The sequence below is a fragment of the Novosphingobium sp. HR1a genome (assembly GCF_015594425.1).
In the GTDB taxonomy this organism is placed as follows: Bacteria; Pseudomonadota; Alphaproteobacteria; order Sphingomonadales; family Sphingomonadaceae; genus Novosphingobium; species Novosphingobium resinovorum_A.
On sequence record NZ_JABXWS010000087.1, the window covers coordinates 1 to 57,671 of the forward strand.

45 protein-coding genes and 4 pseudogenes (1 of these 49 running past the window's edge) are annotated in these 57,671 nt (G+C 64.5%); 19 read left to right on the forward strand and 30 right to left on the reverse strand.

Annotation, left to right across the window (positions count from 1 at the left end):
• The 17 genes and pseudogenes from HWN72_RS22395 to HWN72_RS22475 form a co-directional block, all read right to left on the reverse strand.
• A pseudogene (locus HWN72_RS22395) lies at positions 1-1,151 on the reverse strand (AsmA family protein); the annotation flags it as partial.
• Between the two features lie 47 nt (positions 1,152-1,198).
• Positions 1,199-3,745, reverse strand: a complete 2,547-nt coding sequence (ligD, locus tag HWN72_RS22400; protein ID WP_211151444.1) for a DNA ligase D — start codon at positions 3,743-3,745, stop codon at positions 1,199-1,201.
• Positions 3,717-4,598 carry a Ku protein gene (locus HWN72_RS22405; protein ID WP_008830544.1) on the reverse strand — a complete coding sequence of 294 codons (882 nt, stop codon included), beginning with the start codon at positions 4,596-4,598 and terminating at the stop codon, positions 3,717-3,719. Before HWN72_RS22405 ends, ligD begins: the two co-directional genes overlap by 29 nt.
• A gap of 32 nt (positions 4,599-4,630) precedes the next feature.
• Positions 4,631-5,677 carry a c-type cytochrome gene (locus HWN72_RS22410; protein ID WP_211151445.1) on the reverse strand — a complete coding sequence of 349 codons (1,047 nt, stop codon included), beginning with the start codon at positions 5,675-5,677 and terminating at the stop codon, positions 4,631-4,633.
• The gene (locus tag HWN72_RS22415) at positions 5,674-6,270 is read right to left on the reverse strand and encodes a cytochrome c oxidase assembly protein (protein WP_289357137.1); all 597 of its coding nucleotides are present in this window, start codon (positions 6,268-6,270) and stop codon (positions 5,674-5,676) included. Before HWN72_RS22415 ends, HWN72_RS22410 begins: the two co-directional genes overlap by 4 nt.
• Positions 6,267-6,644 (reverse strand): hypothetical protein, encoded by a 378-nt coding sequence (locus HWN72_RS22420; protein WP_211151446.1) that lies wholly within the window; start codon positions 6,642-6,644, stop codon positions 6,267-6,269. The genes HWN72_RS22415 and HWN72_RS22420 overlap by 4 nt, the downstream gene beginning before the upstream one ends.
• The gene (ctaD, locus tag HWN72_RS22425; protein ID WP_211151447.1) at positions 6,644-9,166 is read right to left on the reverse strand and encodes a cytochrome c oxidase subunit I; all 2,523 of its coding nucleotides are present in this window, start codon (positions 9,164-9,166) and stop codon (positions 6,644-6,646) included. The genes HWN72_RS22420 and ctaD overlap by 1 nt, the downstream gene beginning before the upstream one ends.
• Complete coding sequence (coxB, locus tag HWN72_RS22430) at positions 9,163-10,113, reverse strand: cytochrome c oxidase subunit II (RefSeq protein WP_008830549.1); 951 nt, start codon at positions 10,111-10,113, stop codon at positions 9,163-9,165. Before coxB ends, ctaD begins: the two co-directional genes overlap by 4 nt.
• Before the next feature lie 100 nt (positions 10,114-10,213).
• Complete coding sequence (locus HWN72_RS22435) at positions 10,214-12,541, reverse strand: xanthine dehydrogenase family protein molybdopterin-binding subunit (protein ID WP_211151448.1); 2,328 nt, start codon at positions 12,539-12,541, stop codon at positions 10,214-10,216.
• Positions 12,538-13,515 carry a xanthine dehydrogenase family protein subunit M gene (locus tag HWN72_RS22440; protein WP_069710001.1) on the reverse strand — a complete coding sequence of 326 codons (978 nt, stop codon included), beginning with the start codon at positions 13,513-13,515 and terminating at the stop codon, positions 12,538-12,540. Before HWN72_RS22440 ends, HWN72_RS22435 begins: the two co-directional genes overlap by 4 nt.
• The gene (locus HWN72_RS22445; RefSeq protein WP_211151449.1) at positions 13,512-14,039 is read right to left on the reverse strand and encodes a 2Fe-2S iron-sulfur cluster-binding protein; all 528 of its coding nucleotides are present in this window, start codon (positions 14,037-14,039) and stop codon (positions 13,512-13,514) included. The genes HWN72_RS22440 and HWN72_RS22445 overlap by 4 nt, the downstream gene beginning before the upstream one ends.
• A 108-nt stretch (positions 14,040-14,147) precedes the next feature.
• Positions 14,148-14,786, reverse strand: a complete 639-nt coding sequence (locus HWN72_RS22450) for a glutathione S-transferase family protein (protein ID WP_211151505.1) — start codon at positions 14,784-14,786, stop codon at positions 14,148-14,150.
• A gap of 67 nt (positions 14,787-14,853) precedes the next feature.
• A complete protein-coding gene (locus tag HWN72_RS22455; protein ID WP_211151450.1) occupies positions 14,854-15,549 on the reverse strand; it encodes a thiamine pyrophosphate-dependent enzyme in 696 nt (231 codons plus the stop codon).
• Positions 15,546-16,004: a hypothetical protein gene (locus HWN72_RS22460; protein WP_211151451.1), complete on the reverse strand. Its 459-nt coding sequence runs from the start codon at positions 16,002-16,004 to the stop codon at positions 15,546-15,548. Before HWN72_RS22460 ends, HWN72_RS22455 begins: the two co-directional genes overlap by 4 nt.
• Before the next feature lie 739 nt (positions 16,005-16,743).
• Positions 16,744-18,003, reverse strand: a complete 1,260-nt coding sequence (locus HWN72_RS22465) for a DUF3526 domain-containing protein (RefSeq protein ID WP_211151452.1) — start codon at positions 18,001-18,003, stop codon at positions 16,744-16,746.
• Entirely contained in the window at positions 18,000-19,451 is a 1,452-nt protein-coding gene (locus HWN72_RS22470; protein ID WP_211151453.1) for a DUF3526 domain-containing protein, read from the reverse strand. The genes HWN72_RS22465 and HWN72_RS22470 overlap by 4 nt, the downstream gene beginning before the upstream one ends.
• Positions 19,448-20,185: an ABC transporter ATP-binding protein gene (locus HWN72_RS22475; protein ID WP_211151454.1), complete on the reverse strand. Its 738-nt coding sequence runs from the start codon at positions 20,183-20,185 to the stop codon at positions 19,448-19,450. Before HWN72_RS22475 ends, HWN72_RS22470 begins: the two co-directional genes overlap by 4 nt.
• 171 nt (positions 20,186-20,356) lie before the next feature.
• On the opposite strand from HWN72_RS22475, the gene HWN72_RS22480 reads away from it, so the two are divergent.
• Entirely contained in the window at positions 20,357-22,516 is a 2,160-nt protein-coding gene (locus HWN72_RS22480; protein ID WP_211151455.1) for a TonB-dependent siderophore receptor, read from the forward strand.
• 17 nt (positions 22,517-22,533) lie between these two features.
• Positions 22,534-24,336 (forward strand): M14 family metallopeptidase, encoded by a 1,803-nt coding sequence (locus tag HWN72_RS22485; RefSeq protein WP_248006252.1) that lies wholly within the window; start codon positions 22,534-22,536, stop codon positions 24,334-24,336.
• A 116-nt stretch (positions 24,337-24,452) separates the two neighbouring features.
• On the opposite strand, the pseudogene HWN72_RS31280 reads toward HWN72_RS22485, so the two are convergent.
• A pseudogene (locus HWN72_RS31280) lies at positions 24,453-24,578 on the reverse strand (NAD-dependent dehydratase); the annotation flags it as partial.
• Here HWN72_RS31280 and HWN72_RS22490 point away from each other — a divergent pair.
• Positions 24,578-24,886 (forward strand): annotated as a pseudogene (locus HWN72_RS22490) (IS30 family transposase); the annotation flags it as partial. The pseudogenes HWN72_RS31280 and HWN72_RS22490 overlap by 1 nt on opposite strands.
• A gap of 146 nt (positions 24,887-25,032) precedes the next feature.
• Here HWN72_RS22490 and HWN72_RS22495 read toward each other — a convergent pair.
• A complete protein-coding gene (locus HWN72_RS22495; protein ID WP_211151457.1) occupies positions 25,033-25,353 on the reverse strand; it encodes a hypothetical protein in 321 nt (106 codons plus the stop codon).
• 115 nt (positions 25,354-25,468) lie between these two features.
• Complete coding sequence (locus HWN72_RS22500; protein WP_211151458.1) at positions 25,469-26,299, reverse strand: 23S rRNA (adenine(2030)-N(6))-methyltransferase RlmJ; 831 nt, start codon at positions 26,297-26,299, stop codon at positions 25,469-25,471.
• A 198-nt stretch (positions 26,300-26,497) separates the two neighbouring features.
• On the opposite strand from HWN72_RS22500, the pseudogene HWN72_RS22505 reads away from it, so the two are divergent.
• Positions 26,498-27,437: pseudogene (locus tag HWN72_RS22505) on the forward strand (transposase); the annotation flags it as partial.
• Positions 27,438-28,355: 918 nt separating this feature from the next.
• Here the strand turns inward: HWN72_RS22505 and HWN72_RS22515 are convergent.
• The 3 genes from HWN72_RS22515 to HWN72_RS22525 are packed head-to-tail and all read right to left on the reverse strand — an operon-like array spanning position 28,356 to position 31,358.
• Positions 28,356-29,252 (reverse strand): dihydrodipicolinate synthase family protein, encoded by an 897-nt coding sequence (locus tag HWN72_RS22515; RefSeq protein ID WP_211151459.1) that lies wholly within the window; start codon positions 29,250-29,252, stop codon positions 28,356-28,358.
• Position 29,253: 1 nt separating this feature from the next.
• A complete protein-coding gene (locus HWN72_RS22520; RefSeq protein WP_211151460.1) occupies positions 29,254-30,462 on the reverse strand; it encodes an LL-diaminopimelate aminotransferase in 1,209 nt (402 codons plus the stop codon).
• 35 nt (positions 30,463-30,497) lie between these two features.
• Complete coding sequence (locus HWN72_RS22525) at positions 30,498-31,358, reverse strand: DMT family transporter (protein WP_211151461.1); 861 nt, start codon at positions 31,356-31,358, stop codon at positions 30,498-30,500.
• A 118-nt stretch (positions 31,359-31,476) separates the two neighbouring features.
• Here HWN72_RS22525 and HWN72_RS22530 point away from each other — a divergent pair, with 118 nt between their 5' ends.
• Positions 31,477-32,886 carry a PLP-dependent aminotransferase family protein gene (locus tag HWN72_RS22530; RefSeq protein WP_211151462.1) on the forward strand — a complete coding sequence of 470 codons (1,410 nt, stop codon included), beginning with the start codon at positions 31,477-31,479 and terminating at the stop codon, positions 32,884-32,886.
• A gap of 359 nt (positions 32,887-33,245) precedes the next feature.
• On the opposite strand, the gene HWN72_RS22535 is transcribed toward HWN72_RS22530, so the two are convergent.
• Both HWN72_RS22535 and HWN72_RS22540 read right to left on the reverse strand, forming a co-directional pair.
• Positions 33,246-34,430: a hypothetical protein gene (locus HWN72_RS22535; protein ID WP_211151463.1), complete on the reverse strand. Its 1,185-nt coding sequence runs from the start codon at positions 34,428-34,430 to the stop codon at positions 33,246-33,248.
• 132 nt (positions 34,431-34,562) lie between these two features.
• On the reverse strand, positions 34,563-35,939 hold the full coding sequence (locus tag HWN72_RS22540; protein ID WP_211151464.1) for a patatin-like phospholipase family protein: 1,377 nt from the start codon (positions 35,937-35,939) through the stop codon (positions 34,563-34,565).
• Positions 35,940-35,949: 10 nt separating this feature from the next.
• On the opposite strand from HWN72_RS22540, the gene HWN72_RS22545 reads away from it, so the two are divergent.
• The 3 genes from HWN72_RS22545 to HWN72_RS22555 all read left to right on the forward strand — a co-directional run bounded on the left by HWN72_RS22545 (position 35,950) and on the right by HWN72_RS22555 (position 38,015).
• Positions 35,950-36,519, forward strand: a complete 570-nt coding sequence (locus HWN72_RS22545) for a hypothetical protein (RefSeq protein ID WP_211151465.1) — start codon at positions 35,950-35,952, stop codon at positions 36,517-36,519.
• 29 nt (positions 36,520-36,548) lie between these two features.
• Complete coding sequence (locus tag HWN72_RS22550) at positions 36,549-36,776, forward strand: hypothetical protein (RefSeq protein ID WP_211151466.1); 228 nt, start codon at positions 36,549-36,551, stop codon at positions 36,774-36,776.
• Between the two features lie 168 nt (positions 36,777-36,944).
• Positions 36,945-38,015: a hypothetical protein gene (locus tag HWN72_RS22555; protein ID WP_211151467.1), complete on the forward strand. Its 1,071-nt coding sequence runs from the start codon at positions 36,945-36,947 to the stop codon at positions 38,013-38,015.
• Positions 38,016-38,815: 800 nt separating this feature from the next.
• On the opposite strand, the gene HWN72_RS22560 is transcribed toward HWN72_RS22555, so the two are convergent.
• On the reverse strand, positions 38,816-39,439 hold the full coding sequence (locus HWN72_RS22560) for a TetR/AcrR family transcriptional regulator (RefSeq protein WP_211151468.1): 624 nt from the start codon (positions 39,437-39,439) through the stop codon (positions 38,816-38,818).
• A 127-nt stretch (positions 39,440-39,566) separates the two neighbouring features.
• Here HWN72_RS22560 and HWN72_RS22565 point away from each other — a divergent pair, with 127 nt between their 5' ends.
• Genes HWN72_RS22565 through HWN72_RS22580 form a run of 4 tightly spaced genes read left to right on the forward strand, consistent with a single transcriptional unit; the run spans position 39,567 to position 45,676 of the window.
• On the forward strand, positions 39,567-41,753 hold the full coding sequence (locus HWN72_RS22565) for a TonB-dependent receptor (RefSeq protein WP_211151469.1): 2,187 nt from the start codon (positions 39,567-39,569) through the stop codon (positions 41,751-41,753).
• A gap of 40 nt (positions 41,754-41,793) precedes the next feature.
• The gene (locus tag HWN72_RS22570; RefSeq protein WP_211151470.1) at positions 41,794-43,359 is read left to right on the forward strand and encodes a serine hydrolase; all 1,566 of its coding nucleotides are present in this window, start codon (positions 41,794-41,796) and stop codon (positions 43,357-43,359) included.
• Positions 43,356-44,666 carry an MFS transporter gene (locus HWN72_RS22575; RefSeq protein ID WP_211151471.1) on the forward strand — a complete coding sequence of 437 codons (1,311 nt, stop codon included), beginning with the start codon at positions 43,356-43,358 and terminating at the stop codon, positions 44,664-44,666. The genes HWN72_RS22570 and HWN72_RS22575 overlap by 4 nt, the downstream gene beginning before the upstream one ends.
• Entirely contained in the window at positions 44,663-45,676 is a 1,014-nt protein-coding gene (locus tag HWN72_RS22580) for a dipeptide epimerase (RefSeq protein WP_211151472.1), read from the forward strand. Before HWN72_RS22575 ends, HWN72_RS22580 begins: the two co-directional genes overlap by 4 nt.
• A 48-nt stretch (positions 45,677-45,724) precedes the next feature.
• On the opposite strand, the gene HWN72_RS22585 is transcribed toward HWN72_RS22580, so the two are convergent.
• Genes HWN72_RS22585 through HWN72_RS22590 form a run of 3 tightly spaced genes read right to left on the reverse strand, consistent with a single transcriptional unit; the run spans position 45,725 to position 50,392 of the window.
• The gene (locus HWN72_RS22585) at positions 45,725-46,807 is read right to left on the reverse strand and encodes a branched-chain amino acid aminotransferase (protein WP_211151473.1); all 1,083 of its coding nucleotides are present in this window, start codon (positions 46,805-46,807) and stop codon (positions 45,725-45,727) included.
• Positions 46,808-46,823: 16 nt separating this feature from the next.
• The gene (locus tag HWN72_RS31285) at positions 46,824-46,922 is read right to left on the reverse strand and encodes an acyl-CoA dehydrogenase family protein (protein WP_248006253.1); all 99 of its coding nucleotides are present in this window, start codon (positions 46,920-46,922) and stop codon (positions 46,824-46,826) included.
• Complete coding sequence (locus HWN72_RS22590) at positions 46,922-50,392, reverse strand: indolepyruvate ferredoxin oxidoreductase family protein (RefSeq protein WP_211151474.1); 3,471 nt, start codon at positions 50,390-50,392, stop codon at positions 46,922-46,924. The genes HWN72_RS31285 and HWN72_RS22590 overlap by 1 nt, the downstream gene beginning before the upstream one ends.
• 153 nt (positions 50,393-50,545) lie before the next feature.
• Here HWN72_RS22590 and HWN72_RS22595 point away from each other — a divergent pair, with 153 nt between their 5' ends.
• Positions 50,546-51,016 carry an Lrp/AsnC family transcriptional regulator gene (locus HWN72_RS22595; protein ID WP_211151475.1) on the forward strand — a complete coding sequence of 157 codons (471 nt, stop codon included), beginning with the start codon at positions 50,546-50,548 and terminating at the stop codon, positions 51,014-51,016.
• Positions 51,017-51,082: 66 nt separating this feature from the next.
• Here the strand turns inward: HWN72_RS22595 and HWN72_RS22600 are convergent, their stop codons facing one another.
• The gene (locus HWN72_RS22600; RefSeq protein WP_211151476.1) at positions 51,083-51,478 is read right to left on the reverse strand and encodes a VOC family protein; all 396 of its coding nucleotides are present in this window, start codon (positions 51,476-51,478) and stop codon (positions 51,083-51,085) included.
• A gap of 213 nt (positions 51,479-51,691) precedes the next feature.
• Here HWN72_RS22600 and HWN72_RS22605 point away from each other — a divergent pair, with 213 nt between their 5' ends.
• From HWN72_RS22605 to HWN72_RS22630, 6 genes are all read left to right on the forward strand, one after another.
• Positions 51,692-52,105 (forward strand): nuclear transport factor 2 family protein, encoded by a 414-nt coding sequence (locus HWN72_RS22605; protein WP_211151477.1) that lies wholly within the window; start codon positions 51,692-51,694, stop codon positions 52,103-52,105.
• A 4-nt stretch (positions 52,106-52,109) separates the two neighbouring features.
• Positions 52,110-53,111 carry a bile acid:sodium symporter family protein gene (locus tag HWN72_RS22610; RefSeq protein WP_211151478.1) on the forward strand — a complete coding sequence of 334 codons (1,002 nt, stop codon included), beginning with the start codon at positions 52,110-52,112 and terminating at the stop codon, positions 53,109-53,111.
• A gap of 58 nt (positions 53,112-53,169) precedes the next feature.
• Entirely contained in the window at positions 53,170-54,111 is a 942-nt protein-coding gene (locus HWN72_RS22615) for a LysR family transcriptional regulator (protein WP_211151479.1), read from the forward strand.
• A gap of 136 nt (positions 54,112-54,247) precedes the next feature.
• On the forward strand, positions 54,248-55,024 hold the full coding sequence (locus HWN72_RS22620; RefSeq protein ID WP_211151480.1) for an alpha/beta fold hydrolase: 777 nt from the start codon (positions 54,248-54,250) through the stop codon (positions 55,022-55,024).
• Positions 55,025-55,072: 48 nt separating this feature from the next.
• Entirely contained in the window at positions 55,073-56,296 is a 1,224-nt protein-coding gene (locus HWN72_RS22625) for an FAD-dependent monooxygenase (protein ID WP_211151481.1), read from the forward strand.
• Between the two features lie 149 nt (positions 56,297-56,445).
• Positions 56,446-57,671, forward strand: partial view of a TonB-dependent receptor gene (locus HWN72_RS22630; protein WP_211151482.1) — the 5' portion only. 880 nt of this gene lie beyond the right edge of the window; the window shows 1,226 of its 2,106 coding nt (coding positions 1-1,226); its start codon is at positions 56,446-56,448; the stop codon falls past the right edge of the window.

The window sequence follows — 57,671 nt, forward strand, 5'->3', positions numbered from 1 at the left end:
ATCATCGCAACCGGCAGTGCGGCATCGGGAAGGATACGGCGCGCGCCGGCACCTGTGGCGGCGGCAGCGGCCACCGCACCCTTTGAAGCGACGACGTCCGGATTGTAGCCGATGAACGGGGCCGCATCGATGATGTCGAGCCGCCGGGTCACAAGCGACGCGTCCATTCGCAGCCGCGCTGCGTTGGTCACGGTGAAGCTGCCGGACAAGTCCGACTGGCCGAAGGTGCCGTTCATTCCGGTGAAGCGATAAGTCTGTGCCTGCTTCACCATCTGCGCCTTGAGCGCATAGCGGCGCGTCTGCGGGATCGCGACGTCAATGACGGCCAGCAGATCCGACAAGTCGCGGCCCTGCGCCGCCACCTTCAGCGGGACGCCTTCGAATTCCGTCAAGCCGGGCAGGGTGCCCGAAACGTCGATCACGCTGTGAGCGGCCCAGGCGCGCGCTTGGAGTCGGTTTTCCCCGCCAGCAACACTGGCATCCGGGGACAGCAACTGCGCCGAAAGGCGGAACGGCGTGGTGCGGAACATTCCGTCACCCTCCAGCCCAACCGCCTTGCCGATGCGGGTGTCGGTCGCCGCGATCGGATCGATAGTGAGATTCGCGAGCAGGGGCATCTGCGGATCGACATAATGGACCTGCGTGCCGGTGATGTCGGCTTGGTCGATGCGCGGCATCTGGAAGGGCTTGCCTTCGCGGCCTTGCGAAAACGTCCAGGTGTTGCGCTTGTGAGCACCGTCCCATTCGAGATTGGCAACGCCCCGGTCGAGTGCCAGGGAATAGACATGCCGCCGACCGAACAGCAGCGATAGCGGTGCGATCCGCGCTTCAATTCGCTGCGCCGCGAACAGGGCGCGGCCGTTGGCCCATGGCGGGTTTGAGACGGCCAGTCGTTCGGCAAGGAACTTGATGCGCAGCGGTGCGAAATAGAGCTGGAAGTCTCCGCCGACCTTTACCTCGCGGTCGCTCAGCGTACCGGCAATATTCTCGAAGGGATGCTTGAGGAACCGCCCTTTGGTGATGAACAGTACCAGCCATACAGCGAAGATCGCGCCGACCACGATCAGCAGCACGTTGCGAACGATGTGGCTGCTCCGCCGCCGGACGGATGGCGTTGGCGCAGGCGAATCCGAGGCGACTGGCGTTTCCATGGCCTATCATCGTCTGAGAGGGGGATTTGGTTGCGGGTTCACTTTGGTCAGATCTCCGGAAGCCGCTGTTCGGCGAACCCCCAACCATGTAGCCGCTCAGACCGCCGGATCAGCTCCGCAGCATCGCCGATCGAGAACGGTTGCGCAGTCTTCATCCCGTCCAGTTCATCCCAGCTCACCGGCACCGCGACCGGGGCGCCTTCCCGTGACCGTACCGAATATGGCAGCACGGCGGTCGCTCCGCGCTGGTTGCGCAGCCAGTCGATGAAGATGCGGCCCTTGCGCCTGGCCTTGCTCATCGTCGCGACGTAGCGGTCCGGCTCGGCAAGGCTCATGGCTTCGGCGAAGCGGCGGGCGAAGTCCTTGTGGGTGTCCCAGTCGTGCCCGCGTTTGAGCGGCACGACGACATGGACGCCCTTGCCGCCGGACAGCATTGCGAAGGTCACCAGGCCAAGGTCCGCGAGCCGGGCACGGATGTCGCCGGCGGCTCGGATGCATTCCTTGAAATCCAGTCCCTCGTCGGGGTCGAGGTCGAAGATCATGCGGTCGGGACGTTCCACGTCGTCGACCCTTGCCGCCCAGCCGTGGAACTCGATCGTGCCCATCTGCACGGAGGAGAGAAGGCCCTCTGCGTCATTGAGATAGAGGTAGTCCTCCACGCCGCCGTCCTTTTCGCGGATCGGCACGTGATGGACGTGATCGCCGAACGTGCCGCTGTCGTGCTTCTGGAAAAAGCATTTCTTCGCCCGGCCCTGCGGGCAACGGACGAGACTGATCGGCCGGTTCGTCACGAACGGCAGCATCAGCGGCGCGACGGCGGCGTAGTAATCCGCAAGGTCGCCCTTGGAGTTGCCGCTTTCGGGGAAGATCACGCGCTCGCGGTTGCTGATCTTCACGGCGATCTCCGCCCGTGGCGGGGCCTGCGCTTTCTCCGGCGTGACAGCCCGAGCCTTCTTGTCAATCCTGAGGCCCAAAAAGCTACCATGACGCACGCGGCCTTCGCCGGTCAGTTCGGCGAAGGCCACTTCCGCCACCAGTTTCGGGGTGACCCAGCTTGCGCCGCGTGCCTCTGCCTTATCGACGCTCAGCGGCGGGGTCTTGCGCGCCAGCTTTTCAAGCCTTGTCGCCATGTCGGCAAGACCCTCCGCGTCGAAGCCGGTGCCCACCTTGCCGCGATAGATAAGGGTCTTGTCCTCGTACTGCCCCAGCAGCAGCGAGGAGAATGGCCGGCCCTTTGCGCTCGACTTCGCCCATCCCACGATGACGAACTCCTGCCGCCGGGTGCACTTGACCTTGACCCAGTCTTTCGTGCGGCGGCCCCGGTAGGGTGCATCGATGCGCTTGGCGATGATCCCTTCCTGCCCGGCGCCGCACATCGCATCGTAGAGCGTCTCGCCAGCGCCGATCACGTGGTCGGCGACGAAGATGGGCGGCACGGCATCAGCCAGCAGCGCCTCCAGCCGTTCCTTGCGCTCGATGTTGGGCATCGCCGCCAGATTCTCGCCATCAAGTTCGAGGAGATCGAAGGCGTGGAATTCCAAGGGCTGGTCTTCGCCCTGGATGCCCTTGCCGCGCCTGAGTACGGCCTGGAGGCTGGAGAAATCGGGATTGCCGTCCGTGCCCCGGGCGATGATCTCCCCATCGATCAGGCAGGGCGGCAGGTCGAGCGCGGCGATATGCGCGGACAACGGGCCGAACTTGTCCGTCCAGTCGAGGCCGCTGCGGGTATGGACCACGACCTTGCTCCCCGCCGCCGCGACGAGCGCGCGGTAGCCGTCGAACTTTATCTCGTGCATCCACAGGTTGCCGGTGGGCACGGTGTCGACCAGAGTGGCGAGCTGGACGGGACGGAACTTCGGCAGCTTGCCCGCGCCTTTGCGGGAGCGGTTCTTGTGCCGCGCATTGCGACAGGCGGCCTTCTCCATGACCTGCGCAAAGGCATCGCCCTTCTTGCCCTTCAGCGAGTGGGTGCCGCCCTTGTCGGCTTCGATCTCGGCCATGGTGCGGCCGGTGAGCACACTGGTGAGGCCCTGTTCCACGAGTGCATCACCCGTCTGCGCATGGGCATCCTGCATCTTGCGCAGCAACCAGTTCTCGCGCTTCTCGCCGGGTCTGGGCTTCATGCGCACGAGCAGCCATTCGCCCTTCATCCGCTCGCCATCGAGAGTGAAGTGGAGGTGGCCGTCCTCGATGTCCTTCGCGCTCTTGCCCGCGATCGGCGCCCAGGTGCCCCGGTCCCAGAGCATCACCGTACCGCCGCCGTATTCGCCCTTGGGGATGCCGCCCTCGAATTCGCCGTAGGACAGGGGGTGGTCCTCGGTGCGCACGGCAAGGCGCTTGTCGTCGGGATCGGCGCTCGGTCCCCGGGTCACCGCCCAGGACTTGAGCACACCATCGACTTCGAGTCGGAAATCCCAATGCAGCCGCCGCGCCGCATGCTTCTGCACGATGAAGGCGTTGCCGCCGGTCTTGCTTCGCTTGCCCGCAGGTTCGGCGGTCTTCGCGAAGTCGCGCTTGCGGTTGTATTCGGCGAGAAGGTCGGCGCCGGGGTCGCCGGCCTTGCCGCTACGCCCGCTTGCGGGCACGGCTGCCACCCGAGGGCGATGCCTTCTTCGCCGCAGGCTTGCGCGTTGACGAGGCTGACTTGCCGCCGGCCTTGCCGTCCCCGACCGATTTCTTGAGCGCCGCCATCAGATCGATGACGTTGCCCTTGCCGCTTGCCGGTTCCTCGACATCCTCCAGAATGCGCTTGTTGCTCTTCGACTTGGCCTTCTTGTCGATCAGGCGGTGGAGCGCATCGACATAGCGGTCGTGGAATTCGGCGGGCTTGAACGGTGCGGTCTTCTTGTCGATCAGCGTCGTGGCGAGGTCGAGCAGGTCGGCGTCGGGCTTCGCATCCTCGATGTCGCGGAAGTAGCCTTGCGCCTTGTGGACCTCGTCGGCGTAGCGCAGCACTTCCATCACCAGGCCCCGCCCGCAAGGCTTGATCGACACCAGTTGCTCGCGCCCGCGCACCGCCAGTTGCCCAAGGCCGACCTTGCGCGTCTTGCGCAGCGCCTCGCGCAGGACGGTGTACGCTTCCTCTGCCAGATCGTCGGCTGGGATGACGAAATAGGGCTTCTCGTAATAGAGCACATCGATCTCATCGGCATCGACGAACTGGACGAGTTCGAGCGTCTTGCGGCTCTCGATCTTGACCGCCTCGATCTCCTCCTCGTCGAGCAGGACGTAGCTGCCCTTGGAAACCTCGAAGCCCTTGATGATCTCGTCGCGGTCCACCGGGCCGACGCCGGGCGCGACTTTCTCGTAGCGGATGCGCTTGCCGCTCGGCTCATGGATCTGATGAAAGGAAATCGCAGCGCCCGATCGCGTCGCCGGGTAGACCTCGATCGGGATCGAGACGAGCGCCAGTCGGATCTGGCCTTTCCAGTATGCGCGTGCGGGCATGGGCGGTTCCTTCCTCGGCATCACAAGCCGGATCAGGGCATGGTTGTTCCCGTCGCAGTCTGGCCGGTGGGAGCAGCGAGACTTTCGGCCAGATCATCGAGCGCCTCCTCGGGTATGCGCCGGGCGATTACGGCCATCCGGTCCTGCGGCTTGTGAGCGTCGATGACCGTGACCTCGCCTCGCCACTGGCGCAGGCGTTCGGCCAAGTACGCGGCTCGCTGGCCGGTGATGACAGGGGCTGCCTTGCCGGGGGCGTGGCACTGCGCGCAGGCTGGCAGTTGCGCTTCGGGAAGGCCTTTCGCGACTATGGCGTGCCGGTCTGCAACGGGGCCGTGAGACAGGCCGGGCAGGCGCGCGTAATAGGTCACCGCAGCTTTCATTTGCGCCTCGTCGAGCCCGGCCGCGGCTGTCTGCATGACCGCGCTGGACCGCTTGCCGGATTTGTAGGCCTGCAGCGCGCGCAGCATGTAGGCGGCATCCTGTCCGGCGATGATTGGGATGTCGGGCTGGGCGCGTCCTTTGCCGTCGACGCCGTGGCAGCCCGCGCACTGGGGCAAGGGAGCGCCTGCGATCGGCCGAGTGAGCGCGCGGTATTGCCGCGGTGTCATCGTCGGCAGGCGGCGCACGAAGCCGACCATGCGGCGGATTTCGTCGGCGCGGCTCTTTCCTGCCCATGCGGGCATGCCGGTGAACTTGATGCCGTGCCGGATGATCCAGAATAGTTCGCGATCGGTATAGTGGCCCGCCGTCCTTGCAAGGTCCGGCGCTGGCGGAGTGGCGGCCTGCATGACCGGGGAGGGCGCTTCGCCCGGCGCGCCGTGGCACACTTGACAGGACTGGCGGAAATGCCCTGCCGCGCTGACGAGGCCCGTATCGTCACGGATGACCTTGGGCGTCTGCACGGCGCTGTAGGTGCGCGCGGAATTCTGCATCGTCCAGTGCAGGAACCAGTCGGTGATCTTCCAGTGCCCGGTGGAGGCAGCGACGGGCACCAGCCCTGCCGCCGCCGCGCCCAGCCCCAGCGTGAGTGCTGCGCTGAGGGCAAGCACGACACGCCCGGTCGTGATTTTCACCATCATGTCGCGGTGTTCCGGTCTTCTCGCAGCAGGGTCGCAAGCAGGCCCAGCCCGCCGATCAGGTAACTGGCGCCGCCGATCACCAGCATCACCACGCCGCCAAGTTGCTGGTCGCCGAGCGGATCAAGCCCGTGGCCATGGTGCATCCCGTGATAGAGCGGACGCGGCGCAAGGCCAATGAGGACGCCCAGCAGGGTCATGTGCATGGACGTAAGCAGCAGTGCGCCGATCCCGCTTGCTCGGGCCGGGGGGTGGGTGGCCGCGCTCCACAGTAAAAAACCGGCCGCAAGAAAGCTCGCCTGCTCGATCACGGCTATCAGGGCGTGACTATCGGCGGCGCCGCGCAAAGCGGGCAGATGCCAGCCCCAGACGGTCAGCAGTTCCAGCAACATCATGACCATCGGTGTGACGATCGGCGGCCAGCGCCTTGCCGGATCGGCAATGGTGCCCCGTGCGGCATAGGCCAGCAGCGGCGCGGCCACGGCCACGGCGATCATGTGTCCCGCCATGTGTCCAGTCATGCCCAGCGGCAGCGGCGACAGCGCCCAGCCGATCGGGACCAGCAGCAGGCCGACAATCAGCGCGGCTCGCTTCACCGGCAGTCTCCGATGAACACGACGGGCAGGGCCGTAAACAGTACCGACACGAAACTGAGGCCCGCCAGCAGCAGGGTCGATTTGGCCAGGAACCGCAGGCGGTCGACCTCGGTGCCCTCGTCATGCGGGGGCGGATCACCGACGATGCGCTGCTGTTTCCACGCGATCCAGCCAGACAGCGCGATCACCACCAGCGCCAATACGGTGCCGAGGGTGAACAGCACCGGGAATTTGGCGAAGGCGCCGTCCTTGGCGCAGGATATCGCCGCCCACAGGTAGGCGAAGAGGAAATGGCCCGCCCATACCGCAGGCGGCACGATCAGAGTCCAGAGCGTGACCTTGAGCCGCTCATGCCACTTGCGCCGCTCACTCATCACGCGAGCTCCGGAAACAGGCCGATGGTGAGGTACGTGACCGCCACCGTCAGCGCGAGGAAGTGCATATAGACGGTGACGTTGCGGATGTCGGCGTCGTGCGCGGGCGTCATCTTCCCGGCAAGGCTACGCGCAAGGACGTAGGCCAGCATGATCGCGGCGACGCCGCAGTGCGCCGTCGTCCAGATCGCCAGCGTCCAGACGATGGCTGGATAGCTGTGCATCTGCGGGTCCATTCCTGAGAGCCAGGGTCCGGCAAGACCTGCGTAGATTCCGGCAAGACTGGCCGCGATGCCCAGCAGTACCAGCACGCGGGCGAGCGCGATCTTGCCCCGCGCGTGAACCTCGCGCGCGCCTGCCGTCGCCAGCCAGCTTGCCAGCCCTACCACCAGCGCCACCATCGGCCACCAGACGCCCGGTCCGTCCGCCATCGCCATCGGCGGGAAATCTTCATGCCGGGTCCAGAAAAAATAGTAGCCGAAGACGAGGCCGGAGAACGCCGTCGCATCGGCCATCATGGTGATGAACATCGCCCACCACCCCGGCGCCGCGTCGCCCGAGATGTAGAGCGGCAGTTCAATGCCGTGGCCGATCGGCTTGCGGGGCTTCTCCGGAATCTCCGCCGTGCCGGTCCACAGCCATGTCAGCACCAGCGCCAGCGTCAGCATGCCCGAGACGAGTGCCGCCCAGTAGAAGTGGTAGGTCGTCAGGATGAAGACCCCACCCAGCGCCACCGCCGTCAGCATCGGCAGCCAGCTCGGTCCGCCAAGTCGGATCACCGAAACGGGGCGCGCGTCCAGAACCGAGGTCACGATCGTCTCGCGCCGGCCTTCCTCGGCGTCGGGCAGAAAGTAGCGGCCTTCGTCCACCTTGCGCACGAAGTCCTCCTGATCCCAGATCGGATAGCGGCTCTCGATCAGCGGGATCGAGCGGATGCCCCAGTCCTCGTCATCGGGATGGGCGAGCCACTCCAGCGTGCCCGCAGCCCACGGATTGCGCGGAGCCTTCTGCCGCCATGGCGAGCGGCACAGGTCCAGCACGATGACCGCCACACCCGCCGCGATCACGAACGAGCCGATGGTGGAGGCAAGATTGAGGCCGCCGAGGCCAAGCTCCTCCGGATAGGTGAAGACGCGGCGCGGCATTCCCTCGAGCCCCGACAGGTGCATCGGGAAGAAGCACAGGTTGGCGCCCACGAAGATGAGCCAGAACGCGGTGCGCCCCAGTCGGTCCGACAGCTTCTTGCCCGTCACCAGCGGCCAATAGTAGTAGAGCCCTGCGAACAGCGGCATCAGCGTGCCGCCGATCAGCACGTAATGCAGGTGGGCGACGACGAAGTATGTGTCGTGCGCCTGCCAGTCGAACGGGGCGACGGCCACCATTACCCCGGTCAGCCCGCCGATGACGAAGATCGCCAGGCTCCCCGCCGCGTAGAGCAGCGGCGTCGACCAGACCACACGCCCCGCCCAGAGCGTCACGATGAACACGAAGATCTGCACCGCCGTCGGGATCGCCACGGCCTCCGACGCGGCGGAGAAGAACGCGAGGCTGATCTTGGGCAGCCCGGTCGCGAACATGTGATGGACCCAGAGCCCAAACGAAAGGAACGCGGTGCCCACCGCCGCCAGCACGATCCACGGATAGCCCAGTAGGTGCCGACGCGCGAATGTCGGCACCAGCATCGCGAACAGGGCGATCGAGGGTAGGAAGACGATGTAGACCTCCGGATGGCCGAAGATCCAGAACAGGTGTTGCCATAGCAGCGGATCGCCGCCGCGCGAGGCGTCGAAGAACGGCCAGTCGAGCAGGCGCTCCATCTCGAACAGCACGTCGCCTGCGATCAGCGGCGGGAAGGCGAACAGGATCATCACCGCGACGACGAGGATGTACCAGGCATAGAGCGGCATCAGGTTGAGCCGCATCCCCGGCGGGCGGCATTTCAGGACGCCGACGATCAGTTCGACGGCGGCGGCGACGGAGGACACCTCGATGAAGGACAGCCCCAGCATCCAGATATCTGCGCCGAGGCCGGACAGGTCCGTGCGCGTGGTCAGCGGCGGGTACATGAACCACCCGCCATCGGGCGCAGCATCGAAGAAGATCGAGCCCGATACGAACACCCCGCCGAACAGGAACGACCAGTATCCGAAAGCGGACAGGCGCGGAAAGGGCAGGTCGCGCGCGCCCAGCAATTGCGGCAGCAGGATGATCGACACCGCCTCGAACATCGGTACGGCGAAGAGGAACATCATCACCGAGCCGTGCAGCGTGAACAGCTGGTTGAACGTCCCTGCGTCCACCAGATCGTTGTCCGGCACCGCCAGCTGCATGCGTATGATGAGCGCGAGCACGCCCGCGAACAGCATGAAACCGAACGCGGTCAGGACGTACCACACGCCGACTTGGTTGTTGTTGGTGTCCGTCCAGCGCAGGAACAGTCCCTTGGGCGGTTCCCAGACCTTGCGGAGCCGCACTTCCTGCGCCTCGCGCAGCGCGATGTCGTCCTGATCGTGCAGGCTCATCGTCCCGCCTCCTTCAGCCAGCGGGCGATCACGCGTGCGTCTGCCTCCGGCATCGCGGCGTAGGAGGGCATGCGGGCTCCCGGCTTTGACTTGTGCGGATCGCGGATGAAGGCGGCGGTGTTCTCCACGGTGGGGGCAAGGATGCCAGCGCCCAGCGTGCGGCGTGTCCCGAAGTAGGTGAGGTCGGGGCCGATGCTCTCGCCGCCGGTAAGGGAATGGCACGCATTGCAGCCGCTGGCCGCGAACAGCGCCGCGCCGCGACCCTGCGTGCGAATGGGCGGCTCGCGACTGGTCGCCAGCCATGCGTCGAAGGCGGCGGGCTCCATCGCGATCACGTCGAACGCCATCAGCGCATGGCTGAGGCCGCAGAACTCCGCGCAGACGCCGCGATAGATGCCCGCCTTGTCGGCCTTGACGACGAGGTGGTTGGTGCGCCCCGGGATCATGTCCATCTTCCCCGCAAGGCCGGGGATCCAGAAGCTGTGGATCACGTCGGTCGCGGTCAGTTCGAACACGATAGTGCGGCCCACTGGAATGCGCACTTCGTTGGCGGAGATCAGGGGCGGCTGGCCCTGATGTTTGTAGCGCACCCGCCACCAGAACTGCTCGCCCTCGACATGCACGCGCAGGTTCTGCGCGGCGTCGGGGAGCGGACGCATCGCGGGCAGGGCCCAGACCAGCAGTGCCGTCAGCACCACCGTCGGCACGATCGCGCCGAGCCAGAGCACCATGCGCATTCCGCCCGCGTGGTCCAGTCGCCCCTCCGGCGCGCGCACCGCGAGGACGAACACGGCTACCACGCCCAGCGCGATGATCACCGCGCCGATCACCATCACCATGGTCATCGTCAGCGTTGAGCGTGCCTCCAGCCCGAACGGTGCGAGCGCGGACTGGTGGCTGTTGCACCCGGCCAGCAAAGCCGCGCAGACGATGATCGATTTGCGCAAGATGCCCCTTGTCCCGTGCTGTGCCCTGTGTGCGCCTGACAACGCGCGAGCGGGGCAAGAGTTCGGAGAGGTGGGCGTTACAAAGGGTTGCTGGCCCCCATCACAGCAGCTTGTCGAGCGTGATCGGCAGGTCGCGGACCCGCTTTCCCGTCGCATTGTAGATAGCGTTGGCGACCGCTGCGGCCGTGCCGGTGATGCCGATCTCGCCGATGCCGCGCGCGCCCATCGGCGTGTGCGGGTCTGGAATGTCGGTCCAGATCACGTCAATCTCGGGCACGTCCATGTGGACAGGGATATGGTACTCGGACAGGCTCGGGTTCATGACCCGGCCATTGCGTTCGTCGATCTGGGTTTCCTCCATCAGCGCCAGGCCAAGGCCCATGATGATGCCGCCGCGAAACTGGCTGGTCGCGGTCTTGGGATTGAGGATGCGCCCGCAGTCGAAGGAACCGAGGAAGCGGTTGACGCGCGGTTCGCCCGTGATCGCATTGACGCGTACCTCGCAGAACATCGCCGCATGGCTGTGCATCGACCAGTGCATGAGTTCGAGCGGCGGTGGCCCTTCGCCCGTCACTTCTATGCTGTCCTGACCCGCACGGGCGAGGATCGAGGCGTATGTCTCGTGCCGCTCGGGTTCGTCACGCTTGCAAAGACCGGCATCCCGGCATGCCACGTCGTCAGGCTTGAGGCCCGCCAAGGGGGAATCATTGCCGACGATCTCCAGCAGTTCCGTGATAAGCAGGCGGTGCGCCGCGATAACGGCTGCGCCGATGGCGGCGGTTTGCTGCGATCCTCCTGCCAGCACGGTGCCCGGAAGCGTGGAATCGCCGTACTCGAAATCCACCGCTTCGATCGGCAGCCCCAGCCGTTCGGCGGTGACCTGCACTTGCGCAGTGGCGGTGCCCATGCCCATTTCGTGCGCGGCGATCCCCACGCTGGCGCCTTTCGGCGTCATGGTCAGCCGTGCAGCGCCGCCGGGCATGCGGTAGTAGGGATAAGTGCCCTTGGCGCAGCCCATGCCGATGAGCCATTCGCCTTCGCGTCGGCTGGCGAGAACCGCACTACGCTTATCCCACCCGAACGCCTGCGCGCCCGCGCGCCAGGCATCGACGATGCGGCGCGAGGAAAAAGGCAGGCCGTTCAGCGGATCGACCTCGGGTTCGTTGCGGATGCGCAGTTCGATAGGATCGATGCCCAGCGCCTCGGCCAGTTCATCCATGGCTGATTCCAGCGCAAATGTTCCCACCGATTCGCCCGGCGCTCGCATGAAAGTATTGGCCAGGAGGTCCAGTTCGACCGTGTGCACATCGAGTTCAATTGTCTCGGCATCATAGGCGCTGCGGGCAGCGAGGATGAACGGCTCCGGCATGACGTTCGAGGGCGTCTTGGCGGTAAGGCCCTTATGGATCAGCGCTGTCAGCTTTCCGTCCGCATCCGCGCCAAGGCTGACCTGCTGCTCCGTCAACGACCGACCGCCGACCAGTCGATAAACGCCTTCGCGCGACAGGACGAGGCGTACCGGGCGTCCGCAAAGCTGCGCGGCGGCGGCGGCAAGAACATGATGCTGCCACATGCATTTGCCGCCAAAACCCCCACCTACGTAAGGCGAGGTAACAACGATCTTGTCCTCGGGAATGCCGAACATCTGTCCGAGCGACCAGGCCGTATGGCTGACAAGCTGGGAGGCGTCGTGGATGCGCAGGACATCATCCTGCCAGGCCACCGTCACCGCGTGCAGCTCGATCGCATTGTGATTGTGGCGCGGAGTGCGATAGGTCGCATCGACGCGCACGGCTGCTGCATCCAGCGCGGCTTTCGCCTTGCCCTTCTCGTCATGCAGCGGCTGGCCCATGAACATCGCGGGCCGGGCGTCAGGGCGGGCTTCGTCGAATGCTGTTACGGCAGCCACGGCTTCATAGATCACTTCGATCAGAGAGGCGGCGTGATCGGCCTGCTCCTGCGTATCCGCCAGCACCACGGCTACGGGCTGACCGTTCCAGTGGATCTGATCGTCCTGCATCACTGGAAGGCTGTCCCCGCCCGCCGCCTTGGGGTTTGACATGAACGCAGGCGGCGGCGAGAGGCGGGGCGCATTGCGGTAGGTCATCACCTCGACCACGCCGTCGGCGGCCAGCGCGCGAGCGGTGTCGAGGCGGGCGATGCGGCCCTTGGCGATGGTGCTGAAAGCAATGGCGGCAAAGACCATGCCCTCCATCGGAAACTCTGCCGCGAACCGGGCCGTGCCCGAGACCTTGAGCGGGCCGTCAATCCTCGATACCGCGCGCCCCAGATGCCCATGCTGGTGGCCGATCAGCGGATCGGCCACACCGCCCGGCACCCAGTTGTCCGGCGCCAAGGCGACGGCCTTCGCCATCAGGCCCTGCGCCATGCCCTGTACGAGGCCCTTGGCGTCCTTGGCGATGTTCATGCCGGGTCTCCCGTCAGTTCCTCAAGCACGGCGACGAGGGTGCGGCGGGCGAGTTCTATCTTGAAGCCGTTATGCCGCAGCGCGCGGGCCTGGCTCAATTCGGCATCGGCCGCTGTTGCGAAGGCGACCTGGCCGACAGGCCCGCCCCGCAGGACGTCCTCGGCGCGCCGTGCGCGCCAGGGGCGATGCGCAACGCCGCCGAGGGCCAGGCGAACATCGCGGATATGCCCGTCCTCGACGGTGATCGCGCCTGCGACCGAAACCAGCGCGAAGGCGTAGCTCGAACGGTCCCGTACCTTGCGGTACGTCGAACGGCGGAGGGCAGGTGGCAGTTCGATCGCGGTGATCAATTCACCCTGATCCAGCACGGTCTCGATATCGGGTCGATCGCCTGGCAGTCGGTGCAGGTCGGCCAGCGGGATTTGCCGTTCGCCTTTGGATGTGCGCGTGTGGACGACGGCATCAAGTGACGCCAGCGCAACCGCCATGTCCGAGGGGTGTACGGCGATACAGGCGTCCGAAGCTCCAAGGATCGCATGGTTGCGATTGAAGCCCTCGAGCGCGTCGCAGCCCTGTCCGACGTGGCGCTTGTTGCAGCGCGATCCGCTCTCGTCGTAGAAATAGGCGCAGCGCGTGCGCTGGAGCAGATTGCCGCCCGCTGTCGCCATGTTGCGAATCTGGGCGCTGGCACCGGCAAGGATGGCGCGGGAAAGAACGGGGTAGCGCTGCCTGACGAGCGGATGCGCCGCAATCGCGGTGTTGCGTGTCCCCGCTCCGATCATCAGGCCGGCGTTCGCAGTTTCCTCGATACCGACGGCAAGGCCGGATACGTCCACCAGCTCTTCGGGACGCTCGATCGTCTCGCGCATCAGATCAACGAGATTGGTGCCGCCTCCCAGATAACGCGCTCCGGTCCCGGCCTGGAGCACGGCGTCGCTGGCATCGGCAGCGCGTGCGTAACGCAGAGGTGTCATTGCGCTGCCTCCGTTTCCGGCATCGGTGACGGCGCAAACGTTGCCGCGATGGCATCGATGATTCCGTTATGCGCGCCGCAGCGGCACAGGTTGCCGCTCATTCGCTCGCGGACTTCCTCGGCGCTGAACGGCATTGTTGGGGCGTCGAGGTCATCCGTAACGTGGCTGGGGACACCGCGCTGCAGTTCGTCCGCCATGCCGATCGCCGAACAGATTTGGCCTGGGGTGCAGTAGCCGCACTGGAAGCCATCGTGTTCGATGAAGGCCTGTTGCAGTGGATGCAGATCGGTGGCTGAACCGACGCCTTCGATCGTCACGATGGAGCACCCGTCGTATTGTACCGCCAGCGCAAGGCACGACAGGATGCGTTCCCCGTCCGCCAGAACCGTGCAGGCGCCGCAGGCGCCCTGATCGCAGCCCTTCTTCGTCCCGTGCAGGTGAAGGCGATCGCGCAGAAAATCCAGCAGGGACACGCGGGGGTCGGAGGGGAGCTCGGCAGGCCCTTCATTAACGACAATGCTCATCGCAGAAAACCTCCTGATGCCGGATGTGGCTGATGGTCGGAGAATGCGCCTGTGTGTAACGCAGCCGGTGGCTCCGCGTGCCGGCAGCGCGGTATTGCGGTGTCGTCGTCAGGCAAAGCGATAGGGGCCGCCGCGTTCGAGCGCGGCCCGATACGCGGGCCGCGCGTGGATCTTGTCGAGCCAGGCGATCGTCGAAGGACGCCCCACTTCCAGTCCTCCTCGATCCCGGGCCGCTTCGAGCGGGAAGCTCATCATGATATCGGCGGCAGTGAACGTATCGCCAGCGAACCACGGCCGGAAAGACAGTTCATGCTCGACGAAATCGAGGTGGACGTCGATCATCGGCTGCAGCTTCTTCTGTGCTGTCTTGCCCAGTAGCGGGATGCGTCCCAGCACCAGATTCACCAGCAACGGCGGCATTAGCGAGCCTTCCGCATAATGGAGGAAGTGGCGGTAGAGCAGTGCCGCGTCGTCGCCATAGAGCTTACCCAGACGTCCGTCAGCCTTGCTTGTGAGGTATTCGATAATGGCGCCGGTTTCGGCGATGATCCGTTCGGACCCGGAGTGATCGCGATCGACGATTACCGGCGACTTGCCGAGCGGATGAATGCGCCTCAGTTCGGGCGGCGCCAGCATCGTCTTGGGATCGCGTTCGTAGCGCTTGACCTCATAGGGCAGGCCCAACTCTTCCAGCAGCCACAGGACGCGCTGCCATCGTGAGTTTTCCAGATGGTGGACGACGATCATCGGTGCATGGCTCTCCGTCGAATACGCGTACGGGGCCAACGGACTTCGGGCAGCAAGGTTGCCGCCCTCAGCCCCGCCGCGTCAGAGCGCCGAATGCCTGCTTCACCTTGGAAATCCCGAAACGAAGCGCCTGACCGGGATCGATATGCGGCATGGCGGGAATCTCATCAGGATTGACGACGGCATGGAGGATCGCTGGCCCGGGTTCGGCCAGCCATGCATCCACGACGGCGGTCAGTTCGTGCGGCGTTCTGGCCGTGAACCCGCGCGCGCCGGAGGCCTGCGCGAATGTGGCGAAGTCGAGGTTGGGGAACGAGGCTCCCTCGCTCGGCGGAACTCCGGCGCCTTCCATCTCCAGATGAACAAGGCCCCAGGTGCTGTTGTCGTAGACCACCACCTTGACCGGCAGCTTGTGTTCCACTGCGGTCATGAATTCGCCCAGCAGCATCGTGAAACCGCCATCCCCCGCGTGAAGGATCACCTGCCGCGCGGTATCGAGCGCCTGGACGCCGTTGGCTATGCCCATGCCGGTGCCGACGGCGGCATTGTTGAACGAGCCGGTGATCTGCTGGCGCCCGCTCTGGCGCAGCCAGTTCGCCGCCCACTGCGTGACCTCGCCGGTATCCGTTACCCACACCGCGTCCTCGGCGGCACGATCGCTGACCGCGCGGGCGACGGCCTGCGGGTGAAGCATGTCGGGCGATCGATCGAGCGCGGCCTTTTCGTCCAGCATCGCGTCCCACTTCGCGCGGTCGGCATTCACCGCATCGAGAGCGCTTTCAGCTCTTCCGCAGCGCCGTGACAGCCAAAGCCGCATAGGACGGCGACGGTCTTCGCCTCGCCGATCATCTGCGCCAGCGCGGTGATGTCGGCCGCTGCCGGTGCGACTTCGGGCCAGGGGCGCAGGGTGGCGATGCTCGGCACCGGGCCGGGAACTTTCGCGGCGAAAACCTCGGGCGGGATGGAGATGTGCGCGACGCCGCGCTCGCCATACGCATGCGCGATCGCCTGTTGAATGACCGCTGCTGCCTGAACTGGCGAGGCGATGATCTCGCTGTCCATGGCCGGTACAATGCCCATGTAGAAAAAGCCGGTATCCAAGCTCAGGGCCCCGACTTTCACCGGCACCCGGCCAGGGTTCTCCGGCAACATGGCTCCGGTCGGCTGATCCGCCACGCCTGGGCCAAATTGACCTTTTCTGTTAGTACTGATGGTCAAGTCGCTGACATTGTTGACCGTGTCGTGAAATTTGCCGGATCCGTTCGTATCGAACGTTAGCGAGCCAATCGCTGGGCCGCCAATAGACACCTGATAAACGGCGCTGGATGTCGGTGTCGGTGAAGGTGCGGGCGCCACTGGTGTGGGGACAGGGGTTGGAGCGGGCGTACTGCCGTTGCCTCCCGAATTATCGCCTCCACACCCCGCGAGCAACAGCAGCGCCAACGCACACGAAAAACCACCGATCGCAAATCTCATAATGCCCCCGAAGTCCCTCATCAGTCAGGGCAGGGCATAGAAATTTCTAATTTTCTTAATTATATCAATATTTTCTATTCGCCATACGGCGTTAATCCACAACGCCAGCTTGATTTGTTGGTTCGACAGTCTTCGTCGTTCGCCGACCAAAAGGCGAAATCATCCGCGACCCATCCATTCAATGGCACTCGCGGCGCTGCTCCGTCGCCATCCCGGCAGCCCAAAACGCTAAATATCCATAGACCAGTGAGTGGGGCCCGCGGGTTAGTCCCTCGGAGACTATCGTACGCCTACCAGCACCTGAAGCTCTTCGCGATAGCGGAATGGCCGCTTTCAGCCGGGGATCCTGGGAAGTCGCCATTCTGGGACCTACGGGAGAGCGGACATATGGCATGACGAGATTTGCGTTTCGGCAATGGTCCGCGGGGCAACCATTATTCGATCTTGGGATGGCGCAGCGACATGGCTGCCACCGCGCTACCTATCCGGTCGCCGCGTCGAAGCGCGGGGCGTGGTCGAAGTCCGCCTTGCCGAAAGGGCGGTCGCGGAACATGTAGCCATAGTAGAACTCGCGAAGGCGGCGGTGGTAGTCGCGGATCTGGTCGCGATAAGCGAGTTGCGCTGTAAGATCGGTCCGCGCCATCCCGGTCAGCAGCGCCTGCACGCCGACCGAGGGCAGCACCCAGCCGAGGCTGCGCGCGGTTTGATCGCGGGTCTCAAGGCCCTGCCGATAAGTGCGCACCTTGCCCGCCACGCTCTCGTCGCCGACCTGGTGGAAGGCGAAATACCACTTGTAATGAAACGCGGTGCCCAGAGGCGCGGAATCGGCCCATTGCGGGTGACTGGCATAGAAAGCCCGCATCGTGTCCTCACGGGGAATGTCCCATGCGTGATTGACGGCCTCGCGCTGGGCCAGAGCGATCTCGGCGCCCTGGTTCACCGGGATCGCGCGGTTGATAACGACATGACCGAGCGCCGGCAGTACCAGCACGAGCACCAGCCATAGCGCCGCAAGGCTTGCCGCATTGGCGACGCTGCTCCAGCGCAGTCGGCCGATCAGCGCGCTCAGGCATGCCCAGAACAGCAGGTAGCCAAGGACTAACCCCAGAATTACCAGGATCGCGCCAGCTGCGACGCCCGATATGCCGGCGGCTACGGCGAAAGGCACGCCGATCGCCGCCCACAGCAGCGCAAGGCGCAGCAGGGTGCGGCGTCGCCACAAGGCCGCGCCGCCATGCGGGAGAGCGGCAAGCGTGCGCCAGCGCCCGGCCTCGCGCTCGCCCGATGTCAAGTCGTGGCACAAGGCGATGACGAACAGCGGGGCGAGGAACACCAGCACGAAGGCGAAGTCGAAGCGGCCGGGAAGCGCCAGTTCCGGGTTGAAGGTATCGCCATCGTAGATCTGCGCTTCGAGGCCCAGCGCCCGCACGCGCAGGATGTAAGGGGAGACGTCGCGCATCCCCAGCGCCGCGAAGGCGAGCGGTGAAGGCGCGTTCCAGGTCGGATGGAAGCTGTAGTAGGCGGCGCTGCCCGCATCCTTCTCCTTGTCGACCCAGGTGGCGATGGCGCCGATGTCCTCGGCCTGCGCAGCAGCAATGGCGGCGATGGCGGCGCGCTGGCGACCGACTTCGGCCATCCCCGCGACCAGCGCCGCCGCCGTCAGCACCGCCAGCAGGCCAACGGCGATCATGGCGAGGCGCTGGCGCAGCAGCAGGCGGGCTTCATGCATCCACAGGGTCATCGGCCCCCTCCCAGACGGCGCCCCAGACGGCAGGTGGCGAAGGCGAGCAAGGCTCCGGCAAGCATGAGCCATCCGGCGATCACGACCAGCCCCGGCAGAGCGCGGGCGGCGAGTGTCGCACCGTCTGGCGCGCGATACGTGAAGTCGGGCATCTTTTCCCAGTTACCGGCGGCAATGCGCTTGCGGCGGTCGGCGTCCGCGTCGCTCGCGGTGTCGTTGGCATAGGTGACGCCATCGGCCTGCAGCCGGTTCAGCCGCTGGACGAGGTCGTAGCGATAGGCTTCCGCCTGTTCGAGAAAGCTGCGATGGGCCGCAAAGTCGGTCCCCGCGGCTGCCATCGACAGCGAGCGCAAGGCGATCGCCGGACTGATTGCGCCGACCATGCCGACAATGGCGTTCTGCGAGCCCTGTGCCGCGTAGCTTTCGCCGCTGTAGCGCTCGAACAGCGCGGAGGTGACTTTCTCTCCCTCCACCGCGAGAAGCCCCTTGTAGTTGACCGGCAGGTCTTCCACCCGCGTCACGCCGTAAAGCCGGAGCACCGATCGCTTGAAGGCGGCGAAGTGCGGATCGTCGGGGTTGTGGGCATCGCCGAGGCGGCGCAAGTCGCGCGCGATCGCCACTTCGGTCTGCAGGCGGTTCTGCAGGGGCACCGCCGCGCTGGCGATATCCGGCGCCACGCGCGGGAGCAGGACGACGCTCACCGCCCAGATCGCCACGAGCGCCAGCAGCGCATCGCGGCTGCGGCCGACAAGCGTGGAAACCAGTACGATGGCCGTGACCCACAAGAGCAGCCATGCCGCATAACCCAGCACGATCACGGCCATCGGCAGGCTCGCCGCGCCTGACGTCCCCGCTAGCGCGACGAGGCCCAGGATCGCAGGCAGCATCACCAGCAGGGCGACGGTGGCCAGCGCGCGCAGCTTGCCGCGCACGATCGCCCCGCGCGTCGCGCCCTGCATCATTAGCACGCGCAAGGTGCCGCGCTCCGTCTCGCGAGCGACGGCGCCATAGCCGAGGAAGATTAGCAGCAGCGGCGCCACCGTCTGCAGCACGAAGGCGGGCGTCAACTGGCCGAAGCGGACCAGCAGCGAGCTCTGGTTGACGTCGCCGAAGTTGGCGGTGTTCTGACGGTGCCCTTCGAGGAACATCGAATTGCCGGTGAAGGCATCGACGCCCGGATCGAAGGCGGCGAGCGCGCTCAGCGGGCGGAAGATGAATGTGCCGTAGTGGACCATGCGATGCGGATGCCGGTCGGGCTGCGCGTCGAAGGCCTGCTCGGCCTCGTGCTGGTGACGGGCGCGCAAGTCCTCGATCTCGCGCTGGTGCGACCAGGAACTTGCAACCGCCACCAGGGTAAGCAGCACCAGCAGCACGCAGGCGATCACGGCGACGCGGTTGCGGCGCATCAGCCGCAGCTCGTCGCGCGCTATCAGGGGTGCGGCGTTCATGCCGCCACCCTCTTCGCGGCGACCGCGAAGCGGGCGTGCAACGCGCGCACGTCGAAGCGGTCCTCGCCCCGCGCCGTCACGTCCTCGACGATGCGCCCGGCTTCGAGGAAGCAGATGCGATCGGCGATGTCGGCGGCGCTCAGCAGGTCATGCGTCACCATGAGCACGGCGGTGCCACGTGCGCGCACCGCGAGCACCAGAGCGTTGAAGTCCGCCGTCGCCCGCGGATCTAGGCCGGAAGTCGGCTCGTCAAGCAGCAGCACCGGCACTTCGCGCAGCAGTGCGACCGCGATGGCCACCTTCTGACGCATCCCCTTTGAGAAGGCGCCGAGCCGCTGGTCCCAAGCGCGCTCCTGCAGGCCGGCGGCGGCGAAGGCCTCGACGATCGGCGCGCGGGCCTGCTTCCCGCCGGAGAGGGCCAGCAGGTATTGCGCGTTCTCCACGGCGGTCAGATGTTCGTAAAGCGCGACGTTCTCGGGCAAGTAGGCGATCTGGCGGCGAGCGTCGTCAGGCGCGGCGCCGGGATCGATGCCGCAGACCGAAATGGAGCCGGCCTGCGCCTTCACGAAGCCCAGCAGGGTCGACAGCGTGGTCGATTTGCCCGCACCATTACCACCCAGCAAAGCGGTCACGCTGCCTGCGGGCGCCGAGAGCGAAAGACCGTCCAGAACCCGGTGGTCGCCGTAAGTGACAGCGAGGTTCTCGATCAGGATCGGCAGTGTCGTTTCAATCATAATGTTTCCCGAATATTGCTAAAGAAGTCAGGATTTCTGCGGATTTTGCGGCCTCCTGCCTTATTAATTGATATGATGCAACATATCATTGACGGCCGCCGTTTGTGCTGACAGAAGCCCGCCCGAACGAGGCACCGCGCTGCCTCGGGACATAGTCACCGTGGGGATCGCATGCTTCGCTTTACCAGGAATCGCCGGCTGCTTGCCGGAACTCTGCCGTTCGCCATCGCGCTGGCGCCGTCTGGCGGTGCCTTGGCCGAAGAGGCCGGAGCCGAAGGTGAGGAGCGCAGCGAGGCGATCACCGTAAACGGCGTGCGCCAGGCCTATCGCGGCGACTTCGCGGTGTCGGAAATCCCACAGTCGATTGCCGAGATCGATGCGAAGACGCTGGAGCAGAACGGCATCCAGCGGCTGACCGACGCGCTCGATCTCAACGCCTCGGTGGTGCGGCAGAACACGCTGGGCGGCTTGTGGGATGCCTTTGCGATCCGGGGCTTCGCTGGCGACGAGAACATGCCGAGCGGCTATCTCGTCAATGGCTTCAACGGCGGGCGCGGTTTCGGCGGGCAGCGTGATACGGCGGGGATCGAGCGGGTCGAAGTGCTCAAAGGGCCCGCTGCAGCGCTGATCGGGCGCGGCGAGCCGGGCGGCACGATCAACCTCGTGACCAAGCAGGCCGAATTGGGCCGCAGCTTCGGCACCGCCGCGATCCAGTACGGCAGCTGGGACCGGGTGCGCGGCGAGGCCGACGTCAACATCTCCCTGACCGGAGGTCTTACCGTGCGCCTGATAGGCTATGGCGAGGAGGGCGATACCTTCCGCGATCACGTCCATCAGTCGCGCTGGGGCTTCCTGCCCTCGGTCGGCTTCGCGCTCGGACCGGATACGCGCCTGACCTACGATCTGGAGAAGACCCGTGTGTCGGTTCCGTTCGATCGCGGCATCGTGGTGCTGGACGGCAATTTCGACACCGTCCCGCGCTCCCGCTTCCTTGGCGAGCCGGGTGATGGCGATACGGTCGCCCGCGCCGAAGGGCACCAGTTGCGGCTCGACCATCAGTTCAGCGACCGCTGGAGCCTGCTGGTGGGCGGAAGCATTCGCGATACGCTGCTCACCGGATTTTCCTCCGATGCGGAGACGGCGGCCTCGCGCCAGGCGCTCTACACCGACGGCCGCTCGCTCTCGCGGCAGCGTCGTTCGCGTCGTTACGATGCACGGCACTATGTACTGCGCGTGGAACTGGCGGGTGAATTCGAGACCGGCGCGCTGACGCATCGCGTGCTGATCGGTGCGGACTACGACAATTTCGATTACAAGCAGTTGTTCCTGCGCTTCCGCCCGCCTGCCCTCAGCACCAATCCCACGGCGCAGCAGGGCAATGTGATCGACATCCTCGACCCGGTCTACGGCCGCTTCCCGCTACCCGTCGGCGCGACCATGATGGACCGAACGGACCGCCAGCGTTCGATAGGCGCTTACGTGCAGGACCAGATCGAGGTGACTGACCGGCTGCAGATCCGCATCGGCGGGCGCTTCGACCACCTGACGCTGGAAACCGACAATCGCCTGACCAGCCAGAACAGCCGCCGCAAGCGCAGCCGCTTCAGCCCGCAAGCCGGCGTGGTCTACGAACTGAGCGATCCGGTGACGATTTACGCCGCCTATGGGCAGGGCTTCCGGGCCAATGTCGGCACCAATGTCAACGGGCAGATCTTCGATCCCGAAAACAGCGAATCCTTCGAGGCAGGTGCCAAGCTGAGCCTGCTGGGCGGAGCGCTGACCGGAACGCTGTCGGTGTTCCATCTCACCAAGGCCAATGTGCTGGCGACCGATCCCAACGCGCCGGGGTTCTCACTGGCGCTGGGCAAGGCGCGCAGCCGCGGCGCCGAGTTCGACCTTGCCGGGAAGCTGCCGGGCCGCGTCGATGTTCTAGTGAGCTACGCCTATGTCGATGCCGAAGCGCGCTCGGCGATGGTGGACCCCAATACCTCGTTCCAGGTGCAGGTCGGCGATGCTCTGGTGAACATCCCGAAGCACAACCTCAATATGCAGCTCGCCAAGTCCTTCACTCTGGGCAAGCGCGAGGTGCAGATCGGCGCGGGCATGCAATACGTGGGGAAGCGCCGCGGCGAAACGGGCACCGATTTCATGCTGCCCTCGCACACGCTGTTCCGCCTGTTCGGCAAAGTCGACGTGATAGAACACCTCGAACTGTTCGGTTCGGTGACCAACCTCTTCGACGAGCACTGGTACGCCAACAGTTACTCACCGCTCTGGGTGCAGCCCGGCGCGCCGCGTACCGGGACCATCGGCCTGCGCGCGCGGTTCTGATGGCAGGGGATCGATCGATGCTGAAGTTCGCCGTCCTCGCCGCCACTCTCGCCATCACGACTGCCGCTGCAGCGGCGGAATCGGCACCGCCCGCTGTACTGCCACCCGCACTGGCATGGTCGGGCGCGAGCGAGAAGCTGATCGTCCAGTCCGGCGATCCGTGGATCACCCCGGCCGAGGCCTCAGGGTTCCAGACCACGCCCCGCTATGACGAAGTGCGCGACTGGCTCGACAAGCTGGCCAAGGCCTCGCCGCTTATCCGGGTCGAGAGCTTCGGCAAGACCGGCGCAGGCCGCGACCTGTTGATGGTGCGCGCCAGCACCGGCGGACCGGGCAAGCCCGTCGTGCTTGTGCAGGCGGGTATCCACTCAGGCGAGATCGACGGCAAGGATGCCGGCCTCATGCTGCTGCGCGACATCGCGGTGCGCGGCAAAAGCGGCCTGCTCGACAAGGTCGATCTCGTCTTCGTGCCGATCCTCAACATCGACGGGCATGAGCGCTCGAGCCCCTGGAACTTCCTCCACGTGCGCGGCCCCGAGGCCAAGGGTACCGAGGGGAACGCGCGCAACATCAATCTCAACCGTGATTACGCCAAGCTCGACACGCCCGAAGTGCGCGCGATGGTCGCGCTGCTGCGGCGGCTGGACCCGGCGCTCTACATCGACTGCCACGTCAGCGGCGGCTTCGACATGCAGTATGACGTGACCTACACATATGCAGGCTGGGGCAAGTATGCGCGCCACCGCGCTACCGCGCTATGGCTGGAGCAGCGCTTCGGCCCGGCCGTGAAAGCGGCGCTGACGCGCGCCGGGCACGAGCCGATCATCTACCCCAGCCCGATCGACACCCGCGATCCGCAAAAGGGCATCCGCTACAGCCCCGAAGGTCCGCGTTATTCGACAGGCTATGGCGACTTCATCGGTGTGCCCACGGTGCTGGTTGAGAACCACATGCTCAAGCCCTACCGCCAGCGAGTGCTCGGCACTTATGTGCTGCTGGAGGCCGCACTCAAGCTCGCCGCACAGGACGCGGGACGCATCGCCGAGGCCAAGGCGATCGACCGCGCCGAACGCCCCAGGCAGTTGCTCACCCGCTGGGCTCCGGCAAAACAGCCGATCGGCTGGGTGGACAAGTTCAAGGGCGTCGCCTTCGAGACATACCATTCGGCGGCCACCGGCCGGATGGAGCAGCGCTGGACCGGCAGAAGGATCACGTTCCGCATGCCGATCATCGGGCAGAAGCCGACCGAGGCTGTCCCACTCCCCGAGGCCTGGCTGATCCCCGCAGCGCAGACCGAGGTGATCGAAAAGCTGCGCCTGCATGGCATCGGCTTTGAAACGCTGGCAACCGACAGGGTCCTTCGTGTGGACACGGTGCGCCTTCATGACGTCAGGCTGGCCCCGGCCCACGATGGACGCATCCCGGTGACGGCGCGTTTCACGCACGAACAGAGCGAGGCGGCGATCCCGGCAGGCACGGTGCGGGTTGCATCCGACCAACCGCTCGGACTGCTCGCGGCGGCGCTGCTGGAGCCGGAAAGCCTGGACAGCTTCCTCGCATGGGGCCTGTTTCCCGAAGTGCTTTCGGCTCCCGCAGGAACAGAGGATTTCGTGATGGCGCCGATCGTCGACGCGTTGCTGGGATCAGATGCCGAACTATGCGCGGAGTTCGTCAGCAAACTGGCTGCGGACAGCACTTTTGCTGCCAGCTCCAAAGCGCGCTTACAGTGGCTGTCTGATCGCCTTCCTCATCGCGACGGGTTCAGCCGCGTCTATCCAATACAACGGGTGGTTGTCGAAAATTGGCTCGTCAAAATGTAATGACCGCAATGGGCGCGTCTGAGCGGCTTACGCGGCCGACCCTTTGTTGCCGCTCCGCCAGCGATCTTGGTTCCTCAGGTGCGGACCGTCCGCTTATCCCTCCCACATGACCAGCATTACGGGATGAGACGATCCGAGCGGAGCCTTTCGAATAGGGCGTAAAAGGCCTTTTCGGTCGATTGATATGCCGTAAAACCGAGCCGCCGGCCTTTTGACATGTCCGTAACGACCTCTATCGGTCGTGCCGCGCGAACTCTACAAGTCACTTACCTGGGATCGCGGTAAGGAACTGGCCGATCATCCGCGCCTCACGCTGGCTACCGATGTTGAAGTCTATTTCTGCGACCCGCAGTCGCCCTGGCAACGCGGCTCCAACGAAAACACCAATCGCCTGCTGCGACAGTATTTTCCCAGAGGAACAAATCTGTCGCTATAAAGCCAGGCCAAACTGAGCGCTGTCGCCCGACAACTCAACGAACGACCAAGGAAAATGTTCGAATACCAAACACCCGCACAGCGTTTCCAAGCTTGTGTTGCCTCCACCCGTTGAACCCACCACCCATTTCGGATGGTCAGTGCCCGATCTCTATTCCCCAGGTGCAGCCTGTCTGCTTTGTCGGTCACTAATTAGGAATGGTACGATGTTGTCCGACTAAGTCTATATCTGCGGTGTGGGGTTCCACGATTTGCGTCTTTTCAATTGCCATCGGCATCGACCATGAACACGATTGGCTTGCCGCGCGATGCGGGATCCCACCCGGCCGACAGGGCTGCTTGCACGCCGCGCGAGGCAATCGTGTCGTTGATATGCAATCGCCCTTTCGGCAACCCTTTCAGCAAGCGCTTTGGAGCCGGAAATTCCAGCACCGCTTCACGCGCCATGCCGTGCTGACGCAGGGAAATTGTCATCCCCTTCCAGCCATCGGAAGAGGACAATTGGGGATCGCTGAGGAGTTCCCAGTCATATTTGAACCCATCGATTTCGACGGTGCCACCACGGCCATGTTTATGAAGCATTACCCGCCTTTAGCATGCTGACGGCAGTCCTCCACCCCACATCCGTGCGCGTGCCCCGATGCGCGTTCAGTTCCTTGGAGGCTCGGAAACCTCTATACTGGTAGAGGGGCTTGTCTCAGTCATCCAGCCAACCGCATAGTATCTCGCCCTCGTGCCCTTCGGGCGCCAGCGCCGCGCGCGACGCTTCCAGCAGTGGCGGCAGCGCCTGCATGAAAGCGTAGGGCGGATTGACGATGAAAAGGCCTGCGCCGTTATAGATGCCGGGCTGCTCGCTGTCGTACAGCCAGTGCTCCACCACCAGAAATTTCGGGATGCCGAGCCTGCGGAGCTGCGCCTTCCACCGTTGGTGCGTGGCGCCGTCTTTCAGCGGATACCAGATTACCGTCACGCCATGTGCCCATTTGCGGTGGGCGACGGCGAGGGTGGCGGTGATGCGCGCGCGTTCGTCCGTCTGCTCATAGGGCGGGTCGACCACGACCACGCCCCGAGGAGTCCGGGGCGGCACCATCGCCAGCCAGAGTTCATAGGCGTCGCGTTCATGTATGGCCGCGCCGGTGCCCCGCATCACGCCGCGCAGGGTACTGGCATCGTCCGGGTGCTTTTCGTTGAGGATCAGAGCGTCCTGCGGGCGCAGGAGCTGCGCCAGAAACTGCGGCGAGCCGGGGTACAGGCGGGGTTCGTCGCCCCCATTCACCGCATGCACGGCGGCCCGATAGTCGTCCAGCAAGGGGTTCGCGTCGGCAAAGGCCCGCAGCACGCCCTGCGTGGCCTCGCCGGTGCGCTGCGCGTCGTCGCCGCCAAGGTCGTACAGCCCGCAGCCGGCATGGGTATCGATCAGGGTCAGCGCGCCCGGCTTGTGCTGCAACGCGCGTACCAGCGCGATCAGGAGGCTGTGCTTTACGACATCGGCGCTGTTGCCGGCGTGGAAGGAATGGCGATAATTCATTGCGGTTCAAAAATCCTGACGATCAGCCTCTAAACGAGTCGCTGAACCTTCTGCAAAGCGAAGTTATGATGGTGCCTCTTTTGTCAGGCGCGGAAGCGGAGCGCTATGCGATTGAAGTAACCAATCCGGCACTCGCATAGAGTCCTACATCGCATTTCGGCGCAAGGCTGCAAGCCTGCGTCAGCGATCGCCATTGGAGATGCGAGCCTGATCGCAGCCGATGCTAATCGCCAGGGCGGGGTTTGCGGCGGTGAGCCCTTGCCGCCGGAGGCGACCAACCATGCGGTGAACGAATATCTGGCCGTGCTCGACGATGCCGCGTTTGGCGCCGCGACGCCTGTCGTTCCGAAGTTCCTGTCGCCTGCCGATCCTGCCGCGCGCTGGACCAGCGCCAAGGGCGGTCAGGCGCTCTTCGCCTACTGCACCAATTATCTGATCGACCTGAAGAACGCCGTCATCATGGATGTGGAAGCGAGCACGGCGGTGCGGCAGGCTGTTGACTGCGGCACGGCGGATGATCGATCGCGTCCAGGACCGGTTCGAAGTCTGGCCCGCGCGACTGGCGGCGGACACCGCTTATGGGTCTGCAGAAAATTTAGCGTGGCTGGTGCACGAGAAAGGGATAGAGCCCCATATCCCGGTCTTTGATCATAGCAACAGGCGCACCGGCAGCTTCCAGCGATCCGGCTTCCGCTTCGAGCATAAGCGCGATGTCTATGTCTGCCCGGGGGAAAAGGATCTGAAACGGCTGCATCGCAACTTCGCAACATCTCGCTCCGGTGTCGATCAGGATGGCTTCATGCGATATCGCGCGTCCAAAGCCGATTGTGACGTTTGCGCACTCTAGCCGGACTGCTGTCCGGGCCAGTCCGTCCGCAAAATCCTGCGTTCAGTCCATGAAGGCGCTCGCGATCTGGCCCGCGATCTGGCGCTGACCGAAGCCTATGTCATTTCACGTCGGGAACGAAAGAAGGTCGAGATGCTGTTCGCGCATCTCAAGCGCATACTGAAGCTGGATCGGTTGCGCCTGCGTGGACCAAATAGAGCAAAAGACGAGTTCCTCCTCGCCGCTACCACCCAGAATCTCCGCAAGATGGCCAAGCTTTTGCCAATCAAGGCTCAACCAGCAACGGGTTGAAGGCTAAAACGTCATTTAAGCCATTCCCGCTTCGATCCCAACACCGATGAAGATTGACCTCTTCAACACTATCCATCCAATCTGGTCGTTCGGCGGCTTTCCGGACCATCTCCCTAGCCGGCAGTGTGCTCTTCAAATGTAACCATAGCGCGCCGGGAAAGGCTACCCCAGCCAAACAACTCGGATTGGAGCGAGCCAACTTTCTTCCAAATCGCTTGAGAGTGGAAATTGAGCGGCTTCCTCGCTAATGCAGTGCATGAAACAGGCACTTCTTATTATCGACGTCCAGCCCTCCTTCTCCCCACCTGACTGGCAAGTGGAAGGTATCGATCGGGTTTCCCCAACACTTCACTCCGTCGCTTTGGTCGAACGCCACAATGAGGCTGTGACGCCATTTTGGGCCCAGCTGGGCTGGAGGCCAGCACCAGATGATAATCCTTTGGTGCGCGCGGACGTGGTCTTCGTAAAAACATGGGTATGCTCCGACGCCCGATGTCGTCCAATATTTTAGGGACAGTGGCATTCAGCGCGTGCTGGTATGCGGTATTCAGGCCGATACGTGCTGCCTTGCTGCGGGATTCGTGCTGTTTGACGCAGGCCTTTACCCCACATTGCTCAAGTGGCTGACCGTAGGATCTTCTCTGGATCGATCCGCAGACCTGGGTGCCCAACTTTGGCGCCACCACTTCGGGAAGAATAGTGTGTTGGAAAGCGAGGACGAACTGAAAGCATTGAGTGCGTCAGGAGGATGAAAGGCGGAAGTTGGAGCACGCGCCGATCTGTCAACCTTCATCCGAAAGGGGCGCTATATGACCTGCGTTGCTCGATAGCTGCTAAACTGCAAACGGCACGTCCGGTCGTTCGATGAGGATGTAAGAATTTCCGGATTTGCCAAACTCGGCCTTCCGGTGCCGCAGGCTATGCCCTATCCATTATGGCCCAAAGCGCCTTCGCGCCCCGCCGCACATCTGTTCCCGAAATGGGCAGAATTGGCTTTGGCGGTGACACACTGCCCAGCCCCAACTCGGCCACAGCGGCATAGGCAACCCGTAGACTGCCCAATTCGCGGAACAGTTCGAAGAGGGGCTGGAGTTGACGGCTGATCCTGGCGGTCTCGTTGGTGTCGTTCGCCTCGATGGCCGCTGCCAGCGCCATGGCCTGCGCAGGGAGGAAGCCGGCGAGTACGCTGTAGAATCCGTCTGCACCCGCAGCCAAGGCATCCGCCATGCCCCAATCTCCGCTATATCCAATTGCCAGAACACCTGTGGCGCGTGAGCGCAGTTCGGTGAGATCGTTCCCGATCAGACCGGCAGATGACAAGGGCATCTTCACTGCCGCGATATTGGGCAGTTCCGCCAACCGGTCGAGCGATGCTGGCGTGAACGCGAAGTGCGTCGTGCTTGGGCTGTTGTAGACGCACAGAGGAAGCCGTGTCGTCGCCGCTACCGTGGCATAATGCTCGAAAGCTTCGTGCTGCGTAAGCGGAGTATAAGATACCGGCGCCATGAGCAGCCCGTCCGCGCCTTCGGCTTCCGCATCCCTTGCAAGATCCTGGGCATCATCGGTTCGTAGGGCGCCAACGACCACCATCAGAGCCACCCGGCCCCCGACCGCCTGCACGGCAGCGCGGACCGCACGCAAGCGTTCTGTCCGGCTTAGATAGGCGTAGATCCCCGTGCTGCCGAAAACGACGATCGAGTTCACTCCCGCTTCCGCAAGATGCATGACAAGGCGCCCGACACCTTGGACATCGACGATTCCGTGGTCGTCGGCCGGAGTGATCGGGAAGGCGGATATGCCTCTGAAGAGCGCCATTTCAGTCTGCCTTGTCAGAAGGCACGTTCACGCCTTTGGACAGAAGATAGCGCTTGATGCTGCGCGCGGCCTGTCGGATACGCTGTTCGTTCTCCACTAGGGCGATGCGGACATAGCCTTCACCCTGCTCGCCATAGCCGACGCCCGCTGCGACAGCGACTTTCGCCTGGGTCAGCAGTTCCTTCGAAAATTCGAGGCTGCCCATGTGCCGAAGGGCGGGCGGCAGTGGTGCCCAAGCGAACATCGATGCGCTTGGGCTGGGTATTTCCCATCCGCTGCGAGCGAAGCTGTCGATGAGCACGTCACGCCGGCGATGATAGAGCTGGCGGTTCTTCTCGACAATGTCCTGCGGCCCATTGAGCGCCGCGACGGCGGCAGCCTGGATCGGCGTGAAAGCGCCATAATCGAGATAGGACTTCACCCGCGCCATAGCCGCGATCAGCCTGGGGTTTCCGACAGCGAAGCCGATCCGCCATCCCGCCATGCTGTAGGTCTTGGACAGACTGGTGAACTCGACGGCGACATCCTTCGCGCCCTTCGCCTGCAGGATCGAAACCGTCGGCCTTCCGTCATAGTACAGCTCCGAATAGGCAAGGTCGCTCAGAACCCACAGGTCGTTCTCCTTCGCGAATGCCACCAGGCGTTCGTAGAAAGCGAGGTCAACAGTCTCCGCCGTCGGGTTGGCGGGATAGTTCGTAACCAGCAGCTTCGGACGGGGTACGGTGAAACGCATCGCGCGCTCGAGGCTCTCGAAATAGTGCTCGTCCGGTGTCGTCGGCACGCTTCTGATCGTCGCGCCTGCGATGATGAAGCCGAACGTGTGGATCGGATAGGAGGGATTGGGAGCGAGCACGACATCACCCGGCTCGGTGATCGCGGTGGCGAGGCTGGCCAGCCCCTCCTTCGACCCCATCGTGACGATCACCTCCGTCTCGGGATCAAGTTCGACGCCGAAGCGCCGGCCGTAATAATTGGCCTGTGCCCGACGCAGGCCAGGAATGCCCTTTGACTGGGAATAGCCATGGGCATCTGGCTTGCGGGTTACCTCGATCAGCTTCTCAATGACATGATCGGGCGGAGGCAGATCCGGATTGCCCATGCCGAGATCAATGACATCTTCCCCGGCAGCGCGTGCGGCCGCCCGCATCGCGTTTGTTTCCGCGATGACATAGGGAGGCAGGCGCTTCATGCGGTAAAATTCTTCGGTCATGGCAATGTCTCGTGAAAGGAAAAATCAGGTATGGATCAGGAGAAGCGCTTCGCACCGGCCACGCAGAGGATGACGATCACGGTCGATGCGATCATCGTCCATGCCACGGGCTCTCCGAGAAGCACGCCTGCAAGGAGCAGGCCAAGGAAGGGCTGAAAGAGCTGGAGTTGTCCGACGCCAGCGATGCCGCCGATGGCAAGGCCGCGATACCAGAACACGAAGCCTAGCATCATCGAAAAGACCGAAACATAGGCGAAGCCGGACCACGCACGCCAATCGATGTCAGCCCAGTTCGCCGGCATAGTCCCTACGGCGACGACGGTCATGACCGGCAGCGAGAGGAGCAGAGCCCAACTGATAACCTGCCATCCGCCAAGCCGGCGGGACAGCGCCGCACCTTCAGCATAGCCCAGTCCGCACAGCACAATGGACGCCACCATCAGCAGGTCGCCGGTCAGCGAACCGCCTTCACTGTTGTACAAAGCAAAACCGGCCACCGCAGCAGCCCCGATTGTCGAGAAAAACCAGAAGGCAGGTTTGGGGCATTCGCCACCACGCAATACGCCGAAGATGGCGGTGGACAGCGGAAGCAATCCCACGAAGACCACCGAGTGTGCCGCTGTGATGTGCTGGAGAGCAAAACCGGTCAGAAGCGGGAAGCCGAGCACTACGCCGATCGAGACGATGCCGAGCGACAGCAGGTCAGAGCGCGCGGGCCGTGCTTGCCGGAGTGCCATGAGGAAGACCGCGCTAAGCAGCGCCGCGATGACGGCACGCCCCGACGTTACGAACAGCGGCGTGAAGTCCGCGACTGCGAGACGTGTCGCCGGCAGAGACCCGCTAAAGATGATGACGCCCAGAAGGCCGCTGCCCCAACCGGCTGTAGTCCGTTCCATAACTCCTCGCTTTCGCGATCCGATTATTCGGAGAGGTCTGGCCAAGACAGAGACAATACAATACAAAAATCGCTAACTGTATGGCTATGTTCTACCATACAATCAAAAAGGCATTGCGATGGGTCGGTTGCGCAGCGGAACCAGAACCGAAGAACTCATGGACGCAATCCGTGCGAAGATCGCAAGTCGTGCAATCGGTCCGGGGGATCGGCTGCCCTCTATCCGAGGGTTCGCCGAGACGATGTCCGTGTCTCCATCCACCGTGGTCGAGGCCTATGATCGACTGGCGGCGGAAGGGGTGATCAGCGCGCGCCGAGGCTCGGGCTTCTACGTGACGGGAAGCAGTATCCCGCCGATGTCGGTCAGCGAGATGGGGCCACGCCGCGACCGGGCCGTCGATCCGTTCTGGATTTCCCGTCAATCGCTCGACGCCGATACATCCATGGTCAAGCCAGGCTGTGGCTGGCTGCCAACGGACTGGATGCCCAATGCCGCACTCCGCAAGGCCTTGCGATCGCTGGCACGCGGTGAGGATGCGCTGCTGACCGAGTACGGCAGCACGCGTGGTTCGCTGGCGCTGCGCCGTCTGCTTCTCGGTCGTTTCGCCGAAGAGGGCATCGACGTGAGCGCTGACCAGGTTCTGCTGACCGGATCCGGCACGCAGGCCATCGATCTGATCTGCCGCTTTCTGCTGCATCCCGGCGACACCGTGCTGGTCGATGACCCCGGCTATTTCAATTTCCAGGCACTGCTCCGCGCTCACCGTGTGAAGCTGATCGGTATTCCATACACACCCACCGGTCCCGACACCGCAGCATTCGAGGCGGCGCTGATTGCGCATAAGCCAAGGCTCTACATTACCAACTCCGCGCTCCACAATCCAACAGGGGCAAGCATTTCGTATCAAACGGCGCACCGCCTGCTGGGCGCGGCCGGAGCCCATGACCTCACGATCGTGGAAGACGATATCTTCGCCGATTTCGAACCATCGCCGTCGCCGCGTCTCGCGGTCCTCGACGGACTCGACCGGGTCATCCGCATAGGGAGCTTCTCCAAGACCCTCTCCGCGGCCGTGCGCTGTGGTTATATTGCGGCGCGTCGCGACTGGGTCGAGGGATTGATTGATCTTCAGGTTGCGACCAGCTTCGGTGGACCTGGCCCAGTGGCAACAGAATTGATCGCCGATGTGCTGGCGGGTGGGAGCTATCGAAAGCATATGGCCGAACTGCGCCAGCGTTTGGCGCAGGCGCGGGACCGCTCCGCCGCACGTTTGGCGAAGTTGGGAATCATGCCGTGGATCATGCCGCGAGGTGGTTTCTATCTATGGTGCCGCCTGCCAGATGGTCTCGATTCCGCCGACATCGCTCGGCACTGCCTGGAGGCTGGCGTTGTGCTAGCGCCTGGCAACGTGTTCAGCGTGTCTCAGTCTGCGGCGCCGTTCATGCGCTTCAACGTGGCGCAATCTGACGATCAGCGGGTCGAGGACGCTCTCATTCAAGCATTAGATCAATCGGCCCAACGAGAGTGAGGGCGCGCGAGCGTCTCGGTCGTTGGAACCCGCCATTCGCATTCTTATCGCGAACGGCAGATTCATCCCAAGCCCTGCCCATCGCTGCCGACCCATCCAAGACATTCAGCCGCCAATTTTGCGCTCCTAGGTGCGGTCCGTCCGCTAGCCGGCAGCTCGCGACCAAAATATGCCGTTCCGATGTACAAGCAAGAACGTCGGGGTGGTCCAACACCTCCCATTCCGTGCGCCGTGCGATCGCTGCCGCCAACTAAGCGGGGCTTAACAGCTCCGAGTGATGTTGTCGGAACCTGTCATCCGCTCAAGACAGGCATCCCGAGAAGTAAGTAGCGGTCGGGGTGAAGCAATCGTTTGACGGGTCAGCCCGGGAAAACACGGGCCGCGATATAATCGAGAAATTGTCGGCGAATCGACGCTTGGTTCGCGCCAAGGAGCTGGGCTTGGTCCATTAGCCAAAGTGCTTTTGCCGAGGCAGTGATTGGGTCGTCCACGACGCGCGCAGGATCGGCGCATGACCTGTCGACTTCTGGTTTGCCATCCGCCGCTCCATGCTTGTCGATCGGCTTCCCTTTGGCATTGACAATTGGCCCTCCCAAGTCGTCTGTGATCGCAAGGTTTTGTACATTGTAGTCGTACCAGACGATGGGCGACCGGCAGACAATCTTGGCGGTGAAGGGACCACGCGCACCCGGCGGCATGCTTCCTGCTGGCACCCGAGCAACGTGGCTCTGCGAGAAGCTGTCTTGGATCAGATGCACAACTGCGCCACGTGCGGCGAGCGCCGCGACCTTGCCGACATCAGCCTCTAGCTTGGGAATCCAACAGGAGGCCTCTTGCATGGGATTGATACAGGTGAGCGCGAAGTAGGTTGAAGCTTTCCACGCTCCATATTTCGTGACGAAACCCTTACGCCCCTCCTTGCAGAAAGTTCGATCGCTGAAGGTAAGCGCGGCCTTGAGCTGAGGCTCCTGAATCTCGTCCACGGCCTCGCAGTAGTTGGTTGCCCTGAATGCAGGGCTTGTGGCAGCGTCGAAGGCAAAGCCCGCCCATGCAAGAATCAGTTGGCGCGGGTTGCGCGGGCCGCCGGCATCGAAACTAAGGACCTGGGCATGCATGAACTGCAGTCGGCCATAGTGCGATGAACAAAGCAGGCCCACCCGGTTGATCGCCGGACCGCGCTTGAGCGCGCGTTCGCAGTCGGTTCCAAGCTTGACTCCAAAGCGCAGCTTGCTGGGATTGTTGATGAGCATGCGTACCGGATCGTCGGGCCAACGCGCGGCATATGGTTCGCTTCCAATTGCATAAGCATTGGGCGTTTGCTGGGCGCGCTCGACTGCCTGCTCGAGCAGATGCTCGCAGCTGATTGGTTCCTTCCCTTGGTACGAATCAACGCATTCACGGGCGACCTGGGTCATCGTTTCATGGAGATTGTAGCTACTCTTGGCGAGCGAACTCGACCCGATCTCATAGGCGAAGGACGGTGAACTGCTTGCTACGCCAATAGCGACGATCGAAGCTGCAGCCGTATGGATGCTCAGTCTCATGCTTTTGGCACTCCTTTCCTGCCCCGGCTGATGATCCGAGACCGGTTCACGACGATGGTCCAGAAGGCAGTGCGGTAACCATCTATGGATTTAATGAAGCACCATGGCCGGCGCATGACGACAGATTTGCCGTCAGTCGAACGTCGCCCATTTTTCCTCCGCAGCGCGCGTTGCGCCGTAGTTGATCAGGCACTGCATGAAGCGCGGGTGGAATTCGAGCGGGTTGCTCTTCTCCTTGTCCCGCTCGCGCCATTTACTGCAGGTAAGTACCTCGCCGGCCGGATTGTCGAATTCGAGACGGGCGAGATGGTCTCGCATCGGCGTTTCGATCCGGGTGAAGTGCGGTGTGAAGCCCAGTGCCTTCGACCGGGTGGTCGCCCAGAACACCGAGCTGCGATAGGACTGGTTGATCAGGATCGACATGGCCCTGAGCCCCACCTTGTCGATCGACCAGGCGCCGGGCTCGCCGGCACCAGGGGAACCTTCAGACGGAAGCGGATGCTTTTCGCAATCCTGCAGGTGGCAGGTCACTCCCGCCTCCAGCGTCCCGTTGACGAGCACGTAGAGGTTCATCTTTTCTGCGGGCAGCGGGTCGGGCAGGGTCAGTCCCTTCGCTGCCGCCTGCGCCCGGCGGGCCGCCTGCCGTTTTTCGGCGACCGCGTTATATACCGAGGCCGTGAAGTCGGAGATCACCCCGAACCGTGCGCCGCCATCGATATACATCTTGCCGTCGATGAACACCGGCAAGGCCGCCATTGGCACCGAGGACGAGGCCATCAGCGCTTCGATGTAGCAGTCCCGCATCCACGGCTGGTCCTTATACGCGTAGAGCTGAGCCGCCTTGGTAAGATCGAAGGCATAGGCGTCCCCGCTGTCCATCTCGACCGCACCGACCAGCAGCATGCGACGCGGCCGTTCGATGTCCGGACCGGCCTCGGCCGCGACGCGGCGCAGAATGGCGTCGGAGATCAGGGATCCGGCCTCGTCCCCCGGCTTGCCGGCAATCTGTTCGCGCAGCGGACGCAAGTCTGACAGCGACCCGCGCCGCGCCAAGCTAAGCGCGCCCTTCAGCTTCTGCCAGGTCGATTCGCTGCGCAGGCCACCGCCCGGGGTAAAGACGTCGAGCAGTTCGCTTTCACTGTCGATCGTGTAGCTGTCCACAACTGGCCCCATGTCGCCGATGAAGGCATAGGTCGATTGCAGAGCGCCCGTGCTGATCCCGGTGATCATGCGGAAGCGAGGCAGCCCGTCCTTGCCCGCCTGGCTGCGCAGCTTGCTCCATTCGGCAAGATAGCCGGCGCCGTAGGCACCGTTCTGGCTGCCGCCGGACAGGAACAGCATCGCATCGCTTACCGGCTCGCTTCCTTCGGCGAGAAACGGAGCCGCCGACTCCTCGCCAAGGTCCGAGAACATGCCGACAATCCGATCGGCGAGTTCCGCTGTTTCCGCATAGGCGGCGGCATCGGCGAAGGCGCGCTCGTCAAGTCCTAACGGGGGCGGATCGATCATCACGCGCCGCATGATCGGGCTGCAGCTGCGGGCAGAATCGGCAGATCCAGCGCGCTGGACCGGTGCGATATTGCAGGAAATCAACGAGGAAACACAAGCAAGCCCTGCCAGCAGGCGAATACTCGCCGTCATGCCCAAATTTTTCATTGTTGCCCCCCAGCAGGTTCTGTCAGATGCCGGGTACGTTGTTCTGTATTTTCAAGGACATTACAATGCCCAAAGTGGTCGAAGTACTTGCACGCTCCAAGTGGAACGACACGGGACTGGATATCGTCTGCGGGCAGACCGTCCGGATCATTGCGGACGGCCAGTGGATCGATTCGTCGATCCCGGCCTCGCCGGAAGGTTTCGAGAAGTCGTGGCTCAACCTGGCACGCTTCACCCGCCGTCTCCCTTCCGCTCCGTGGTTCTGCCTCTGCGCGACGGTGGATCGGATGAAGCGGCCGATCCACCGCATCGGCAAGTCGGGGAATTCGTCGCCGGGCGCGACGGCCGGCTCTACCTTTTCGCGAACGATGCATGGCTGTTTTATGGCAACAACAAGGGCTGCATCACCGCGACGGTCGAAGTGGTCGACTAACTGCTGCAATTGGGGGAGTATCGGGCACGATGACACTGACGACATTCATCACGCAGGACGGCCGAGCCCTGCCGGCCGAACTGGCCAAGCTTGACGCGATGCTGGACCGGCTTGCCGCGGCGGAGAACCCGCGGCTGATGCTGTTCGTGCACGGGGGCTTGGTGAACGAGACCGACGGCATCAACGGTGCCCACCAGTTTGCCGCGCGGGTCCACGAACTGTCCGGCGAGGGGTGGGAAATCGCCGCGCCGATCTGACGGAGCGGGGTCGGCGAGTCCGTCGAAAGTAACTGGGAAGAGCTGAAGGACGAGCCCCGTTTCGTCCGGATCGCCCTGCGCATCGCGGCCTGGCTCGAAAGGCGCTTCGGCAACAATCTGTTCGCCGAAGCAATGATTGAGACGCCTCCATCGGGAAGCGGGCTCGAAATGCTGCAGCAGGTCGAACTTCCCGAAGCGGAGCAGCTTCATGCCGAACTCGCGGGCCAGCCGGAGGTCCTCAACCAGGTCATGCAGGTCGAAGACCTGACCGACCAGCACCTTGCCGAATCCGAAGTAGCGCAGGAAATCCTGGCGGATGACGAACTGGTCGGATGGCTCGAAACAGGGCTGCCGCATGTCGACGAACGGATCGTGCGCCGCGCCCATGCCGCGCGGTTGGTTCCCCCGGCGGCAACGGACAAGCGCGCGCTCACGAGCCCCGCTGCCTGGATCGTTGCGATCGAAGCGGCCCGGATCGGCTGGCGTGTCCTCAAGCGCAGGATCAACAAGCGTGATCACGGGTTCGGTCCGACCATTGTGGAGGAACTGCTGCGTGCCCTCTATCTGTCCAGAGCGGGTGCGACCCTGTGGAACGCGATGAAAGGGGATGCTCGGCAGCACCTCGATGTGGGCGGCGCCGGGGCCTACCTGCTCGAGCGGCTGGGCGACATCGCCCGCGGCGGCAAGGACGTCCGACTGCTGGCCATCGGGCACAGTGCCGGCGCGCTGTTCTGCGGGCGCCTGGCACTCGCCACCCGGCTGGCACCGGCAAACCTTTCGGTCGGGCACATTCTGCTTGCCCCCGCGATCCGGATTGACGAGGCGGCCGAAAGTTATGCGGGCGGGCGGTTCGAGGGCTTGCGCATCTTCACGATGAACGACCCGCGCGAAATCGCCAACGCGCTCGACGGCAAGCTCTTCGGCAAAGCCTATTCCCGGTCATTACTCTATCTGATCTCGGGCGCCCTGGAGGACAAGGGAGACTGTCCCGACGCACCGCTGCTCGGCATGCAGCGGCATCTTGTGCCACCCTACAAGGGGACCGGACGCGAAAATGCTGCCCGCGAAAAGCTTGAAGGGGTGCTGGCCGGCCTGCCGGATCCGGTGGTCTTCGCGCCTTCGCCGGGCAATGCGGCGCCCGGGCACCGGACCAATTCGTTCATGCACGGCGGCTACTGGTGGGATGACCAGACGGTCGAGAGCATCAAGGGCATCGCGCGCTTCGGCTTTGCCGCTTGATGCGTGGTAGGCTTGCCGTCAGCACCCGCCAAGCCGGTCGCCGCCAGCAAAATCACGCGGCCTTGGCAGACCTACCGCTATTGCCGCCTTTTTGGTCATCACCGCATGCTTGATTGGTATTGCGCCGCCGTAGGCTAATCCTGAGCGCAATTCTTATGTCGACGCGGAGGAATAGGAAGGCGGGCTGTCCGGTCAAATTATCGGCGACGATAGCGATGCTTCGATGGTACTCGGGCTCTTCGACCGTGCAAGCCTGCACGATACGACCGTTGCGCAGACAGAGTTCGGGCGGCATGTCCGGGTGCCCAAACCGTTGCTGCCGCTGACCAGCGCGGATCCGTGATAATGGCCCCGGGTTAAACCGATCATCTAGTATCGCGGCACCACTGCCGTCGCTCCGTCCGGATCAACGCTGCAGTCTACCTTTAATGCACAAATCGAGACACAGGCGCATGAACTGCGTGTGCTGGCGTTCACTCAGCGTCGGGATCTGGCGATGAATCTGCCGTTGAACGCTACGCGAGGGAATAGCGGATAAGTCCCAAGCCCTGTCCATCAACTGCGACCCTTCCGGTCACTCAATCGCCGATTTCCACTCTCCAGGTGCAGCCGTCTGCTTTGTCAGTCACCAAGCAAGGCCGATGGTTTCCTGCCGTGATACCCAAGCAGCGGTTGACAGCTCTGCTTGCCGAGGGAGTAGGGTGCGACACCTCGATAGCTCGGGCCTTGGTGAGTGCCGGAGCCGATCCCAACGGGCAGGATAACGAGAGCGGGAATGCCCTCCACATATCTCGCGGAACCTATGGAGCATGCGGCGAGGCTTCCAGCCGTGACCGCGCGGAGATGGCGCGCACCGCAACAAATTGGTCGAGGCCCAACGCCAATTCGGATTTGAGGTCTTCCAATGGTCGATCGATTGCAAGCGCCAGCCACAGCGAACCATCGACGAAAGCGCTCATCCCCTGCGCCGTTTGCCGGGCGCTCATCCTGAGTTCGATCGCGCCGCGATCCGCCATGGCCTGCAGGTGGTCGCTCAGGATCGCCAGTGCTTCCTCCAGTATAGGCTTGAACACGTCGTGCAGGTTGCCCGGCCGCGCCGCCTCGGCGCGCAAGTGAAGTCGGGTGCGTACGATGGTTTCGATATCGAAGCCCAACTGGTCGTCGAGATTCGCGATCAGTGCCCTGAATGACGGCCAGTCGTCCGGAAATTCGAGGGCATCGACGATCCCGTAGCGCAGTGCTTCGGCGACGATGTCCTCCTTGTTCGCGAAATGAACGTAGATCGCGCCGGTGCTCAGCCCCGCCTGCTGGCGGATATCCGCCATCGACATGCCTTCCACGCCCTTGCGGGCGATGCACTCGATCGTGGCGCGCAGGATCCGCTCGCGCTGCGCGTTCATGTGCTCAGGGTCGCGTTTGGGCATGGCATCCTCAAAAAGTACAATCGTTCGTTATTTCGTCTCGCGGGAAGTTACAACCTCTTGACAGCTTCTTTAAAAGAATGAACGTTCGGTTTGTATGAGGAAAGAACCGCTGATCAAGGGGAATGGCATGACATCGACGAAACCGCTCTTGGCTGCGGGTGTGGCGGCATTGGCGCTGGCGCCGGGAGCTGTGTTCGCCCAGTCGCTCGCTAGTGAGGTCGCAGGCGGCGATATCGTGGTCACGGCGCAGAAACGGGCAGAACGCCTGCTTGAAACACCGCAGTCCGTCACCGCGATCTCGGGCGAGGATCTGGCGCGCATCAATGCCGTGCAGTTCCGCGATTTCGCCAATTCGGTGCCGGCGCTGTCGTTCACCACGGCTGGGCCGGGGCAGACGCAGCTGACGCTGCGCGGGGTAACGGCCGGAAACGACATCGGCCCGACCGTCGGCGTCTACGTCAACGACGTGCCTTACGGATCGAGCACTGCCTTCACCAACGCTTCGTCGCTGTCGCTCGACGCGGGACTGTTCGACATGGACCGCATCGAGGTGCTGCGCGGGCCGCAGGGTACGCTCTACGGCGCCAGCACGATGGGCGGGCTCATCAAGTACGTGACCGCCGCTCCGCAGTTGGATGGCGTGAGCGGATCGACGCAGGCGGGCGTGTCGGACACCCGGCATGGCGGCATCAGCTATAACGGCGGCGCGGCGTTCAATGTGCCGGTCGTGACGGACAAGGTCGCCCTGCACGCCAACGGCTTCTATTCGCGCGACGGCGGCTTCATCGATAATCTTGCGCTGGGTCGCAAGGACGTGAATCGTTCGCGCGTCTACGGCGGGCGTGCCGACCTGCTGCTCAAGCCGAGCGATGCGCTGTCGATCCGCATCGGCGGCTATCTCCAGAACATTCACCGCGGCGGCGCGGCGGCGGCGGACTACACGCTGGCGGGCGATCCGGTCGACGGCAGCTTCGACCAGCGCCGGCTGCTGGCGGAAGGGTTCGAACAGCGCTTCCGACTGGCCAGCGGGACGATCGATTACGATCTTGGCCCTGCGACGCTGACCTCGATCACCAGCTACCAGACCACGCGCGTCGCCTTCCGTCAGGATGCTTCGGCCGTCTACGTGCCGCTGCTGGGCCAGTTCGGCCTGAACTTCGACGCCGTCGCGGTGGACCAGTTGCGCAGCACGAAGAAGTTCACGCAGGAACTGCGGCTCGCCTCGAACGGCACTGGCACGATCGACTGGCTGGTGGGAGGCTTCTTTACCAACGAGAACAGCAGGAACGGGCAGCTCATCGTGCCCTACGACGCGAGTGGTTCGATCGCGCCTGTCAATCTCGCGACGATTGCCATTCCCAGCCGCTACCGCGAACTCGCCGTGTTCGGCAACCTCACCTGGCACATCACCGAGCGCTTCGACGTTTCCGGCGGTCTTCGCTATGCCCGCAACACGCAGCGCTTCGAGCAGATCGGATCAGGCCTGCTGATCGGCTCCCAGCCGCAGGCGCGTTCCAGCGACGACGTGGTCACCTACCTCGCCAACGCGCGGTATCGTTTCAGCGACAAGGCGACGTTCTACGTCCGCTACGCGACCGGCTATCGCCCCGGAGGCCCGAACTACGTCGTCGACGATCCGCTGACCGGCGAGCCTCTGGCGCCTGCGACATTCAAGTCGGATTCGCTTCAGAGCTTCGAGGCGGGCTTCAAGGCGGAAACCGCCGACCGCAGCTTCGGCATCGACCTTGCCGGCTACTACATCGACTGGAACGACATCCAGATCGCCACGGCGGCAGGCGGCGTCTCGGTAATCGCCAATGCCGGGGGGGCGCATGTCACCGGCACCGAATTGACGCTGACCGCGCGGCCGAGTTCGACCCTTACCGCCACCGGCTCCTTCGCCTGGCAGCATGCGCGCATTGCCGACGACAGTGCCGATCTCGGCGCGACCAAAGGCGACCGCCTGCCCAACGTGCCGAAGTACACGGTGACGATGAACCTCGATTACCGGGCGCCTGCCACCTCCGCCTTGCGTCCGAGCGCGGGCGCGACGGTGCGCTTCGTCTCCGATCGATCGTCCTCGTTCGACGGCAACGCGGGGTTCCCGCAGTACGAACTGCCCGATTATGTCGCGGTCGATCTACGGGCCGGAGCAACGTTCGGCCCCGTCGAGGCGCAAGTCTTCGTACGCAACCTGTTCGATACGCGCGGCCAGCTTTCCGCTGCCACGGTGCTGTCGATCCTGGGCGGCCCCGCGCAGGTCTCGATGATGCAGCCGCGCACTATCGGACTCAGCGCCACCACGCGCTTCTGACCGCGCTCCCAATCCCCAGATCATCTCCCGAGGAATTCCCATGTCCCAGCAGGCCAGGATCGACGTGGCGGCGCTCGACGCGCTGTTCGCGCCCTATGACAGAACCGACGCGCCGGGCTTCGCGGTCGGTGTCGCCCTCAAGGGCATACCCGGTTATCGCCGCGGCTTCGGCATGGCCAATGTCGAGCTGCCGGTAGCTCTGTCCCCCTCGATCCGTATGCGGATCGGCTCGACAACCAAGCATTTCTGCGTCCTTGCAGTCATGCTGCTGGCCGAGGAAGGCAAGCTCGCGATCGCCGATTCGCCGCGCGCCTACATTCCCGAACTGCCCGCCTGGGCCGATCCGATCACCATCGAACAGTTGATGGCGCATACCAGCGGCATGCGTGACAGCCTCGACCTGATCTTCTCCACGGCCGGGCCGGGCGTGGCGGCCGATGCCGGTTTCCAGCTGGACCTGCTGGCCGGGCTCGACAGCGTCAATGCCCCGGCCGGTACGACATGGAACTACAACAACGGCGGCTACGTCCTGCTGACCGAGATCGCGGCGAGGGTCAGCGGCATGCCGTTCGCCGACTTCCTGCGGACCCGCATCCTCGATCCCATCGGCATGGCCGACACGCTGCTGCGTCCCCTCGACACCGACCTTCTGCCCAACAGCGCCACGCAGCACCTGTCGCGGTCCGACGGCGGCTGGAGCCGGGGCATCTTCGGTGCCTGGATCGGCGGCGAGGGCGGCATCGTCTCGACCGTCAACGACATGCTGGCGTGGCTGCGGCACATGAGCCACCCCATCGTCGGCAGCGCCGAGACCTGGGCGCAGATGCGCACGCCCCGGATGACTCATGGCTACGGCCTGGGCCTCAACATGACGAAGCATCGTGGGCTGGACACCGTCCATCACGCGGGCGGGGTCGTCGGCGGGTCGAGCCAGATGCTCAAGGTGCTGGGGCATGAACTCGACATCATCCTCATGACGAACGGGCGCAGCGCGCTGGATCTCTACAGTCTTGTTGATGCGATCATCGACTGCTGCATCCAGGGTCTGCCGCCCGCGCCGCAGGACGCCGCGTGCAGGCTGGTCGAAGGCACGTTCCATTCCGCGCGCACCGGGCAGGTGCTCTCGCTCGTGGGGCATGCCGGGCAGCAGGCGGTCGTCATGGGCGGCATGACCCTGCCCACGACGCGGGACGCGGACGGCCGCATGACCGTGGCGATCCTTCCCACCGACTTGCGCATCCTGCCGGTCGAGACGGACGGCGTCACGGCGCTCGAAACCACCGAGTTCGGTGAGGCTGACCATCTTGCGCCGGTGACGGTGCCCGAATGCACCACGGCCGCTTCGCTCATCGGCCGCTACGAAAGCCGCGCGGCGCGGCTTGCGGCGGATATCCGCATCGACGAGGCGGGCGCCGCGCGGATCGTGCTGTCCGGGCCGCTGGGCGGCACCGACTATCTGCTCGAACCGCTCGGCCCCGACTTGTGGCGCGCGGTGTCGCCCACCTTATCCCCGCCCGGCGGGACGCTCGAATTCGGCGCCGGCGGCTTCCTGTTCACCAGCGGCCGCACCGTGCGGCTGGCGTTCGAGCGGAGTGCTCGCGCATGACCGGTATTCCCGGCCCAGGTTATCCCGAGGCCCGCCGTGCGCGGGCCGCCATGGCGGTGCTGGCGCTCATGGGCTTCTTCCTGTCGATGGACATCACGCTCACGACGCTGCTCATCGAACCGATGAAGCGGGACATGGCGCTCAGCGACATCGAGATCGGGCTGCTGCAGGGTACGGCCTTCGGTCTCGCGTTCGGGCTCAGTTCGATCCCGCTCGGCCGCATGATCGACAGCCGCAACCGGATGCGCCTGCTGGTGGCGGGGCTGATCGTGTGGATGGCGGGTATGGCCGGCACCGCCTTCGCATCGAGCGTGACGCTGCTGGTGATCTGGCGGATCGCGCTCGGCGTGGTCTTCGCGCTCATCATCCCGGCGGCGCTTTCGGTCATCGCCGACCTCTTCCCGCCTGAGCGTCGTTCGGTCGCCACCAGTCTGTTCGCGGTGGGGCAGGCTTCGGGTCAGGCGTTCGGCATCCTCGCGGGCGGGCTGATGTTCGATGTGCTGACCCGGATGCTGACGTCCAGCCCAGGTTTGCTGGACGGCCTCGCGCCCTGGCGAGCGCTTTATCTCGCGGCGGCGCTCCTCGCGATCGTGCTGCTGATCCCGCTGCTGCTGATCGCCGAGCCTGCGCGGCAGGAGCGCAAGGAGGCGACCACCGCCACGTCGGCCGCCTTGCGCGAACTGTGGGCCTATCGCGCCTTCCTCGTCCCGCTGCTCCTCGCGATGCTGTTCTGCCAGATCGCGCTGCAGGCGGCGGCGGTCTGGGCGACGCCGGTGCTGATCCGCGACCATCATCTCTCGCCCGGTCAGTTCGCCGGGTGGCTGAGCGCGGTCACGTTCCTGGGCGGCATCGTCGGCGCGCTTGCCGGAGGGCAGGGCGCGGAACTCGGCCGTCGGCGTGGGGGCCGGGCCGGGGTGCTGATCCCCGCTTTCGTCGCCGCGCTGGCGACGGCGCCGCTGTCGTTCTTCGCGCTCGCGCCGGGGGTTCCGTTGTTTGCCGGGATGCTGGCCCTCAACCTGATGATGGGCGCGGTCACGGCGACGATCGGGGTCATCGCGATCACCCTCAACGTCCCCAACGAGATACGCGGGCTGGCGCTGGGCACGAACGTCTTCGTCTCGGCGGTATTCGGCGTCGCGACCGCGCCGGCCGCCATCGCGCTGCTCAGCCAGGCGCTGGGCGGCGAGGCGATGCTGGGACAGGCGATCGCGGGCGTCAGCTTTCCCAGTTCGCTGCTGGCGGCGTTCTTCTTTCTGCTTGCCATGCGCGGCGCGCGGCGGACCGGGATCGTGGGGGCGGCGGCATGAGCAAGCTCACGCTGCACGTCGCCACCGACCCGATGACCTTCAGGCAGCCGCTGCGCATCGCCGGGCATGTCTTCACCGGCATCCCCGCCGTGCGGGTCACGCTGGAAGGCGGCGGCATCGTGGGGCGCGGCGAGGCGAGCGGGGTCTACTACACCGGCGATACGCTCGATCACATGCAGTCCGAGCTGGAAGCCTATCGCCCCTTGATCGAGGACGGCCCCAGCCGCGAGGAACTGCGCCAGGCGATGCCTGCGGGCGGCGCGCGCAACGCCATCGACGCGGCGCTATGGGAGCGGGAATCGCTGGAACAGGGCGTGCCGGTGTGGAAACTGGCGGGCCTGAAGCCGCCGGTGCCGCTGGTCACTACGTTCACCCTGTCCGCCGACCCGCCCGAGCAGATGCTGCGGCAACTGGAAAGCTATGTCGGCGCGCAGGCGATCAAGCTCAAGCTCGACGGTGATCTCGACGCCGATAGCGAGCGGATAAGGCTGGTGCGCAAGCATCGCCCCGATGTCTGGCTCATGGTCGATGCCAATCAGGGCTACTGCGTCGACAGCCTCGATGCGCTACTGCCCGTTCTGGTGGAAGCCGAGGTCTCGCTCCTTGAGCAACCCGTCCCGCGCGGCGGCGAAGCCGGGCTCGAATACATCCGCTCGCGCATTCCCATCGCGGCGGACGAAAGCCTGTTGGGGCTGGAGGACATCGCGGGACTGGTCGGCCGGTTCCAGGTTGCCAACATCAAGCTCGACAAGTGCGGAGGCCTGACCGAAGCGCTGGAAATGGAGGCGTTCGCGCGCAAGCTGGGGCTGGGCGTGATGGTCGGCAACATGGCGGGGTCCAGCCTTGCCGCGGCTCCGGCGTTTCTGCTCGGTCAGCTATGCGACTTCGTGGACCTCGACGGTCCGGCCTTCATCGCTGCGGATTTGCCCGAGCCTGTGTCCTATCGTGACGGACGCATTCATTGCCCGCCGAACCTCTGGGGCGCGGCGTGGGGGAGCGTGACTGCCTGACTTCGGCGGGGGCGGCTTCATGCCGCCCCCGGAAACGCGCGGTTCAGCCTAGCTGCACGCCTGGACCCAGCCATGGCGATCCGGCCGATCGCCGCGCTGCAGCGCTGTGAGTTCGTCGCGGAGCGCCGTTGTGACCGGCCCCGTCTTTCCGTCTCCCACCGCGAACTGCCCGCCGGGAGAAAGCACCGACCCGATTCCAGCGATCACCGCAGCGGTCCCACAGGCGAACGCTTCCGTAAGGCTGCCGCTCGCGGCATCGGCCTGCCATTGATCGAACGACAGCGGCACCTCGGACACGGTTAGCCCCCGTTCCCGCGCGATGGTCATGATGGAATCGCGGGTGATGCCGGGAAGAATGGTGCCCCGCAGAGGCGGCGTGATCAGTCGGCCGTCGTCGAACACGAAGAAGATGTTCATGCCGCCGAGTTCCTCCACCCAGCGCCCTTCGACCGCGTCGAGGAACAGGACCTGGTCGCACTCGCGAGCGATTGCCTGACGCTGTGCGAGCAGGCTTCCTGCGTAGTTGCCGCCGCATTTCGCCGCACCCGTGCCTCCGGGCGCGGCGCGCGTGTAGTCCGGAGTGACCCAGAGCCGGATCGCATCGTCCCCGTTCCTGAAATAAGCGCCTGCCGGGGATGCGATCACGCAGAAAATGTAGCTGGAGGCAGGACGCACACCCAGAAACGCCTCGTCCGAGAACATGAAAGGCCGAAGATAAAGGCTGCCTCCGTTGCCCGGCACCCAATCACGATCGACGTCCACGAGGCGCTTCACGGCTTCGAGGAAGATATCTTCGGGAAGCTGCGGCATCGCCATCCGCTCTGCCGACAGGTTGAAGCGCCGGGCATTTTCCTCCGGCCTGAACAGAAGAGTTTGCCCATCGGCCCCGCGATAGGCCTTCATGCCCTCGAAGATTTCCTGCGCGTAATGCAGGACGGATGCCGCAGGATCGATCTCGAAGGGGCGACGCGGTCCGACACGGGCATCGTGCCATCCGGCTTCGCTGCTCCAGCGGATGGTGACCATATGGTCGGTGAAATGCTTTCCGAACCCCGGATTTTCGAGGGCGGCCGATCGCGAACCGGGGTCCAGCCGGCGGGGGTGGGGAATGGTCTGGAATACCAATGTCATTGCTTGACCCTTGAAGTTAGCGCGGTGCCTTGCGGATGGCGCCGTCGAGGCGGATTTTCCGCTGCGTGAAATCGCGCACCGTGTCGCGAATGGCGATCTGTGTTTCGTTAAGCATCAGGCGGCCTCGTTCATCGGCGTTGCGTTCGGGCCCGCGCGAAGTTCGCTGAGCCGCTCTTCGTATTCGGCCATTGCCGCCTCCTTGACCGGGCCGTAGCCGCGGATCATCTCGGGCAGATCGGCGAGCGCTGCGGCATGGTCGATGGTGGCATGACCAAGATCGCCGCACAGTTCGGCGATCATCTGCCGATAGTCCGCCGCCAGCGCCCGCTCCCTTCGCCGTTCCTGCGTGTATCCGAACGGATCGGCCCAGCTGCCGCGCAGCGATTTCAGGCGGGCGAGCATCGCGAATGCATGGAAGACCCAGGGGCCGAACTTGCGCTTCTTCGGGCGGCCGGTGGCCGGGTCCATCCGCGAGAGCAGGGGAGGGGCAAGCCAGACGCCGATCGCGCCGGTCTCGGAAAACTGCTCTTCCAGCGCCCTGCGAAAGTCGGGGGCCGCGTAAAGGCGCGCGACCTCATATTCGTCCTTATACGCCATCAGGCGATAGCCCTGCGTGGCCACGGAGCGCACGAAAGCCTCGCCGCGCTTGCCCAGAGGCGCGGCGGAGGCGGCTGCCTGATCGACCATTGCGGCGTAGATGCGCGCATAGGCCTCGTTCTGATACGCGATCAGGTCCGAGGTGCGGCGGGCGATCAATGCTTCGAGGGTTTCTGGCGTCGGTGCTGCGGGCGTGGCGATACCGGCGGCCTGCTCGACCGTGGCCATGTCGACCGCCGCCAGACGTCCCCATGCGAATGCGCGCCGGTTCAGTTCGACCGCTGCGCCATTGGCTTCGATCGCGGCTTCGAAAGCGCTGGCTTCCAGCGGGAGGAGGCCCTTCTGCCAGGCGTAGCCGACGATCAGGGTGTTGGCCGCGACATTGTTGCCGAACAGCCCTTCGGCAATGCGGGTGGCGCTGAGCAGGAAGCCGTTGGCTCCCGTGCGGCCAAGCAGCGTCTCGACGATTTTCGGCGTCGGCAATGCGAAGTCGCGATCCGAGACGACATCGGCAGTGGGGGTCTCGTCACCGTTGAGGACCACCGCGCCGCGTCCTCTGGCGAACTTGCGCAGCGAATCCGGGCTGGCGGCGACCAGAGCATCGGTGCCCAGCAGCAGGTCGGTCTCTCCCGATCCGATCCGCACGGCGTGGATGTCGCTGCCCTGTGGGGCGATCCGCACCTGGCTCACCACCGCGCCGTTCTTTTGCGCAAGGCCGGTGAAGTCCAGCACCGTGGCGTTGCGGCCCGACAAGTGCGCGGCAGTGCCCAGCAGGGCGCCGGTGGTCAGGACGCCAAGCCCGCCGATCCCCGCGACATAGATGTTGTAGACGGTCTCGAGCGCGGGGATCGTCGGCTCGGGAATTGTCCCGAAGTGCTCGGCTTCCAGTGCGCGGATGCGGTCGGGGGCGGGCTTGCGCAGTTTGGCGCCGGCGATCTCGATGAAGCTCGGGCAGAACCCTTTCGTGCAGGAGAAATCCTTGTTGCAGGCGGACTGATTGATCCGGCGCTTCACGCCATAAGGTGTCTTGAGCGGCTCCACCGAAATGCAGTTGGACTGTACCGAACAATCTCCGCAGCCTTCGCAGACGCGCTCATTGATGAAGACCCGCCGGTCGGGATCGGGAAAGGCGCCGCGCTTGCGGCGACGGCGCTTCTCGGCGGCGCAAGTCTGTTCGTAAAGGATCGCGGTGACGCCGGGGACTTGGCGCAGGGTCTTTTGCAGGCTGTCCATCGCGTCGCGGTGGTGCAGGGTGACGCCGGCAGGCAGGCTCGATCGCGGCCAGTTCTCGGGCATGTCGCTGACGAGATGGACCGCACCGACGCCCTCAGCGACGAGTTGCGCAAGAATGCGGCGTGGTTCCAGCGCGCCTTCGGCGGGCTGGCCGCCGGTCATCGCCACGGCATCGTTGTAGAGGATCTTGAAGGTGATGTTGGTGCCCGCCGCCACGGCCGCGCGGATCGCCAGCAGCCCGCTGTGCTGGTAGGTGCCATCGCCCAGGTTCTGGAAGATGTGGCCCGTCTGCGAGAATGGTGCTGCGCCGACCCATTGCAGGCCCTCGCCGCCCATCTGGCTGAAGGTCGGGGTCTTCAGCTTCGGCTGCGAGAGCGCCATGACATGGCAACCGATGCCGCCGCCCGCCATCGAACCTTCCGGCGTCCGGGTTGAACTGTTGTGCGGGCAGCCCGAGCAGAAGAACGGCTTGCGGGCGGGGAATGCGATTACCTCGCCGCGCGACCCGGCGGCTTCCAGCGCCGACAGCCGGGTCGTCAGGTCGATCGCGCCGTCCGGGGCGATGCGCTGGACCAGGGCCCTGGCGACCATCAGCGGGTTGAATTCCGAAACGACCGGCAGCAGTTGCCTGCCGTCCGGGGCGGTCTTGCCCGAAACGCGCGGGCGCCTGCCGTCGTGATTGAACAAGGCGGACTTGATCTGGCTTTCGACCGTCGGCCCCTTTTCCTCGATGACGAGGATTTCCTCCGCTCCCTTCGCGAAGGCCAGCAGCGGATCGGTGGCGAGCGGCCAGCTCATCGCCACCTTGTAGATCGAGAGGCCGAGTGCCTCGGCTTCGTCCTTGCCGATGCCGAGGTTGGACAGGGCCTGCATCAGGTCCTGATGCGCCTTGCCGACCGTCACGACGGCCAGGCGTGTGCGGCCAGCCTCGAACACCGGCGCGTCGATGCGATTGGCGGTGGCCCAGCCCACGGCGGCGGGAATGCGCTCCTCGATCATGCGCCGTTCGTATTCGGCGCGTTCGGCGGGCCAGTTGATCGACGGGTCCCAGTTCAGCCCGTGCGACGGCACCAGCCCCGCCGGTGAGGCATAAGCGGGATAGGGATCGGGAAGGTCGAAGGTCGCGGCGCTTTCGACGACCTCGGCGATCGTCTTCATCGCGACCCACACGCCCGAGAAGCGCGACATGGCGATGCCCGCCATGCCCAGCGTGAGGATTTCCGAGACGTTGGCCGGCTGCAACACCGGCATGTGAACCGACTGGAAGATGCCGTCGGTCTGGTGCGGGAACATCGATGACTGCGCGCTGTGGTCGTCGCCGCCGATCGCCAAGACGCCGCCCAGCGGCGAAGTGCCCAGCATGTTCGCATTGCGGAACACGTCGCCCGTCCGGTCGACGCCGTTGCCCTTGCCGTACCAGATGCCGAAGACACCATCGGCCTTGGACGGACCATAAGCCTTGTGCATCTGCGCGCCCCACAGGGCGGTGGCGGCTAGATCCTCGTTCAGCCCCGGCTGGAAGACGACTTCATGCGCGTCGAGGTACTTCTGCGCCTTCCACAGCTGCTGGTCGTAAGCCCCTACGGGAGAACCGCGATAGCCGGAGATCAGGCCCGCCGTCCGCAGGCCCCGATGCCTGTCGAGGCGCCGCTGCATCAGCGGCAGGCGCACGAGGGCCTGGATGCCGGTCATGAAGGCAGGGCCGGTCTCGGCCTGGTAGATGGCGTCCAGGCTGATGATCCCCTCGTGTCGCATTGTCGTTCTCCTTGCGGGTCCGAAAGTAGCCGGGAAACGCGAGGGAGAGTTGCCAAACATGGCGCGATCGAGCTTCTGATTTGAACAATTTTACTAGTTAATGTAGATTGTGTGGAATATATCGCTAATGATCGATCTTATGGTGGGGAAGTGATGAGCCGGGCACTTGATTCCTACGACCGCAAGATTCTCCAGTGCATCAGCGAGGATGGCCGCATCACGTGGAGCGATCTTGCCGAGCGGATCGGCCTCAGCCTGACCCCCACGGCCCGGCGGGTTCGCGCGCTGGAGGAAGAGGGATATATCCTCGGATACTTCGCGCGGCTGGACGAGAAGAAGCTCGCCGGCCCGATATCCGTTTTCGTCTCGGTGACCCTCGACAAGCAGGTCCGCACCGCCCTCGAGGCATTCGAAAGCCGGGCGGCGGACCTGCCCGAGATCATGAGCGGATTCCTTATGTCAGGCGGCGCGGATTACCTGTTGCGGGTCGTGGTCCGGGACCTGGATCACTACCGGGATCTCCTCGAGGTGCTGACGCAAATTCCCAACGTCGCGCATATCCAGAGCAGCTTTGCGCTGAAGTCCTTCATCAACCGGCCCGCGCCGCGCATCACTTCGGCTTGAACCAAAAAAGACGGCCTGCAGCCGAAGAGGCGCAGGCCGTCAGGGTGGTTGGGACTTGCTGGCCGGTCAGAGATCTTCGAGAATTTCGAGAATATTCCCGGACGGGTCGGTGAAGAACGCCTGCCCTTCCATGTAGGGGCTGAAGATCACGGTGACGCCGTTTTCCTCCAGACGGCGCGCGACCCGCTTCACGTCAGCGACGGAGAAGGCGAGATGCGGGGCCATCGGCGTTTCCTGAAGCACGCGCCGGGGCGGCAGTTCGTCGTCGTCCACCGGGCGGAGCAGGTGGATCTGCTTCGAGCCGATCTGGAGCCATAGCCCCGGCTGCGGCTGCGGAACGCGCCACACTTCCGTGAGGCCGAGAAGCCCGACGTAGAAATCGCGCGAAGCCTGTTCGTCGCGGATCGCCAGATTGACGTGGGAGATCCGCTCCACCAGGCTCGTACCGATAGCTTCAGACATGATGCGCTCCGCGAATGGACATGCCCTGATTGGCATCGGCGCCTGCGAATTGCCATTAGCGATTGTTCATCGGGGCAATGCATCGGCGGCATGGCCGTCAGGCATGCCGATCCCTCATGGCGACCATGAGAACACGGACTTTGCGTCTCTCTCCTCCTTCGCACTACCCATCTGCGGATTGGTTTTGGCGGCAGGGAATGGAGAGCGCAGGACATGGACGTGATTGACGCCGAGATCGCCGAACTGGAGGACCGGAGGGCCGCAGGGATCGTCGAGGCCGACTATCAGACCTTGGCGAGCATGGTCGATGCCGACTACGTCCACGTCGATGCCGATGGCTCGATAAGTAACAAGGCGGGCTACTTGGCTGCCGTGTGCCAGCAGGGCGGTCGATATGTCGAGTATCGCGTCACCGAGAACCACATCAGCCATGTCGGTGACCTTGCCATCGTGCGCGGCTCGTTCGTGAATGTGTTCAGGGCGAGCGACGGCGCCGTCCGCCGCAAGGCTGCGCGCCATTTGCGGCTCTATCGCCTCCAGGCGGACGGCTGGCGCAATATCTATCATCAAGGCACCTCGATCGCGGCAGCCGAGCCGGTCCTCGCCGATCTGCTGATCGGGGAGTGAGGCGATGAAGGGATACTTGCGCGCCGCCTTCGACGCTTTCCTGTTCGCGCTGGTCGGCACCGTCTGCCTGGCGAGTTTCCTGCCTGTGCGCGGCGCGGGAACGTCGGTGGTTGACATGGCAGCGGACGCGGCCATCGTGCTGCTGTTCTTCCTGCAGGGGGCGAAGCTGTCGCGTGAGGCGCTGTTGTCTGGCGCGGGCGCATGGAAACTGCATCTGGCGGTCCTCGGATCGACCTTCGTGCTGTTTCCGCTTCTGGGCCTGGGGATCGAGCGGCTGGGCGTCCTCGATCCGGTGATGGCTTCGGGCCTGCTGTTCCTGACGCTGCTTCCCTCCACGGTGCAGTCGTCCATCGCGTTCACTTCGGTCGCCAGAGGCAATGTCGCGGCGGCGGTCTGCAGCGCGTCGTTTTCCAATCTTCTGGGCATCGCCCTGACGCCCATCCTCGCAAGCGTGCTGATGCGCGTCGAGGGGGGAGGCGGGTTGCTGGGAATGTCGTGGGGCGGGGTGCGCACGATTGCCCTGCAGCTTCTGCTGCCGTTCGTCGCCGGGCACCTGCTGCGTCCGTGGATCGGCCCATGGGTCGCGCGGCATCGTCCGTTGGTGATGGTGTCCGACCGAGGCTCGATCCTGCTGGTCGTCTACTCGGCTTTCAGCGCGGCCATCGTCGAAGGTTTGTGGCACCGCGTGGCGCCGGAGGCGCTGGCGCAGCTTGCGCTGTGGTGCGTTATTCTGCTTGCTCTCGTCCTGCTGTCGACGTGGGTTCTCGGCCGTCTGCTGGGCCTTGAGCGGGCGGACGCGATCGTTCTGCAGTTCTGTGGTTCGAAGAAGAGCCTGGTCTCCGGCGTGCCGCTGGCGGGCATTCTGTTCCCTGCCTCGCAAGTGGGCGCGGCGGTGCTGCCGCTCATGCTGTTCCATCAGATACAGCTGTTCGCCTGCGCCATTCTGGCCCGGCATTACGCCGACCGCGAGGAGGAACCCTTGGCCCGGCGCGGGACGGTGGTTTGACCTCGATCTGGAAAGGTTATCTAACGGCCGCAGTCTGCCAATGGAGTCGCGCGGGGTCATGGAACTCAGGCAAATTCGATACTTCAAGGCGGTCGCGGATGCGTCCAGTTTCGTGCGCGGCGCCTATTACCTCAACGTCGCCCAGCCCGCCCTGAGCCGTTCGATCGCCAAGCTGGAGGACGAGGTCGGGCAGGCTCTATTCGTGCGGCACAGCACGGGCGTATCGCTGACCGATGCGGGGGAGCGCTTCTATCGCAGGGCCACCGGCATTCTCGAATCGGTGAAGCAACTGGTCGATGAAATGGCGACGGAGGACAGCGACTTTACCGGGACCATCGCGCTTGGCGCCCCGCAATCCATCCATGCCAAGCTGCTGCTGCCGGTCATGGCGGGGTTTCTGGCCCGCTATCCCGGCTGCCGCGTGGACCTGATCCAGGGCTCGAGTTCGTACTTGCGGGACAGGATCGCCGCCGGCGACCTCGACGTGGCGCTCATCTCCAATTCGGCCAGCACCAGCGGGGTGATGATGACCCCGCTGGTCAACGAGAACTTCTGCCTCGTCTGTCCGCGCGAGAGGCGAGGGGAGTTCGCGGATACGGTCAGCGTGCCGGATCTTGTCGGCCTTCCGCTGGTCCTTGTCGGCTATCCGCAGAGCACGCTCTCGTACCTGGAGGCCGCCTATCCGGAAGTGACGCGCAAGCTGGTCGTGCGCAGCGAGGTCAACAGTTCGGCCCTGGTCGGCGACCTTGTCGAGCGGGGCGCGGGTTTCGGCATCGCGCCCAGCTGCGTCATCGGCCCGGAGAGGGCGGAGCGGCTGAGTTTCGTGCCGATCGCGGGGTTGCAGGCCTCATGGGCGATCGCGACGCAATGGAACCGGCAGGGCCTGCGCGCGATCCGCGAAATTCATGAAATGCTGCTCTCGCTGGTCGCCGATCAGGTGGCTGCGGGCGAATGGCCGACGGCGCGGATCCCCGAAGCGGCCGATACCCATCGCGCATAGCCTTTGCGCCTGAGACATGCCGTCCGGGCATATGCGCGATGAGAATACAGTCTTGGACAGTATCTGCACGGGCATGACACAAAACTGAAACGGAGCGGCGCACAGGCGTCTCTCCCCGCACGACGGAGGTCATGTCATGGGGCAAGCCATCGCCGATACCGTACCGCTCTGCGCCGACAGGATCGGGCAGGGCGAACCGCTTCTGCTTCTCCACGGCGGGAACGCCGATCGCAGCCAATTCGCGGTGTTCATGCCGCATCTGGGAGACGGCATTCAGGCCATCGCGCTCGACCAGCGCGATTCTCCGGATAGCCCGTGCGAACCGACCCCTTACGGTATGGCGGAGCACGCACGGGACATTGCCGCTTTCCTCGACGGGAGCGGGCTGGAGCGGGCGCATGTCTTCGGATCGTCCTATGGCGGCGCAGTGGCGATGACGTTCGCCGTGCTGTTCCCTGAGCGCGTGAAAAGCGTAATCCTCGGGGCGACCGCCTCGGCGCGGAGCCGGTTTCATCTGCCGGACCTCGGCGCGCTGGGGCTCGTCGATCCGGCGGCGGTGCGGCGCTTCATGCTGGAAACGGTGATCGCTCCTGAAGCGATCGACCTGCAGCCGGAACTGGTCGCGCAGACCAACGCCGTTCTGGTGACGCGGGAGCCCCAGGCCTTCGCCCGGCGCATGGCGGCCCTCGACAGGCATGACATCACCGGCAGGCTGGGCGAGATCACCGCGCCCACGCTGGTGATATGCGGCGACAGCGATCCGATCATCCGCGTGGATGAGGCGCGCGAACTCGCGGCGGCAATACCCGGTGGCTCGTTCGCGCTGCTTGCGGGCAGTCGGCACGGGATCACCCTCGAACACCGGCAGCGTACGGCGGATATCGTGCGCGCTTTCGTGCTCGCCCACGCCTGAGCGGTCTCGGGCGGCCATGACCATGAACTGTAACAGGGAGTACTTTCGATGATCCGGCCCAGAGCCCGCAAAGTCCTGGTCTGCGGCGCCAGCATCGCCGGCCCGGCATTGGCATGGTGGCTGGAGCGCTACGGCTTCGACGTGACCGTCGTGGAGCGGGCAGGCACGATCCGCAGCGGCGGCTATGCGATCGATATCCGTGGCACCGCCGTCGACGTGTGTGAGCGCATGGGCCTGATGCCGGCGCTGCGCGAGGAACATATCAACGCGCAAAGCTGGACGTTTCGCAATTCCCGCCGCGTGATCTCCAGCATCCGGCAGGAAGACATCACCGGCGGCGTCGTCGGCCGTGACGTGGAAGTGCAGCGCGGCGTCATCTCGGGCCTGCTCCATGACATGACGAAGGGCACGATCCCCTATCGCTTCGATGACAGCGTGATCGCCATGGCCGACCACGACGGCGGGATCGACGTGACGTTCCGCAGCGGGCGGCAGGAAAGGTTCGATCTGGTGATCGCGGCAGACGGGCTGCATTCGACGACCCGTGCCCTTGCGTTCGGTCCCGCCGACCAGTTCTATCGCTACCTTGGTTGCTGCTTCGTCGGCTTCACGATGCCCAACAACCACGGCTTCTCACGCGAGGCGGTGATCTACAATGAGCCCGGCCTCATGGCGCTGGTCTACGAGACCGGGGCGGAGCGGATGAACGCGCTGCTCGCCTATCGCCGCGAGGCTCCGGCGCGCGAGGAGTACACCGACATGGATCGCCTGCACCGCGACCTGCAGACGCGGTATGCCGGCCAGGGATGGATCGTGCCCGAAATGCTCTCGGAAGCGCGAAAGTCTGCGGACATCTACTTCGATTCGATGACGCAGATCCACATGCCGCAGTGGTCGAAAGGACGGGTGGGCGTCGTCGGGGACGCCGCCTACGGACCCTCGTTCTTCTCGGGGCAGGGCACGAGCCTTGCGCTTGTCGGCGCCTATGTCCTTGCGGGCGAACTGGCGACGCATGCCGATCACCGCGAGGCGTTCGCCGCTTATGAGCGCAAAGCCCGCGCCTTCGTCGAGCAGAACCAGGCGACGGCGCACGGCGGCTCAGACATCATGGTCCCCGCCACGCGCGCCAAGATCTGGAAGCGCAACGTGATGATGGACCTGTCGCCGATCCTCACGCGCTTCGGGTTGATCGGGCGCAAATCGCGCCAACTCAACAGCGCGTTGACGATCACCGATTACCACGCGGCCGGGCTGGTGCCCACCGCAGCGTAGAATGCCCGCACCGGCGACGGTGCGGGAAAGCAGACCAAAAACGAAAGCCGGGCAGGCCCGAGCGTCGAGGATGCGTCTTCGGCGAGCGGGAAAGCATGTCCGTCAGGGAGTCACACATGCTGCCGCGAAAGATCGCGCCGGCTTAAATCATGAGGGTTCAGTCGATGATCTATGTACGAGCCATTCTGCTTGCCGGCACCACGCTGGCATTCATGCCGCTTCCGTCCGCCAAGGCGCAGGAAATCCCGCAGGATACCGCTGAGCCCGCAGCTGGCGGCGAGATCGTCGTCCAGGCCCGCAAGCGCAACGAGCGTTTGCTCGACATTCCCGAGACGATCAGCGCGATCACCGCCGACACCATCCGCGATGCCGGCATTTCATCGCTCAACGACCTCGGACGGCAGACCCCGAACATCATCCTCAACCGGCGGCAGGACAACGAGCCCAACGTCGTGATCCGCGGCGTCGGCGCCTTCGGCAACACGCAGGGCGTCGGTTTTTACATCGACGACGTGCAGAACTTCACCGACCAGTCGGCCTCGGTCGAGGATGTCGAGCGCATCGAGATACTCAAGGGGCCGCAGGGCACCCTCTACGGCGGCAGCAACATCGGCGGCGCCATCAAGTACGTGCTCAAGAAGCCCACCGACGTCTACGGCGGCGAGGCGCGTGTCGAATACGGCGGCTTCGATACCGTGAATGCCTTCGCGGCGGTCAACGCCCCGCTTGCCGACGGCTTCGCGGTTCGCGCATCGGGTTACTACAACCGCACGGGTGGTTACATCGCCAATACCCTGCTGGGCGGAAATCCCGATCAGGGCACCGAATGGGGCACCCGCATCGCCATCGGCTGGCAGCCCACCGATGCGCTCGACGTCCAGTTCAGCTACCGGCACAACGAACTGAGCAACGGCGGCAACGTCTATGTCACCGCCGCAGAAACCGACAGTAGCGCCGCCTATCGCCGTACGGTCGACTACAACACCGACGTCATGAACAAGCGCCGTGTCGACGGCGGCATCCTCAGCGTCGCCTACGATCTGGGCACAGTCGAACTGACCAACGTGACGTCCTATACCCGCCGCAAGAACCAGTTGCGCTGGGATCTCGACTACAGTTCGGCCGATGGCATCACCGCCTTCAACGGGAATCGCGACAAGGCCAGCGTGTTCACGCAGGAACTGCGCCTCGCTTCTTCGGGTTCCGGGCCGTTCGACTGGCTGGTCGGCGCCTACTACGCGGCGGTCGACAATCGCGGGATGACCAACAATCTCGACCTGCTGGTCGGCCCTGATGCGGGCGGGCCGCAGTTCATTGAGAACTACAACAACGGGGACACGATCGAGCGGCAATACGCCGCCTTCGCCACCGCCAA

Excerpts from the sequence above, each read along its gene's own strand:
- HWN72_RS22405 (WP_008830544.1), bottom strand. The coding sequence starts at position 4,598 with ATGCCCGCACGCGCATACTGGAAAGGCCAGATCCGACTGGCGCTCGTC.
- HWN72_RS22410 (WP_211151445.1), bottom strand. The coding sequence starts at position 5,677 with ATGATGGTGAAAATCACGACCGGGCGTGTCGTGCTTGCCCTCAGCGCA.
- HWN72_RS22420 (WP_211151446.1), bottom strand. The coding sequence starts at position 6,644 with ATGAGTGAGCGGCGCAAGTGGCATGAGCGGCTCAAGGTCACGCTCTGG.
- ctaD (WP_211151447.1), bottom strand. The coding sequence starts at position 9,166 with ATGAGCCTGCACGATCAGGACGACATCGCGCTGCGCGAGGCGCAGGAA.
- HWN72_RS22435 (WP_211151448.1), bottom strand. The coding sequence starts at position 12,541 with ATGAACATCGCCAAGGACGCCAAGGGCCTCGTACAGGGCATGGCGCAG.
- HWN72_RS22440 (WP_069710001.1), bottom strand. The coding sequence starts at position 13,515 with ATGACACCTCTGCGTTACGCACGCGCTGCCGATGCCAGCGACGCCGTG.
- HWN72_RS22445 (WP_211151449.1), bottom strand. The coding sequence starts at position 14,039 with ATGAGCATTGTCGTTAATGAAGGGCCTGCCGAGCTCCCCTCCGACCCC.
- HWN72_RS22450 (WP_211151505.1), bottom strand. The coding sequence starts at position 14,786 with ATGATCGTCGTCCACCATCTGGAAAACTCACGATGGCAGCGCGTCCTG.
- HWN72_RS22465 (WP_211151452.1), bottom strand. The coding sequence starts at position 18,003 with ATGACCCTGTGGATGCATGAAGCCCGCCTGCTGCTGCGCCAGCGCCTC.
- HWN72_RS22470 (WP_211151453.1), bottom strand. The coding sequence starts at position 19,451 with ATGAACGCCGCACCCCTGATAGCGCGCGACGAGCTGCGGCTGATGCGC.
- HWN72_RS22475 (WP_211151454.1), bottom strand. The coding sequence starts at position 20,185 with ATGATTGAAACGACACTGCCGATCCTGATCGAGAACCTCGCTGTCACT.
- HWN72_RS22480 (WP_211151455.1), top strand. The coding sequence starts at position 20,357 with ATGCTTCGCTTTACCAGGAATCGCCGGCTGCTTGCCGGAACTCTGCCG.
- HWN72_RS22485 (WP_248006252.1), top strand. The coding sequence starts at position 22,534 with ATGCTGAAGTTCGCCGTCCTCGCCGCCACTCTCGCCATCACGACTGCC.
- HWN72_RS22495 (WP_211151457.1), bottom strand. The coding sequence starts at position 25,353 with ATGCTTCATAAACATGGCCGTGGTGGCACCGTCGAAATCGATGGGTTC.
- HWN72_RS22500 (WP_211151458.1), bottom strand. The coding sequence starts at position 26,299 with ATGAATTATCGCCATTCCTTCCACGCCGGCAACAGCGCCGATGTCGTA.
- HWN72_RS22515 (WP_211151459.1), bottom strand. The coding sequence starts at position 29,252 with ATGGCGCTCTTCAGAGGCATATCCGCCTTCCCGATCACTCCGGCCGAC.
- HWN72_RS22520 (WP_211151460.1), bottom strand. The coding sequence starts at position 30,462 with ATGACCGAAGAATTTTACCGCATGAAGCGCCTGCCTCCCTATGTCATC.
- HWN72_RS22525 (WP_211151461.1), bottom strand. The coding sequence starts at position 31,358 with ATGGAACGGACTACAGCCGGTTGGGGCAGCGGCCTTCTGGGCGTCATC.
- HWN72_RS22530 (WP_211151462.1), top strand. The coding sequence starts at position 31,477 with ATGGGTCGGTTGCGCAGCGGAACCAGAACCGAAGAACTCATGGACGCA.
- HWN72_RS22535 (WP_211151463.1), bottom strand. The coding sequence starts at position 34,430 with ATGAGACTGAGCATCCATACGGCTGCAGCTTCGATCGTCGCTATTGGC.
- HWN72_RS22540 (WP_211151464.1), bottom strand. The coding sequence starts at position 35,939 with ATGATCGATCCGCCCCCGTTAGGACTTGACGAGCGCGCCTTCGCCGAT.
- HWN72_RS22545 (WP_211151465.1), top strand. The coding sequence starts at position 35,950 with ATGATCGGGCTGCAGCTGCGGGCAGAATCGGCAGATCCAGCGCGCTGG.
- HWN72_RS22550 (WP_211151466.1), top strand. The coding sequence starts at position 36,549 with ATGACACTGACGACATTCATCACGCAGGACGGCCGAGCCCTGCCGGCC.
- HWN72_RS22555 (WP_211151467.1), top strand. The coding sequence starts at position 36,945 with ATGCTGCAGCAGGTCGAACTTCCCGAAGCGGAGCAGCTTCATGCCGAA.
- HWN72_RS22560 (WP_211151468.1), bottom strand. The coding sequence starts at position 39,439 with ATGCCCAAACGCGACCCTGAGCACATGAACGCGCAGCGCGAGCGGATC.
- HWN72_RS22565 (WP_211151469.1), top strand. The coding sequence starts at position 39,567 with ATGACATCGACGAAACCGCTCTTGGCTGCGGGTGTGGCGGCATTGGCG.
- HWN72_RS22570 (WP_211151470.1), top strand. The coding sequence starts at position 41,794 with ATGTCCCAGCAGGCCAGGATCGACGTGGCGGCGCTCGACGCGCTGTTC.
- HWN72_RS22575 (WP_211151471.1), top strand. The coding sequence starts at position 43,356 with ATGACCGGTATTCCCGGCCCAGGTTATCCCGAGGCCCGCCGTGCGCGG.
- HWN72_RS22580 (WP_211151472.1), top strand. The coding sequence starts at position 44,663 with ATGAGCAAGCTCACGCTGCACGTCGCCACCGACCCGATGACCTTCAGG.
- HWN72_RS22585 (WP_211151473.1), bottom strand. The coding sequence starts at position 46,807 with ATGACATTGGTATTCCAGACCATTCCCCACCCCCGCCGGCTGGACCCC.
- HWN72_RS31285 (WP_248006253.1), bottom strand. The coding sequence starts at position 46,922 with ATGCTTAACGAAACACAGATCGCCATTCGCGACACGGTGCGCGATTTC.
- HWN72_RS22590 (WP_211151474.1), bottom strand. The coding sequence starts at position 50,392 with ATGCGACACGAGGGGATCATCAGCCTGGACGCCATCTACCAGGCCGAG.
- HWN72_RS22595 (WP_211151475.1), top strand. The coding sequence starts at position 50,546 with ATGAGCCGGGCACTTGATTCCTACGACCGCAAGATTCTCCAGTGCATC.
- HWN72_RS22600 (WP_211151476.1), bottom strand. The coding sequence starts at position 51,478 with ATGTCTGAAGCTATCGGTACGAGCCTGGTGGAGCGGATCTCCCACGTC.
- HWN72_RS22605 (WP_211151477.1), top strand. The coding sequence starts at position 51,692 with ATGGACGTGATTGACGCCGAGATCGCCGAACTGGAGGACCGGAGGGCC.
- HWN72_RS22610 (WP_211151478.1), top strand. The coding sequence starts at position 52,110 with ATGAAGGGATACTTGCGCGCCGCCTTCGACGCTTTCCTGTTCGCGCTG.
- HWN72_RS22615 (WP_211151479.1), top strand. The coding sequence starts at position 53,170 with ATGGAACTCAGGCAAATTCGATACTTCAAGGCGGTCGCGGATGCGTCC.
- HWN72_RS22620 (WP_211151480.1), top strand. The coding sequence starts at position 54,248 with ATGGGGCAAGCCATCGCCGATACCGTACCGCTCTGCGCCGACAGGATC.
- HWN72_RS22625 (WP_211151481.1), top strand. The coding sequence starts at position 55,073 with ATGATCCGGCCCAGAGCCCGCAAAGTCCTGGTCTGCGGCGCCAGCATC.